At 69.4% G+C, this 54,333-nt stretch carries 54 protein-coding genes and 1 tRNA gene (2 of these 55 running past the window's edge); 27 read left to right on the forward strand and 28 right to left on the reverse strand.

All coding sequences use genetic code 11. The annotated features are described in order from the left end of the window. The 4 genes in view from ABD927_RS06060 to ABD927_RS06075 are tightly spaced (at most 12 nt apart) and all read left to right on the forward strand, a layout consistent with a single transcriptional unit that may run on beyond the window. Positions 1-407, forward strand: the final stretch of a protein-coding gene (locus ABD927_RS06060) for a TIGR03756 family integrating conjugative element protein (protein ID WP_048939760.1). It extends 544 nt beyond the left edge of the window; the window shows 407 of its 951 coding nt (coding positions 545-951); its start codon lies beyond the left edge, outside the window; it ends in the stop codon at positions 405-407. 11 nt (positions 408-418) lie between these two features. Further along, on the forward strand, positions 419-1,816 hold the full coding sequence (locus tag ABD927_RS06065; RefSeq protein ID WP_048939759.1) for an integrating conjugative element protein: 1,398 nt from the start codon (positions 419-421) through the stop codon (positions 1,814-1,816). Next, on the forward strand, positions 1,813-2,163 hold the full coding sequence (locus tag ABD927_RS06070) for a hypothetical protein (protein ID WP_105774133.1): 351 nt from the start codon (positions 1,813-1,815) through the stop codon (positions 2,161-2,163). The genes ABD927_RS06065 and ABD927_RS06070 overlap by 4 nt, the downstream gene beginning before the upstream one ends. A gap of 12 nt (positions 2,164-2,175) precedes the next feature. After that, positions 2,176-3,693: a conjugal transfer protein TraG N-terminal domain-containing protein gene (locus ABD927_RS06075; protein ID WP_345247346.1), complete on the forward strand. Its 1,518-nt coding sequence runs from the start codon at positions 2,176-2,178 to the stop codon at positions 3,691-3,693. 17 nt (positions 3,694-3,710) lie between these two features. Here the strand turns inward: ABD927_RS06075 and ABD927_RS06080 are convergent, their stop codons facing one another. Genes ABD927_RS06080 through ABD927_RS06090 form a run of 3 tightly spaced genes read right to left on the reverse strand, consistent with a single transcriptional unit; the run spans position 3,711 to position 4,776 of the window. After that, complete coding sequence (locus ABD927_RS06080) at positions 3,711-4,088, reverse strand: DUF3742 family protein (protein WP_345247348.1); 378 nt, start codon at positions 4,086-4,088, stop codon at positions 3,711-3,713. A gap of 56 nt (positions 4,089-4,144) precedes the next feature. Next, on the reverse strand, positions 4,145-4,558 hold the full coding sequence (locus ABD927_RS06085; RefSeq protein WP_345247350.1) for a putative toxin-antitoxin system toxin component, PIN family: 414 nt from the start codon (positions 4,556-4,558) through the stop codon (positions 4,145-4,147). Beyond that, entirely contained in the window at positions 4,558-4,776 is a 219-nt protein-coding gene (locus ABD927_RS06090) for an AbrB/MazE/SpoVT family DNA-binding domain-containing protein (RefSeq protein ID WP_009618101.1), read from the reverse strand. Before ABD927_RS06090 ends, ABD927_RS06085 begins: the two co-directional genes overlap by 1 nt. Positions 4,777-5,107: 331 nt before the next feature. On the opposite strand from ABD927_RS06090, the gene mobH reads away from it, so the two are divergent. Then, positions 5,108-6,904: a MobH family relaxase gene (gene mobH / locus ABD927_RS06095; RefSeq protein ID WP_345247351.1), complete on the forward strand. Its 1,797-nt coding sequence runs from the start codon at positions 5,108-5,110 to the stop codon at positions 6,902-6,904. 65 nt (positions 6,905-6,969) lie between these two features. Here mobH and ABD927_RS06100 read toward each other — a convergent pair whose 3' ends face one another. The 4 genes from ABD927_RS06100 to ABD927_RS06115 all read right to left on the reverse strand — a co-directional run bounded on the left by ABD927_RS06100 (position 6,970) and on the right by ABD927_RS06115 (position 9,430). Next, positions 6,970-7,644 (reverse strand): class I SAM-dependent methyltransferase, encoded by a 675-nt coding sequence (locus ABD927_RS06100; protein WP_345247353.1) that lies wholly within the window; start codon positions 7,642-7,644, stop codon positions 6,970-6,972. After that, positions 7,641-8,564 carry an NAD(P)/FAD-dependent oxidoreductase gene (locus ABD927_RS06105; RefSeq protein ID WP_345247355.1) on the reverse strand — a complete coding sequence of 308 codons (924 nt, stop codon included), beginning with the start codon at positions 8,562-8,564 and terminating at the stop codon, positions 7,641-7,643. Before ABD927_RS06105 ends, ABD927_RS06100 begins: the two co-directional genes overlap by 4 nt. Continuing rightward, the gene (locus ABD927_RS06110) at positions 8,561-9,010 is read right to left on the reverse strand and encodes an Rrf2 family transcriptional regulator (RefSeq protein ID WP_222821613.1); all 450 of its coding nucleotides are present in this window, start codon (positions 9,008-9,010) and stop codon (positions 8,561-8,563) included. The genes ABD927_RS06105 and ABD927_RS06110 overlap by 4 nt, the downstream gene beginning before the upstream one ends. 120 nt (positions 9,011-9,130) lie before the next feature. Next, positions 9,131-9,430: a helix-turn-helix domain-containing protein gene (locus ABD927_RS06115; RefSeq protein ID WP_046741836.1), complete on the reverse strand. Its 300-nt coding sequence runs from the start codon at positions 9,428-9,430 to the stop codon at positions 9,131-9,133. Positions 9,431-9,534: 104 nt separating this feature from the next. On the opposite strand from ABD927_RS06115, the gene ABD927_RS06120 reads away from it, so the two are divergent. Then, on the forward strand, positions 9,535-10,158 hold the full coding sequence (locus tag ABD927_RS06120) for a LysR family substrate-binding domain-containing protein (RefSeq protein WP_279818574.1): 624 nt from the start codon (positions 9,535-9,537) through the stop codon (positions 10,156-10,158). 27 nt (positions 10,159-10,185) lie between these two features. On the opposite strand, the gene ABD927_RS06125 is transcribed toward ABD927_RS06120, so the two are convergent. The 3 genes from ABD927_RS06125 to ABD927_RS06135 all read right to left on the reverse strand — a co-directional run bounded on the left by ABD927_RS06125 (position 10,186) and on the right by ABD927_RS06135 (position 13,307). Beyond that, positions 10,186-12,111, reverse strand: coding sequence for a tyrosine-type recombinase/integrase (locus ABD927_RS06125; protein WP_345247357.1), 1,926 nt, complete (start codon positions 12,109-12,111; stop codon positions 10,186-10,188). A gap of 238 nt (positions 12,112-12,349) precedes the next feature. Further along, positions 12,350-12,423: transfer RNA gene (locus ABD927_RS06130), tRNA-Gly, on the reverse strand. Between the two features lie 131 nt (positions 12,424-12,554). Beyond that, the gene (locus tag ABD927_RS06135; protein WP_345247359.1) at positions 12,555-13,307 is read right to left on the reverse strand and encodes a sulfite exporter TauE/SafE family protein; all 753 of its coding nucleotides are present in this window, start codon (positions 13,305-13,307) and stop codon (positions 12,555-12,557) included. A gap of 100 nt (positions 13,308-13,407) precedes the next feature. On the opposite strand from ABD927_RS06135, the gene ABD927_RS06140 reads away from it, so the two are divergent. From ABD927_RS06140 to trmB, 3 genes are all read left to right on the forward strand, one after another. After that, positions 13,408-14,478 carry a cation diffusion facilitator family transporter gene (locus ABD927_RS06140; RefSeq protein WP_345247361.1) on the forward strand — a complete coding sequence of 357 codons (1,071 nt, stop codon included), beginning with the start codon at positions 13,408-13,410 and terminating at the stop codon, positions 14,476-14,478. A 114-nt stretch (positions 14,479-14,592) separates the two neighbouring features. Then, on the forward strand, positions 14,593-14,793 hold the full coding sequence (gene thiS, locus ABD927_RS06145) for a sulfur carrier protein ThiS (RefSeq protein ID WP_345247363.1): 201 nt from the start codon (positions 14,593-14,595) through the stop codon (positions 14,791-14,793). 78 nt (positions 14,794-14,871) lie between these two features. Then, the gene (gene trmB / locus ABD927_RS06150; protein ID WP_425570191.1) at positions 14,872-15,702 is read left to right on the forward strand and encodes a tRNA (guanosine(46)-N7)-methyltransferase TrmB; all 831 of its coding nucleotides are present in this window, start codon (positions 14,872-14,874) and stop codon (positions 15,700-15,702) included. Between the two features lie 31 nt (positions 15,703-15,733). Here the strand turns inward: trmB and recQ are convergent, their stop codons facing one another. From recQ to ABD927_RS06165, 3 genes are all read right to left on the reverse strand, one after another. Beyond that, a complete protein-coding gene (recQ, locus tag ABD927_RS06155; RefSeq protein WP_345247365.1) occupies positions 15,734-17,557 on the reverse strand; it encodes a DNA helicase RecQ in 1,824 nt (607 codons plus the stop codon). Further along, positions 17,550-18,737 carry a cystathionine beta-lyase gene (metC, locus tag ABD927_RS06160; RefSeq protein WP_345247367.1) on the reverse strand — a complete coding sequence of 396 codons (1,188 nt, stop codon included), beginning with the start codon at positions 18,735-18,737 and terminating at the stop codon, positions 17,550-17,552. The genes recQ and metC overlap by 8 nt, the downstream gene beginning before the upstream one ends. A 198-nt stretch (positions 18,738-18,935) precedes the next feature. Beyond that, entirely contained in the window at positions 18,936-19,538 is a 603-nt protein-coding gene (locus tag ABD927_RS06165) for a Spy/CpxP family protein refolding chaperone (RefSeq protein WP_345247369.1), read from the reverse strand. 152 nt (positions 19,539-19,690) lie between these two features. Between ABD927_RS06165 and ABD927_RS06170 the strand changes: the two genes are divergently transcribed. Both ABD927_RS06170 and ABD927_RS06175 read left to right on the forward strand, forming a co-directional pair. Further along, positions 19,691-20,425 carry a response regulator gene (locus ABD927_RS06170; RefSeq protein ID WP_345247371.1) on the forward strand — a complete coding sequence of 245 codons (735 nt, stop codon included), beginning with the start codon at positions 19,691-19,693 and terminating at the stop codon, positions 20,423-20,425. Next, positions 20,422-22,053, forward strand: coding sequence for an ATP-binding protein (locus ABD927_RS06175; protein ID WP_345247373.1), 1,632 nt, complete (start codon positions 20,422-20,424; stop codon positions 22,051-22,053). The genes ABD927_RS06170 and ABD927_RS06175 overlap by 4 nt, the downstream gene beginning before the upstream one ends. Positions 22,054-22,082: 29 nt before the next feature. Here the strand turns inward: ABD927_RS06175 and ABD927_RS06180 are convergent, their stop codons facing one another. The 3 genes from ABD927_RS06180 to ABD927_RS06190 all read right to left on the reverse strand — a co-directional run bounded on the left by ABD927_RS06180 (position 22,083) and on the right by ABD927_RS06190 (position 25,558). Then, positions 22,083-23,078 carry a tripartite tricarboxylate transporter substrate binding protein gene (locus tag ABD927_RS06180; RefSeq protein ID WP_345247375.1) on the reverse strand — a complete coding sequence of 332 codons (996 nt, stop codon included), beginning with the start codon at positions 23,076-23,078 and terminating at the stop codon, positions 22,083-22,085. A gap of 58 nt (positions 23,079-23,136) precedes the next feature. Next, complete coding sequence (locus ABD927_RS06185) at positions 23,137-24,495, reverse strand: MmgE/PrpD family protein (RefSeq protein ID WP_345247376.1); 1,359 nt, start codon at positions 24,493-24,495, stop codon at positions 23,137-23,139. A gap of 253 nt (positions 24,496-24,748) precedes the next feature. Continuing rightward, the gene (locus ABD927_RS06190) at positions 24,749-25,558 is read right to left on the reverse strand and encodes an IclR family transcriptional regulator (protein WP_345247377.1); all 810 of its coding nucleotides are present in this window, start codon (positions 25,556-25,558) and stop codon (positions 24,749-24,751) included. Between the two features lie 180 nt (positions 25,559-25,738). Here ABD927_RS06190 and ABD927_RS06195 point away from each other — a divergent pair, with 180 nt between their 5' ends. The 4 genes from ABD927_RS06195 to ABD927_RS06210 all read left to right on the forward strand — a co-directional run bounded on the left by ABD927_RS06195 (position 25,739) and on the right by ABD927_RS06210 (position 30,494). Beyond that, on the forward strand, positions 25,739-27,130 hold the full coding sequence (locus ABD927_RS06195) for an MmgE/PrpD family protein (protein WP_345247379.1): 1,392 nt from the start codon (positions 25,739-25,741) through the stop codon (positions 27,128-27,130). Positions 27,131-27,157: 27 nt separating this feature from the next. Beyond that, positions 27,158-28,423, forward strand: coding sequence for a CaiB/BaiF CoA transferase family protein (locus tag ABD927_RS06200; RefSeq protein WP_345247381.1), 1,266 nt, complete (start codon positions 27,158-27,160; stop codon positions 28,421-28,423). Continuing rightward, positions 28,423-29,664, forward strand: coding sequence for a CaiB/BaiF CoA transferase family protein (locus ABD927_RS06205; protein WP_345247383.1), 1,242 nt, complete (start codon positions 28,423-28,425; stop codon positions 29,662-29,664). Before ABD927_RS06200 ends, ABD927_RS06205 begins: the two co-directional genes overlap by 1 nt. Positions 29,665-29,777: 113 nt before the next feature. After that, the gene (locus ABD927_RS06210; RefSeq protein ID WP_425570198.1) at positions 29,778-30,494 is read left to right on the forward strand and encodes an enoyl-CoA hydratase/isomerase family protein; all 717 of its coding nucleotides are present in this window, start codon (positions 29,778-29,780) and stop codon (positions 30,492-30,494) included. Positions 30,495-30,587: 93 nt separating this feature from the next. On the opposite strand, the gene ABD927_RS06215 is transcribed toward ABD927_RS06210, so the two are convergent. The 6 genes from ABD927_RS06215 to ABD927_RS06240 all read right to left on the reverse strand — a co-directional run bounded on the left by ABD927_RS06215 (position 30,588) and on the right by ABD927_RS06240 (position 37,027). Further along, a complete protein-coding gene (locus ABD927_RS06215) occupies positions 30,588-32,021 on the reverse strand; it encodes an MmgE/PrpD family protein (RefSeq protein WP_345247387.1) in 1,434 nt (477 codons plus the stop codon). Between the two features lie 146 nt (positions 32,022-32,167). After that, positions 32,168-32,797 carry a 3-isopropylmalate dehydratase small subunit gene (gene leuD / locus ABD927_RS06220; RefSeq protein WP_345247389.1) on the reverse strand — a complete coding sequence of 210 codons (630 nt, stop codon included), beginning with the start codon at positions 32,795-32,797 and terminating at the stop codon, positions 32,168-32,170. Continuing rightward, complete coding sequence (leuC, locus tag ABD927_RS06225) at positions 32,797-34,206, reverse strand: 3-isopropylmalate dehydratase large subunit (protein ID WP_345247391.1); 1,410 nt, start codon at positions 34,204-34,206, stop codon at positions 32,797-32,799. Before leuC ends, leuD begins: the two co-directional genes overlap by 1 nt. Positions 34,207-34,218: 12 nt before the next feature. Further along, positions 34,219-35,142: an amidohydrolase family protein gene (locus ABD927_RS06230; protein ID WP_345247393.1), complete on the reverse strand. Its 924-nt coding sequence runs from the start codon at positions 35,140-35,142 to the stop codon at positions 34,219-34,221. After that, the gene (locus tag ABD927_RS06235) at positions 35,142-36,110 is read right to left on the reverse strand and encodes a Bug family tripartite tricarboxylate transporter substrate binding protein (RefSeq protein ID WP_345247395.1); all 969 of its coding nucleotides are present in this window, start codon (positions 36,108-36,110) and stop codon (positions 35,142-35,144) included. The genes ABD927_RS06230 and ABD927_RS06235 overlap by 1 nt, the downstream gene beginning before the upstream one ends. Positions 36,111-36,160: 50 nt before the next feature. Next, positions 36,161-37,027: an isocitrate lyase/PEP mutase family protein gene (locus tag ABD927_RS06240; RefSeq protein ID WP_345247397.1), complete on the reverse strand. Its 867-nt coding sequence runs from the start codon at positions 37,025-37,027 to the stop codon at positions 36,161-36,163. A 72-nt stretch (positions 37,028-37,099) separates the two neighbouring features. Between ABD927_RS06240 and ABD927_RS06245 the strand changes: the two genes are divergently transcribed. The 5 genes from ABD927_RS06245 to minE all read left to right on the forward strand — a co-directional run bounded on the left by ABD927_RS06245 (position 37,100) and on the right by minE (position 41,919). After that, a complete protein-coding gene (locus ABD927_RS06245; protein ID WP_345247399.1) occupies positions 37,100-37,981 on the forward strand; it encodes a LysR family transcriptional regulator in 882 nt (293 codons plus the stop codon). A gap of 84 nt (positions 37,982-38,065) precedes the next feature. Beyond that, a complete protein-coding gene (locus ABD927_RS06250; RefSeq protein WP_345247401.1) occupies positions 38,066-39,832 on the forward strand; it encodes a glutamine--tRNA ligase/YqeY domain fusion protein in 1,767 nt (588 codons plus the stop codon). A 133-nt stretch (positions 39,833-39,965) separates the two neighbouring features. Next, the gene (minC, locus tag ABD927_RS06255; RefSeq protein ID WP_345247403.1) at positions 39,966-40,823 is read left to right on the forward strand and encodes a septum site-determining protein MinC; all 858 of its coding nucleotides are present in this window, start codon (positions 39,966-39,968) and stop codon (positions 40,821-40,823) included. Between the two features lie 23 nt (positions 40,824-40,846). Continuing rightward, on the forward strand, positions 40,847-41,662 hold the full coding sequence (minD, locus tag ABD927_RS06260; RefSeq protein WP_345247405.1) for a septum site-determining protein MinD: 816 nt from the start codon (positions 40,847-40,849) through the stop codon (positions 41,660-41,662). Positions 41,663-41,664: 2 nt separating this feature from the next. Beyond that, on the forward strand, positions 41,665-41,919 hold the full coding sequence (gene minE / locus ABD927_RS06265) for a cell division topological specificity factor MinE (protein WP_345247407.1): 255 nt from the start codon (positions 41,665-41,667) through the stop codon (positions 41,917-41,919). A gap of 52 nt (positions 41,920-41,971) precedes the next feature. Here the strand turns inward: minE and ABD927_RS06270 are convergent, their stop codons facing one another. The 3 genes from ABD927_RS06270 to ABD927_RS06280 form a co-directional block, all read right to left on the reverse strand. Then, a complete protein-coding gene (locus ABD927_RS06270) occupies positions 41,972-42,199 on the reverse strand; it encodes a glycine zipper 2TM domain-containing protein (protein WP_345247409.1) in 228 nt (75 codons plus the stop codon). 246 nt (positions 42,200-42,445) lie between these two features. Further along, positions 42,446-42,730, reverse strand: coding sequence for a hypothetical protein (locus tag ABD927_RS06275; protein WP_345247411.1), 285 nt, complete (start codon positions 42,728-42,730; stop codon positions 42,446-42,448). A gap of 14 nt (positions 42,731-42,744) precedes the next feature. Next, positions 42,745-43,059: a PepSY domain-containing protein gene (locus ABD927_RS06280; RefSeq protein WP_345247413.1), complete on the reverse strand. Its 315-nt coding sequence runs from the start codon at positions 43,057-43,059 to the stop codon at positions 42,745-42,747. A 96-nt stretch (positions 43,060-43,155) separates the two neighbouring features. Here ABD927_RS06280 and ABD927_RS06285 point away from each other — a divergent pair, with 96 nt between their 5' ends. The 4 genes from ABD927_RS06285 to ABD927_RS06300 all read left to right on the forward strand — a co-directional run bounded on the left by ABD927_RS06285 (position 43,156) and on the right by ABD927_RS06300 (position 46,624). Then, entirely contained in the window at positions 43,156-43,488 is a 333-nt protein-coding gene (locus tag ABD927_RS06285) for a PepSY domain-containing protein (RefSeq protein ID WP_345247415.1), read from the forward strand. A 17-nt stretch (positions 43,489-43,505) separates the two neighbouring features. Beyond that, positions 43,506-44,168 (forward strand): response regulator transcription factor, encoded by a 663-nt coding sequence (locus tag ABD927_RS06290; protein ID WP_345247417.1) that lies wholly within the window; start codon positions 43,506-43,508, stop codon positions 44,166-44,168. Next, positions 44,165-45,562, forward strand: a complete 1,398-nt coding sequence (locus ABD927_RS06295) for a sensor histidine kinase (RefSeq protein WP_345247419.1) — start codon at positions 44,165-44,167, stop codon at positions 45,560-45,562. Before ABD927_RS06290 ends, ABD927_RS06295 begins: the two co-directional genes overlap by 4 nt. Before the next feature lie 108 nt (positions 45,563-45,670). Next, positions 45,671-46,624, forward strand: a complete 954-nt coding sequence (locus tag ABD927_RS06300) for a hypothetical protein (protein ID WP_345247421.1) — start codon at positions 45,671-45,673, stop codon at positions 46,622-46,624. A 63-nt stretch (positions 46,625-46,687) separates the two neighbouring features. Here ABD927_RS06300 and ettA read toward each other — a convergent pair whose 3' ends face one another. The 3 genes from ettA to ABD927_RS06315 form a co-directional block, all read right to left on the reverse strand. Beyond that, positions 46,688-48,361: an energy-dependent translational throttle protein EttA gene (ettA, locus tag ABD927_RS06305; protein WP_345247423.1), complete on the reverse strand. Its 1,674-nt coding sequence runs from the start codon at positions 48,359-48,361 to the stop codon at positions 46,688-46,690. Positions 48,362-48,482: 121 nt separating this feature from the next. Then, positions 48,483-49,457 carry a Bug family tripartite tricarboxylate transporter substrate binding protein gene (locus ABD927_RS06310; RefSeq protein WP_345247425.1) on the reverse strand — a complete coding sequence of 325 codons (975 nt, stop codon included), beginning with the start codon at positions 49,455-49,457 and terminating at the stop codon, positions 48,483-48,485. 118 nt (positions 49,458-49,575) lie between these two features. Then, positions 49,576-50,661 carry a mandelate racemase/muconate lactonizing enzyme family protein gene (locus ABD927_RS06315; RefSeq protein ID WP_345247427.1) on the reverse strand — a complete coding sequence of 362 codons (1,086 nt, stop codon included), beginning with the start codon at positions 50,659-50,661 and terminating at the stop codon, positions 49,576-49,578. 125 nt (positions 50,662-50,786) lie between these two features. Here ABD927_RS06315 and ABD927_RS06320 point away from each other — a divergent pair, with 125 nt between their 5' ends. The 3 genes from ABD927_RS06320 to ABD927_RS06330 form a co-directional block, all read left to right on the forward strand. Beyond that, the gene (locus tag ABD927_RS06320; RefSeq protein WP_345247429.1) at positions 50,787-51,698 is read left to right on the forward strand and encodes a LysR family transcriptional regulator; all 912 of its coding nucleotides are present in this window, start codon (positions 50,787-50,789) and stop codon (positions 51,696-51,698) included. A gap of 165 nt (positions 51,699-51,863) precedes the next feature. After that, complete coding sequence (locus ABD927_RS06325) at positions 51,864-52,514, forward strand: cytochrome c3 family protein (RefSeq protein ID WP_345247431.1); 651 nt, start codon at positions 51,864-51,866, stop codon at positions 52,512-52,514. Between the two features lie 2 nt (positions 52,515-52,516). Then, positions 52,517-54,333, forward strand: partial view of a 4Fe-4S dicluster domain-containing protein gene (locus ABD927_RS06330; RefSeq protein ID WP_345247433.1) — the 5' portion only. The gene runs 1,141 nt beyond the window's last position; the window shows 1,817 of its 2,958 coding nt (coding positions 1-1,817); the start codon lies at positions 52,517-52,519; its stop codon lies beyond the right edge, outside the window.

Consider the following 54,333-nt stretch of genomic DNA (forward strand, 5'->3'; position numbering starts at 1 on the left):
TTCCCGGCCGGCGCGAGATCGGCACGCGCACAGGCCTGAATCTCTGGGGCAACGTCTATCCGCGTGGCGGCTTCCTGCACCAGGTGGATGATCACAAGGCCGCAGCCGTGGTCGCCCAGCGCGCGGGTGACATCGTGACGCGCCGCAACCAGATCCACGTCTACAAACCGCTGCTCGCCAGTTCGCGCGATGGCTACTGGCCGGCCGGCGCCCTGATGGAAACCAATGCCGCCACGGGCAAGTGGCAGGAGCTGACCCCCACGCTGTCCAGCAGTTGCGCGGTGTTCCCCCACGGCAATGCCAAGGTGCAGGCCCGGCAGGGGGACTACGCCTGGGCATTGTGGCGTCCCTATAGCTGCTGCCAGCGCCGCGGCCAGGTGTTCCTCGGCAGCGTCGATTTCCTGTGAGGCCCGATGCCATGACGACTCCATCGCCGAACGCCCGTCGATTCCTGTGCACCGCATTGGCCGTTGTCGCAGCGCTGAGCTGCTCCAGCGCCGGGGCGCAGACCAGCGTCAACGAGTACGGCGTCCAGCACCAGGGCAGCGTGATCGGTGATGACGTGCTCTACAGCATTGGGGGCGGCCGCGCGGTGTCCATGAGCGGTGCGGCCAACATGCACTCCATCGGTGTTGGCGTCGGCTGGAACAGCAACCTGATCTGTGGCGACATGAGCATCACCACCACGCTGCAGAACCAGTTAAACGGCATCACCAACGGCTTCCAGTCCATCATGTCCTCGGTGATACAGAACGCCACCGCTGCGGTGGCGTCGCTGCCCGCGTTGATCATCCAGCGCGCCGATCCAGGGCTGTACAACCTGCTGACCAATGGGGTGCTGCAAGCCAGGCTGGATTTCGATCGCAGCAAGCTGACCTGCCGTGCCATCGCCAACCGCATGGCCGACATGGCGGGTGGACAGCTCGGCTGGGACCAACTCGCCGAAGGCATGGCGCTAAAGCAGGCCGTCGCGAGCACCGATGCGGTCTCGGCGATCGACGACGCCGAGGCGAACCGTGGCAACAATGGCGTTCCTTGGGTCGGCGGAGACAACGCCGGCGGCGCGGGCCAACGTCCGGTGCGCGTGGTCGGCGACGTGACCCGCGCCGGCTACAACCTGCTCAACGGCCGTGGCGTCGGCGACACCAGTTCGATCCCGCAAGCGAACTGCGGCGGCAACCTGGCATGCCAGACCTGGAGTTCGCCCGATGCCGCCGCAGCCTGGGCCGTTCGCGTGCTGGGCGAGCAGGAACAGCGCACCTGCGATGCATGCACCAAGACCGTCACCACGCCGGGCGTTGGCCTGACCCCGCTGATCCAGGAGGAATACGAGGACAAGCTGCAGGCCCTGCAGGAACTGGTCGCCGGCAGCCGGCCAACCACGGCGCAGAACCTCAAGGCTGCGAGCAGCGCGTCGCTGCCCATCACCCGTGGGGTGATCGAGGCCCTTCGCGACGAGACGGACCAGGACATCCTGGCCCGGCGCCTGGCCTCGGAGGTCGCGCTGGCCAGCGTGCTGGAGAAGGCGCTGCTGCTGCAACGCACGCTGCTGACCGGGCGCAAGGAGCCCAACGTCGCCGCCAACGAACTGGCCCAGAAGGCCGTCACCCACGAAAGCGACATCCTCGATCGCGAGATTCACAACCTGAAGGCAGAGCTGGAACTGCGCCGCGAACTGGCCAGCAACTCGCCGATGGCGATCATCCAGCGCCACAGCACCCGCGCCGCCGGTGCGCGTGGCATCTACGAGGGTGACCCGGTACGCAATCGGGTCGATGAACTGCAGCGGCCGCCGTCCGGCGGAAGCCATCCATGAATACCGTGGTGCGGTGCCTGCGCTGGCTGCCCCGCCGGCGTGCCATCCTGGTGCTGGCATGGGCGGTATCGCTGCTGATCGCCGCAACCGCCGTCAATGTGGTCGGCATCCGCATCGCGGGTGGCATCGAGGGCTGGCAGCGCTGGATGGCGGCGCAATCCGGGGCCTTCCTGGCCTGGCGCTTGTTGCTCTACGCCGCCACCGCCTGGGGTTGGCTCTGGATGCGCCGTCGTCTGCGCGCGCGGGAACCGGAGCGCGCTGCCGGGCAGCGGCTGTTGCGTGCGGAGGTTGCGGCCATCGTCGCCGTGATCGTGCTGGAAGTCAGTCTGCTGATGCAGGCGCGGTAGCGCGGGGTCGTCATGGCGCTGTTCACGACCGACTACCTGGAGTACTACCTGACGCTGGTGTCCTGGGTGGTCCACAACGGCATCTGGTCGGTGCTGGTCGCCAGCGGCATGTTCGCCGTCCCGTTCCTGGCGATCGTCATACAGGAATGGCTGAAGGCCCGCGCGGAAGGCGCGGACGAAGGCAACAAGGGCGTGCTGTCCTCGGCTCGCATCGAGAACCGCGTCTTCGTCGCCATCGTGGTGATCATGTTCGCGGGCATCCCTTTCATCGACGTCGATTTCAACACCATCAAGTACGACCGTTCGCGTTCGACCCAATGCCAAGTAAATGTCCCAGAGCCGACCGATACGGGCTGGTCGCAATCGTTCAGCACGATCAACAACCAGTCGGCCAAGGTTCCGGTGTGGTGGTTCGCCATGCACGCGATCTCGCGCGCGATCACCGGCGCTTCGGTCGCGGCCATTCCCTGCGGCACCGACCTGCGGCAGATCCGCATGGACATCGACGCGACCCGCATCGACGACCCGGTGCTGGCCCAGGAGGTCAGCGACTTCACCCGCGACTGCTATGGCCCCGCCCGCGCCAAGCTGTTCATGACCCGGCCCAGCCTGAGCAAGGAGCAGATGCACGACGTCACCTGGATCGGCTCCAGCTACTTCGTCGGCACCGCCGGCTTCTACGACAGCTACCGCTCCAGGACTCCGCGCGATGCCTGGCCGTTCGACGCCACGCGCGACGCCGGCCTGGCCCAGGTGCCCGGCGGGGGCGGCTACCCGACCTGCCGGCAGTGGTGGTCCGACGGCGGCCACGGCCTGCGGGCACGACTGCTGGCCCAGGTCGAACCCAGCCTACTGACGCGACTGGCCGGCTGGGCGGGCTTCCTGAGCCAGGCCGAGGTCAACGACGCGGTGATCCGCACCGTCGCCAGCCCTCGCCAGCAGAAGCTCAACCAGGGGGCGGTCTACACGGACTACGGTGGCCAGATCGACATGACGCTGCCCAACATCGTCACCCGCGCCGCCAGCGACGTGGGGCTGACCGCCGGATCACTGGGCTATTTCCCGGCGATGGACGTGGTGCGGCAGGCGCTGCCGATGGTGCTGTCTTTGCTCAAGATGGCGCTGGTCATCTGCATCCCGCTGGTGCTGCTGATCGGCACCTATGACCTCAAGACCGTGGTCACGGTGAGCGTGGTGCAGTTCGCGCTGTTCTTCACCGACTTCTGGTTCCAACTCGCCCGCTGGATCGACTCGACGATCCTTGATGCGCTCTACGGCTGGGGGTGGGGCTGGAACCGGCCGCACACGAACTTCGATCCACTGGTGGGTCTCAACAACACCTTCGGAGACATGCTGCTGAACTTCGTGATGGCGACGATGTTCCTAGTGCTCCCGGCATTCTGGATTGGCGCATTGACTTGGGCTGGGATTAGGGCCGGAACTGTCGCAAATGCTTTCTCGGCAGGCACCAAAGACGCGGGCAACGCGGGCGGCAAGGGGCCAGGCGTCATGTCGAGGAAGCTGAAATGACTCAGCGATGAACGGCTTCAATCTTCTTCGCTGTACATCACGTGAGAGGTGTCGTTGTAAAGGTTTGGATCATAGCCAGGCGTTTGACGTAGTTCATCCAGACTCGCAGGAAATTGCAGGTCAAAATCGTCGTCGCCCCCCGGCGTCTGCTCCGCCATCCTGGCTGCCACAACGAGAGCGACCAGTATCAGCGCCACCCAGAATGCGACGTACAGCAACACCCCAAGGGTCGCCAGCTTGCCACCCCAGATCAGCACCGCTGCACCGCCCGCCGGCAGTCCTTGCGCCATCAGCCATCGATGCACCCGACGCTCCGCGCGCAGCCAACCGCGCCATACGCCGCCCAGCCAGCGGCCCAGCCGCGCTGCGGTGGTCATGCCTGCGGTGTGCTTCATGGTTGGCTACCTCATGGTCGTTCCACGGTCGTTGGGCATGGCGGTGCCGGTCTCCTTCATGCCTGCCGCGCCGCGAATGCTTCGGCGCTCATGATCAAGCCGGGAAAGTCCTCTCGCATGGCGAGAATGTCCGCATCGCCTGTGATCAACGCATCCGCCTTGCCGACATGCGCGAGCACCAGGAACACCTGGTCCTTCTCGTCGCGGCAGGCCGGCAGGTCGGGCCATGGCATCGGCAGTTCCACCACATCGGCGTAGGGCAGGAAGTCCGCCAGCAACTCCTGCTGTTCCAAGGTCGACAGCTTGAACTTGGGATAGGCCAGGACGCGCAGGAGTTCACTGGCCGTCTCCCGGCAGACCAGCGGCTGCAACTGCTGTTGCTGCCAGGCATGGCGTATCCAGGCCAGGCGTCCTGCATTGAAGACCAGCGCCGACAGCACGATGTTGGTGTCGAGCATGACCCTGCGCATCAGCGCCGCGCCCAGGCCACGGCATCCTCGACGTCCTGCTCGGTGATCCCGAGTTGCTCCAGCTTCTCGCGCACGGCCTGGGCCTTCTGAACCCGCACCGGCGTCAGGATGATCCGGCCGCCCTCGACGGTTACGTCGAAGTACTCCGCCGCATCCACGCCGGACACGGCCGCCTTGGGCAGCGTGATCTGATTTTTCGAAGTGAGCTTGGCAAGCATGGGAGGCCTCCGTAAGTTTCAAAGGAAATCTTACTTCCTTACTTCATTCCCGACAAGCATGCCTTCGGGCGCAGGGGTTTCAGGGCCTGCCGTGCTTTCAGCGCCGGTTGAAACTGCCTGATCCGGTGAAAACACAGTGCTTGTTCCGTCCGATCCTGGAGCGCACGGGCTCCGCATTGATTGCGGCACACGAAGCCAACTGCCCCTATACCAAAGGGCTTGTCGAAGGCCAAAGGGCTGGGGAAGGGGCAAGGGAATGGCCTCAACGGGAAAGGCCCTACCCGAAAAGGCCAAAAGGCTCCTCCGGCCAGCCCATCACCAGGATGTCGCCATGCTTTCGCTGTTCCAGCGCAAACGGGTGCCGCTGGCCAACGCCGCGGCGCCGCCTCCCGTCGAGCCTGCCAAAGGGTTGACCCGGCCGCAGTCGGCCACATCGCTGCTGGCGGAGCCGCGCCGGCAGCGATTGCTGGAACACATCTGGCAGCGCACCTCGCTGTCGCGTCGGCAGTTCCGCTCGCTGTACCTGGCGCCACTGGAGCGCTACGCCGAGCTGGTCCAGCAGTTCCCGGCCTCGGAGGCGCATCACCATGCCTGGCCGGGCGGCATGCTGGACCACGGCCTGGAGATCGTGGCCTACGCGCTCAAACTGAGGCAGTCCCACTTGCTCCCGGCCGGCGCCTCGCCCGAGGCCCAGGCCGCGCAAGCCGAGGCCTGGACCGCCGGTACCGCCTACGCCGCGCTGCTGCACGACATTGGCAAGATCGCGGTCGACCTGCACGTCGAGCAGGCCGATGGCCTGGTCTGGCACCCCTGGCACGGGCCGCTGCGGCAGCCGTACCGCTTTCGTTACCGGACGGATCGCGAGTACCGGCTGCATGGCGCCGCCACTGGGCTGCTCTACACCCGTGTGCTCGATGCCGGCATCCTCGACTGGCTGAGCGACTACCACGATCTATGGTCGGCGCTGCTCTACGTCCTGGCGGGCCAGTACGAGCATGCCGGTACGCTGGGAGAACTGGTCGTCAAGGCTGACCAGGCATCGGTGGCCCTGGCGCTCGGCGGTGATCCGGCCAGGGCCATGGCGGCGCCGAAGCATGCTTTGCAGCGCAAGCTGCTGGATGGCCTACGCTACCTGCTGCACGAGGAGTTCAAGCTGAACCAGCCCGGCGGCCCGTCGGATGGATGGCTGACCCAGGACGCACTCTGGCTCGTCAGCAAGACGGTCAGCGACAAACTGCGCGCGCATCTCCTGTCGCAGGGCATCGAAGGCATCCCATCGAACAACACCGCCGTCTTCTCGGTGCTCCAGGACCATGGCATCGTGCAGCCCGCCCCGGATGGGAAGGCGATCTGGCGGGCGACCGTCACGAGCGGCACCGGCTGGTCGCACAGCTTTACCTTCCTGCGCCTGTCGCCGGCCTTGATCTGGGAGTCGGGCGAGCGTCCCGCACCGTTCGCCGGCACGGTCACGACGGAAGAGCCCCTCCCTGGCGATGAGGCAGCGCCGGGCTCCGACGGCATCCCGGCCACCTCACCGCCCCCTGGGGTGGCGGATTCCCCGGCCGGGCTCGCGGACCCGGTCTCCGATCTGCTGTCGATGCTCGATGCGTCCGACGCAGCCACCGCCGGTGCATCGTCCGCCGGCGCGGAACCGCCGTCACCATCCGCCGGAGCAACTGTGACAGTGACCCATTCGGCGCTGACCGGTCCTGCCACGATGCCGGCTCCCGCGAAGGCCACGCCGTCCGGGGAAGCCTTCATCGCCTGGCTCAGGCAAGGCATCGAGTCGCGCAAGCTCATCATCAACGATGCGAAGGCACTGGTGCATACCGTCGATGGCACGGCGTACCTGGTCAGCCCCGGCGTCTTCCAGCGCTACGTGCAGGAACATCCGGAGATCCAGGCGCTGGCCCGACAGGACGATCTGCACGACTGGCAATGGGTGCAAAAGCGCTTCGAGAAGCTGGGGCTGCACCGCAAACAGGACAGCGGCCTGAACATCTGGACCTGCGATGTCACAGGACCGCGCAAGTCGCGGCGGTTGCACGGCTATCTGTTGGCGGCGCCTTCGGCATTGTTCGCGGAAGTCCCGCCGGACAACCCCTACCTGTCCCTGGCGCGCGGCTAGGAGTCTCCTCGCCACACACGGGCAGCGCACCTGCCGACCCTATGTCTTGCATCGTCGATACCCCCTCATGCTCGATGGGCGACCCAACCCTTGAAGGTGAACGCGCAATAGAAAAGGTCGATGTCCGTGAATCCAGCCTCGCGGAGCAGATCGACATCCTGCACGGGCGAAAGCACGGGCAGCCGTTCCTTGATCGCCGCGATGCTGCCTTCGGCTTGACGCACGGGTACGCCGGAAGTAGCCGCGAACGCCGCATTGCGCGAGAGCCATCTGTCCCGACCGGGATCTTCGCTGGGATAACTGTGATGCGCGACGACAAGGGGCGCACCGGGCTTGAGTCGCAGGTGCATTTGCTGCAGCGTCTTCAGGCGCTCGGCTGGCGGCAGGAAATGCAGTGTCAGCAGGCAGGTCGCGCCATCGAACGGCCCCTTGGGGGCGCTGTCGATATAGCCTTCGTGCAAGCGCACGTGAGACGCCATCGGGCCCAGGATCGTGCGGGCGAGTTCGAGCATCTCTGCGGAGGGATCGACGCCGTCGAACTGCCAGCCGGGCTGCATTTCGGCGAAGGCCTTCAGTTCCAGCCCGCCGCCGGCGCCGAGCACCAGGATGCGCGCTTGCGAAGGCGCGCGTTCGGCCAGCAGCACGCCTGCCATCCGGTGCAGGTCGCGCAGGCCCGGTACGATCCTCGCGGTTCTTTCCGCATAACCCGATACAGCCGTCGGGTCGGAGAACGACGTCATCGAGCGCGGCCTTCCGCTTGCGCTGGCTCGATGGTCTCGGGCCAAAGCAGTGATCGGTGAATCTGGGCGCCGGTCATGGCACCGTTGCCCACGGCCAGCGACACCGAATGAGGTGCCCGTGCGGCGTCGCCGCAGGCAAAGACCCCAGGCACCGAGGTCTTGCTCTCGGCATCCGTGCGGATCTGGATGCCCATGGGCGTTTCTTCCAGTGCACAGCCGATTGTCTCGGCCAAAGGGCTGGAGGGAGAGGTTTGCGTTGCAACAAATAGTCCCGTAAAACTCAGCCGCCGTCCGTCAATCATCGTCACGTCGGCATGTCCCTCGATCTTGTCGATGCGAGCCCCTTCGATGACCACGCCTCGGCGTTCCAAATTGGATCTGGCCTCCTGGCTGAGTTCCAGTGCACCGTTGACGAGCAAGGTGACATCCCCCCAATCCGTCAGCAGCTCAGCCTGATGGATGGACATCGGGCTGGCACCGACGATGCCGATGCGTCCCTGTCCAAGTTCATAGCCATGGCAGTACGGGCAGTGAAAAACCGTCTTCCCCCAGCGTTGGGCGAGTCCGTCGATGGCTGGAAGCTGGTCGGTCACCCCCGTCGCCAACAGAATGCGTCGCCCCAGGTGCGACTCGCCATCGGCCGTCGTGACGGTGAATTCGTCCGCCTGCCCGGCGACCGCTTCCACCCGACCTTCAAGCCAGGTCAGCGTTGGATAGGCCTCGAGCTGGCGGCGTGCGTTTGCAGCGATTTCACCTGGCGGCACACCATCCTGGCCGAGAAATCCGTGTGAATGGCTGGCGAAGCGGTTGCGCCGCTGGCCCGCATCGATCACCAGCACTGACCTGCGTGCGCGCACCAGTTGCAGGGTCGCGGCCATGCCTGAGTAGCTTCCGCCGACGACGATCACGTCGTGATTCATGATTTATTCCTTGAGTGTCGCAAGGCCGCATGCCGGCGTGCGAAGTCAGAGGCCAGATCGGCAAGGGTGATTTCCGAAAACCGCGTGAGCAGCAGCGCCTCGGCTTCGGCAAACGTGCCTTCGAGTGCCGCATTGACCGTCTGCTCGACCAGACACCCCGGTGTCTCGTTGCGGTTGCCGATGGCAAACGTCGCCGGCTCTCCCAGGGCTTCGTGCAACTGACGCAGGGTGACGCTGCCAAGGTCGGCGTGGATACGCCATCCTCCTGCGTGGCCTCGTTCGGAGGTGACGATTCCCGCTTGCCGCAGGTATCCCATCGTGCGTCGAACGACGACCGGGTTGGTTCCCAGGCACAGCGCCAAGGTTTCCGAGGTAACGGGTCCATCCTGCTCGGCCATGTGCAGCAGCGCATGCAGGACAGACGAGAGGCGGCTGTCTCTTTTCATGAAACAAATGATGTTACGAAAAAGGCCGAGTGTCAAATGCGAGGTGGCAATGAACACCTGACAAGTCACAGCCTTGACGTACAAGAACGTTGTTGACACCTCACCGCCATGACGGCATGGCTATTCGGTGCCGCTCTCTTCCTCGGACAGTTGCGCCTCGGTCGCGGCCATCAGCGTCGCGGCCGAGCACCCCAGCCCCTTCGCGATCCGCAGGATCAACACCAGCGTGGGCATGTGCTCGCCGCGCTCGATCTTGCCCATGTGCGACCGGGCGATGCCCGCCTGTTCCGCGAGCACCTCCTGGGCAAGCCCCTGCGCAGTCCGTGCCTCGCGCACGGCAACGCCGAAAGCGCGCGCTGGCTCGCTTTCATAGGTTCTTGTCCCTGCGGGTCTCCCGCGTTGCACCGATCGCTTCTGCATCAACAGAAGCGTCACGCGCAAAGCGAATCTAAACCACGTTAAACTTATCTCATCGACCGGTCGCGCCCGGTTTTTTCCAGTGTCGGCGTTGTGCAGGTGACACGATGATCGCTCCCGATCCCTTGAACATTGCCCTGTCGGACTGCCTGGCCTATCCCCGGTTGTCGGTGCCGATGGCGGAACATCGCCGGCGCCATCCGAACCACCCCATTCGCCTTCATGAAGAACGCCTGGAGGATCTGCATCGAGGACTGCTCACGGGGGCCTTCGAGGCAGGCCTCTGCCAGTCGCCCGCAGCACCTGAAGGCATCGATGTCCGCCCCGTCTGGCGCGACACGCTGGCATTGGCCGTGTCGGCCCATCACCCCTTGCTGGCCTTCGCGTCAGTGTCCCTGGAGCAGGCGGCCGACCACCCTTGGATCGCCCTGGATGGGCGCGGCTGTGTGGGCTACTGCGGGCAGATCGACTCACTGCTGACGGCGGCCGGCGTCGTTCCCTCGGCCGTCACGACGGCCACATCGTTCGGGTTGATGATGACCTTGGTGGCCGCCGGCTACGGCGTCTGCCTCGCACCCGCCGCCCGCATCGAGGGTCATCGTTCCCTTGGCGTTGTCCAGCGTCCCTTGCAAGAGGGCGCGCTGACGCTCACCACGTACTTCCTGAGCCGTCGAAGTACGGACAGCACCCACCTGGAGCCGTTTTTCCAAGCGCTCCAGGCAAGCGCCTGACCGAACTTCGGCGCGACCCTGGCTTGATCAATCTCCGGGCGTCGCTTCGGCGGCATCGGCAGCGACGGCTTCGCGCACCAGCCGCTGCACGCTTTGCCGGACCGGCTCAGGGAACTCGGTCGTCACGACTGGCTCGCTTGCCTGCGTGCACTGTGCGGCCACCAGCCGCGCGGCAAGGTGCAGGTTCGTTGGGTTGACGGCTTCGATGGCCGGCCGTGTCCCGAGCGCCTCGTACGAGCGCAGGAGTGCGTGGTAGATGTCCCAGGTGTCGATGCCCCGTGGCAGTTGCTTCAGCACGGACTGGACCAGCCTGCGCTTGAGCGGATCGAGCTGCCAGTCTGGCACTCGCTGCCCGCGATGCCCCATGTGGATCGACAGCAGGTTGCCGGCCTGGATCTCGTAGGTGATCCAGCGGCGCGACTTGCCCGCGAGCCTGGCGTAGTCCGCCACTGAGAGGTTGTGCGGCGCCTCGAAGGTCTCCAGCACTTGCTGGCGTTCGCGCTGCACCTCCGACAGGCGCGGCCGTGCGTACTCGGGCATGCGCACGGCCGACAACCGCTGCACCGATGCCGGCGCTTCGGGTTGGCCGGGCGCCGGCGCGGTCACGATCAGTTGCGGCGCGGAGAGGTCGACCACCGGCGGCTGCGCGGCCGCCTGGCCGGCGATGGTCGGCAGGCCCTGGAGCGTGATGGTCAGATGCCGGCTGGCAACCTCGACCTGGTTCTGCTCGAACAGGTCCAGGCGATCGGCCCAGTCCTGCATCATGACGCGGCGCTGCTCGACGTATTCGGCATGGTTGTAGGTCGCGCTGATCCTGTCCGGGTCGGCATGCGAGAGCTGGGCGTCCACCCATTTCTTCGGGTACCCGAGTTCGTTCAGCGCCGTCGAGATCGTGGCACGGATGCCGTGGCCGGTCAGCTGGTCCTCGTAGCCCATGCGCTTGAGCGCCCCGTTAAACGTGTTCTCGCTGACGGGATGCTTGAGGCACCAGTCGCCCGGGATCAGGTAGACCTGGGCCGGCTTGAAGTTGTCGAGCAGGTGGCGAACGATCTCCTGCGCCTGCACCGACAGCGGCACGATGTAGGGCGGGATGTCGATGAGACGCTTGCGCTTCTTCCTGGTGAGCAGCTTGCGCTGCTTGAGCCTGGCCACCGGGATGATCCACAGGCCCCGGTCGAGGTCGAACTGATCGGGCGTGGCGAAGCGCAACTCGCCAGTGCGCACACCGGTGAGCATCAACAGCCGCAAGCCCAACTGCGTGTTCAGGCGCCCGCGGTACTTGCGCAGTGTCTGCAGCATGACTGGCAGCTCGTGCATGCGCAGGAACGGGTTGTGTTCGACCGGCGGCAAGGGCAGTGCGACCACTTCCAAGTCCCTGGACGGGTTCTCGCCCATGTTGGGAATCGCCACCGTGGCGTAGGTGAACAACTGGGTGAACCAGGTCCGCAGCTTCTCGGCCACCGACAGCGAACCGCGCTTTTCCACCTTGCCGATGATGTCCAGCAGGTGCGCGCGGGTGATCTCGTAGATGGTCAGGTGCCGCAGCGACGGGAACACGTCTTTCTTGAAGACGCGCCCAATCTGTTCCAGGCTGGTCTGCCGTCCTTCCTCCAGCGAGAGACGGCGATGGGCCAGCCACTGCTCGTAGACGGCCATGAAGGTGTGTTCGCCGGCCAGGACGATCGCGTGCCGCTTGCGCTTGCGTTCGCTGTGGGGATTGACGCCCTTGGCGAGCAGCGAGCGGGCTTCATCGCGAAGCGCACGGGCGTCCTTCAGGGAAAGCGCCGGATAGTTGCCTAGGGTGATGCGCTCACGCTTGCCAAACCACGAATAGCGGAAGTGCCAAGCCTTGGTGCCGATGGCGGAAACGTAGAGATAGAGGCCGTCGAAGTCGGCCAGTGCGTATGGCTTGCCGGTGGACTTGGCCTGCCGGGCCATGAGGTCTGAAAGCATGATCCCAACTCCATGAAAGCGAGTTGAGTGCCATGTTTCCCATCGGACCCCGGCTCCTCCAGCAACAATGCGGCAGGGGAAGTTCGCGCATTGTTTGGGCCACTTTTTGTACCAGTTTGGGCCGGCCGTCAGTGGATTTCGCTGGACGTCACTGGAACGGATTTCTTGAAAAATCCGAACCGTGACAATGACTTGCAACACTCCATGGACGTCCTTGGAACACCATGGAAAGTCGAAGTGGAGCGGGTGAAGGGAATCGAACCCTCGTATGCAGCTTGGGAAGCTGCCGTTCTACCATTGAACTACACCCGCATTGGACTTGCCTTCCCGCGCGTGTCGCAGAAAATGCCCACCGGCATCCGCCATCACGCAAAGCCGCGGCCCATTGCAGGCCGGACGAAAGTATAGCAGCGCTTCGCCGCCCCTGCCGCTGGGAATCCGCCCTACCCCTTCAACCCCGACGCCAACAGGCTGCCACCAGCCACCGCCAGCAGCCCGCACACGATCCACTCCACCGCCCGCCGCGGCAGGTGAGGCGGATGCCGGGCCTGCAGCCACGACACCCCGTACACCACGGGCACCGCCTCGGCAGCCAGGTACACCGAATTCCACGACAGATTGCCATCGACGCCCACCAGCGCCAGGCGCAACGCCGCGTTGGCGCCGAACATCAGCAGCAGGCAGTGCCTTGCCAGGTCGCGGTCGATCGGCTGCCGGTACAGGTGATACACCATGGGCGGCCCCGGGGTGGAGAAAAGGCCGCCCAGCAGCCCGGAAAACACCCCGAAGAACCACAGCGCCGGGCGCCCCGACGGCCGCGCCGGCGGCCGGCGCTGCGCCAGCAGCAGCACGGCGCAGACGATGATGGTCACGCCCAGCGCGAGCCGCAGCGCATGGACCGAATTGGCGCTCAGCCAGCCCAGCAGCGCGACGCCGCAGCCTACGCCGACGAAGCTGCTGGCCAGCATCGGCCGCAGCAGGGGCCAGTGCGGACGGACCCGGTGATGTCGGCAATAGCTCCAGACATTGACGATCGACAGGATGGACGAAACATTGGCGGCGTCGGCCACGGGTACCAGGCCGAAGGCGCCCACCAGGCCGAGCAGGATGAGCCCGAACGCAAAGCCGGTAAGATTCTGGCTGAAGGTCGCCAAGGCGACGCAGGCGAGAAAGAGGATGTGGACGGTCAGCGGCATACCCGCGGCATACTAGCATCCGGCGCCGCGCCCCCCGCCGGAAGCCGGCCTGCGCACCGCCCGGCGCCCGCACGGGCGCATCACTATCGAGATCGGCATCATGCACACTCACGACCTGTCCTCCTGGACCCACAGCCACGTGTTCGACGGCGGCAATCGCGCGGCCGAGCGCGGCACCCGGCTGGTAATGCTGATCACCGCCGTCATGATGGTGGCCGAGATCGTCGCCGGGCTGGCATTCAATTCGATGGCGCTGCTGGCCGACGGCTGGCACATGAGCTCGCACGCGCTGGCGATCGGGCTCAGCGCCTTCGCCTATGCGGCCGCGCGGCGCTACGCGCACGACCGCCGCTTCGCCTTCGGCACCTGGAAGATCGAAGTGCTGGCCGGTTTCGCCAGCGCGGTCTTCCTGCTGGGCATCGCGGCGCTGATGGCTTTCGGTTCCGCCGAGCGCCTGCTCGCGCCGCAGGCCATCCACTATCCGGAGGCGATGGCCGTCACGCTGCTGGGGCTGGTCGTCAATTTGGGCTGCGCGTTCATCCTGGGCGACGCCCATGGGCACGGACATGGGCACCACCATGGACACGCGCATCCTCACGGGCATGAAAAAGCCCACGGACATGCCGGCGGCCACGCGCATGGGCACGGACACGCACGCGGGCACGACCATGCCAACGCGCATGGGCACGAACACGGGCACGGCGCCGCGCATGACCTGAACCTCCGGTCCGCCTACCTGCACGTGCTGGCCGACGCCGCGACGTCGGTGCTGGCCGCGCTGGCGCTGGCCGGCGGCTGGCTGCTGGGCTGGCGCTGGCTCGACCCGGTCATGGGGCTGGTCGGCGCCGCCCTGGTCGGCACCTGGGCCTACGGCCTGCTGCGGCAGACCGGCACCGTGCTGCTCGACCGCGAGATGGACCACCCGGTGGTCGACGAGATCCGCGAGGTTCTCGAACCGTTCGTGCAAGGGCCGGACGGCACGCGCGTCGCCGACCTGCACGTCTGGCGCGTCGGCAAGGAGCAATTCGCCTGCATCGTGAGCCTGGTCACGCATGACACTACCCTGACACCGGCACGCATCCGGCAGGCGCTGTCGGTGCACGAAGAACTGGTCCACGTGACGGTGGAAATCTCGCTCTGCCCCGACGCCGCGCCGGCCCGCGCGGCCTAGGGAAAACCCCGGATCACTTGCAAAGGCCGATGCGGCGCGGGTCCACGCAAACCGTTACGGTCCTGACGCAGGTCTTTCATCGACTGGCCGGCTGGACGGTCTAAAATCCGCCGCATGAAAATCGTACTGAATGGGGAGCCTCGCACCGTCGAGGCGCCGATCTCCGTGGCGGAACTGGTCCAGTCGCTCGGCTACGCCGGCAAGCGGGTAGCCATCGAGCGCAACGGCGAAATCGTTCCGCGCAGCGCGCATCCGCAGACCCTGATCGCGCCTGACGACCGGCTGGAGATCGTCGTCGCCGTGGGCGGAGGCTGAACCTTTGCCGCGCAATTCCATCCGATCCATGCCGGCCGCCGGCGCAGCCGCGCCGGCGAGCAGGCGGGAGCCTTGCCAATGACCCAAATCGACATTCTGCCCACCATGTCCACCCTGCCCGCCACCCCGCTGGACGCGATCGCCGCGCCGGGGATGGGCAAGCTGGACCGGGTGGCGCCCGCCGCGGGCGGTATCCATATCCGCAGCTTCGTGCACCGGCGCGGCCACATCACGCAAAGCCAGAAAGAAGCGCTCGACACACTGGCCGGAAAATGGACGCTGCCGTACCAGGACCATCACCTGAAAGTGGCCGCCGCGTTCGGCCGCGAAGCGCCGACCGTGCTGGAGATCGGCTTCGGCATGGGCGAGACCACGGCGCAGATCGCGCAGGCCCAGCCCGAGCGCAATTTCATCGGCGTGGAAGTATTCAACGCCGGCGTCGGCGCGATGCTGCGGCGCATCGAGCAGGCCGGCCTGCGCAACGTGCGCATCGTGCAGCACGACGCGGTGGACGTGGTCCGCAACATGATCGCGCCCGATTCGCTGTCGGGCGTGCACGTGTATTTTCCCGATCCGTGGCCCAAGAAGCGCCACCACAAGCGCCGGCTGATCCAGTCGCCGTTCGTGGCGCTGCTGGCCACCCGCATCGCCCCCGGCGGCTATCTGCACTGCGCGACCGACTGGCAGCCGTATGCCGAGCAGATGCTGGAAGTGCTGCATGCCGAGCCGCTGCTGGCCAATACGGCGGACGGATTCTCGCCGCGCCCGGCATGGCGGCCGCAAACCAAGTTCGAGGCGCGCGGACTGCGCCTGGGCCATGGCGTGTGGGACGTGATCTTCGAACGGCGGCCGGTGTCGCGTTACCTGCCGCGGCACGGCGCCGTGGCGGCTACCGGCGGAGCCGCCTGAAAGGCGGTCCGCGACCGGCGGCAAGCTGCGCCTAGCCCGGCTCCGCCCCTACCCGCTCCAGGATGTCCTGCCCGTAGGCTTCCAGCTTGCGGGCCCCCACCCCGTTGACCTCGGCCAGTTCCGCCAGCGTGCCCGGGCGCGCGAGCGCGATTTCGCGCAGCGTGGCGTCGTGGAAGATCACATAGGCGGGCACGCCGTGGCTGCGGGCCACTTCGCCGCGCCATGCGCGCAATGCGGCGAACAGGGATTCGGCCTGCGGCGGCAGGGTGACGGCGGCGCGGGCGCGCGGGGTGCTGTCGCGGCTGCGCGATGCGCGGACGGGTTCGCGGCGCAGCATCAGGCGGCGCTCGCCCTTCAGGACGGCGCGGCTGCCTTCGGTCAGCGCCAGGGTGGCGAAGGCGTCGTGGTCCACTGCCAGCAGGCCCTGGGCCACCAGCTGGCGCAGCACGCTGCGCCAGTCGCGGTCGCTCAGGTCGGCGCCCACGCCGAATACGGAAAGTTCGTCGTGCCGGTATTGGGCCACGCGGTCCGTTTTCTTGCCGCGCAGGATGTCGATCACGTGGGCGGCGCCGAAGCGCTGGCCGCGTTCCTTCCACAGCCGGTAGACGGCCGACAGGATTTTCTGCGCGGCCTCGGTGCCGTCCCAGGCCTGCGGGGGTTCCAGGCAGGTATCGCAATTGCCGCAGGGCGACGAGATTTCGCCGAAGTAGGCCAGCAGCCGGGTGCGCCGGCATTCCACCGTTTCGCACAGGCCCAGCATGGCTTCGAGCATGGCAGCCGAGCGCCGCTTGAAGGCCTCGTCGCCGGTGGATTCGTCGATCATGCGCCGCTGCTGCACGACGTCCTGCAGACCGTAGGCCATCCACGCGGTGGCGGGCAGCCCGTCGCGGCCGGCGCGGCCGGTTTCCTGGTAGTAGCCCTCCACCGACTTGGGCAGGTCCAGGTGGGCGACGAAGCGCACGTCGGGCTTGTCGATGCCCATGCCGAAGGCGATGGTGGCGACCATCACGAGGCCGTCTTCGCGCAGGAAGCGCGCCTGGTTGGCCGCGCGCGTGGCGGCGTCGAGGCCGGCGTGATAGGCGAGCGCCGGGATGCCGTGGCTGACCAGGTAATCCGCCGTTTCCTCCACGCGGGCGCGCGACAGGCAGTAGACGATGCCGGCGTCGCCGGCGTGTTCCTGGGTCAGCAGCTCCAGCAATTGCTTGCGGGGCTCGTTCTTTTCGACGATGCGGTAGCGGATGTTCGGCCGGTCGAAGCTGGAAACGAACTCACGCGCCTGCTCCAGCCCCAGCCGCTGGGCGATCTCGTGCCGGGTGGCGGCCGTGGCGGTGGCCGTCAGCGCGATGCGCGGCACCTCGGGCCAGCGTTCGTGCAAGGCCGACAGGCCCAGGTATTCCGGCCGGAAATCGTGCCCCCACTGCGACACGCAGTGGGCCTCGTCGATCGCGAACAGCGCGATGCGGCCGCGTTCCAGCAGCGACAGGCAGCGGTCGGTCAGCAGGCGTTCGGGCGCCACGTACAGCAGGTCCAGCTCGCCCGATACGAAGTCGCGCTCGACCTCGCGCACGCGGGCGAAATCCTGGGTGGAATTGAGGAAGGCCGCCTTCACGCCGAGTTCGGTCAGGGCGTCGACCTGATCCTGCATCAGCGCGATCAGCGGCGACACGACCACGCCGGTGCCTTCGCGCACCAGCGCGGGAATCTGGTAGCACAGCGACTTGCCGGCGCCGGTGGGCATCAGCGCCAGCGCATCGCCGCCGTCGATCACATGCTGGACGATCTCGGCCTGCTGGCCGCGGAAATTGTCGTAGCCGAAAACCCGGCGCAGGACTTCGAGCGCGCGGCCGTCAGCCATGCCGGGCCGCTCCCGCCGCCGCGGACAGGCCGTCGAGCCCGCGCTGCAGGTCGGCGATCAGGTCGTCGGGGTCTTCCAGGCCGATGTGCAGGCGCACGGCCGGGCCCTCGGGCTGCCAGCGGGTGGCGGTGCGGTACGGCTCGGCATGGACCACGGTGATCAGGCTTTCGAAGCCGCCCCAGCTGGAGCCGATGCCGAAATAGCGCAGCCCGTTGACGAAACCGGCCAGCGCGGCGTCGCTCATCGGCTTGAGCACCACCGAGAACAGCGCCGCCGCGCCGCGGAAATCGCGGCGCCACAGTTCGTGGCCGGGATGGCTGGGCAGCGCCGGATACAGCACCCGGCTCACCTCGGGCCGGCCTTCCAGCCATTGCGCCACGCGCAGCGCGCTCTGCATCTGCTGCCGCAGCCGCACGCCCAGCGTGCGCAGGCCGCGCAGCGCCAGGTAGCAGTCGTCGGGGCTGACGCTGTAGGCGAAGTCGCGCACGGTTTCGCGCAGCGGCTTCCAGTAGCGCTCGGTGGTGGTGACGGTGCCGATCATCAGGTCGGAATGGCCGCCGATGTACTTGGTGCCGGCCTGGATGGAGAAATCGATGCCGAGCTCGAACGGCGACTGGAAGTACGGCGTGGCCCAGGTGTTGTCGGCCAGCACCGGGATGCCGCGCGCGTGCGCGGCCGCGGCGATGGCGGGGATGTCCTGCACTTCGAAGGTGAGCGAACCGGGCGATTCGCAGAACACCGCACCGGTGTTGTCGCGCAGCAGGCCGGCGATGCCGGCGCCGATCAGCGGATCGTAGTATTCGATATCAATGCCGAACGGCGCCAGCCGCCGGTTGCAGAAACTGCGCGCCGGGGCATATGCCGAATCGGACATCAGCAGGTGCTGGCCGGGCCGCAGCACCGTCAGCAGGCTGACCAGGATGGCCGACAGGCCGTTGGGGGTGGCCACCGCCTGGCAGCCGCCTTCGAGGCGAGCGACCGCTTCTTCGAAAGCGAAGGTGGTGGGCGTGCCTTGCCGCCCATAGCTGACGGGCTTGAGCGAAACGTCGTGCGGGGCGTCGTAGGCCTCGATGGTGGGGTAGATCACCGTCGAGGTCCGGAACACCGGCGTGTTGACCATGCCGGCGTATTTTTCCGGGTCGCGGCCGGCGTGCGCCAGCAAGGTATCGGGCTTAGGCATCGGGAATCTCTGGATACGGGCCGGTAAGCGGCCCGATGCCCAGGGATTTTAGCGGACGCCCTCGCCCGCGTTCGAAAGACATTGCCGGCAGCGTCGGATAACGGCAGCCGAGGCAGGCCCGTCCGGACCCGCCTCGGCGAAAATCGGCCTGCCGCGCGGGCGGCCGGCGGCGAACCGCCCGGCTGCCCGCCCTCACGCTCAGCTGCGCGCCGGCGCCTCGCTGCCGTGGCCGCGCTCGCCATGGCGCGGACCGCGGCGATGTTCCAGGGTGCGCTTGAAGGCGTCGGTCACGACCTGCTTCTGCTGGGCGTCCAGCGAGTCGTAAGCCGCCAGCCAGGCATCGCGCGCGGCGTCCAGGCGCGGCCGGACCGCGTTGCGGGCCGCTTCCTGCTGCGTGGTGAGCGCGCGCAGGTCCAGCGGACCGGCTTCGACCTGCTTGCGCAGTTCCTCGCGGTTCTTGCCGAACTGCTCGCGCAGCGCCTTGCCGGCTTCCGCCTGCTGCGAGCGGGCCGCGCGCCACAGGGTTTGCTGCGAATCGGTCAGCTTGAGGCGGTGCTCCAGGCGCGGCAGCAGCGCCAGGGGGCTGCCCATGGCGGGGCCGAAGCCCGGGCGATGCATCGGCTTCATGGCGTGATGGTGCATGGCATGCCGGCCGGCGTGCTGCTGCGTCTGCGCAGGCGGCGTGGCGGCGGCGGACTCCTCGGCGCGGGCGGCCTGCGCCAGGCCGGCGGCGCCGGTGGCCAGGGCCAGCGACAGCGCGATGGTGCGGAGGGCATTCGTGCGAAGGGTATGCTTGATCATTTCGGACTCCTGTTGAACGCCCTCTTTGTTGCCGGGCGATGGACGCATTCTCGGCGCGCGCCGGTTTCCGACCCGTTGCGCGCCGGGGGCCAGCTGTTTCAACCGATTTCACCCGGCTTGCGGCAAGCCGGGCGCCGCGCCACCATCGAGCCATGGAAAAACCCGCCAAGATCAAACTGCTGGTCGTCGACGACGACCCCGCCCTGCGCGAACTGCTGGCCGACTACCTGAACCGGCAAGGCTACGACACGCTGCTGGCGCCCGACGCCACCGACCTGGAAGCGCGCATCACGCGTTTCGCGCCGGCGCTGCTGGTGCTGGACCGCATGCTGCCGGGCGGCGACGGCGCCGAGGCCTGCCGCCGGCTGCGCGACCGCGGCGAAGACCTGCCCATCATCCTGCTGACGGCGCGCGACGAAACGGTCGACCGCATCATCGGCCTGGAATCGGGCGCCGACGATTACCTGGGCAAGCCGTTCGACCCGCGCGAACTGCTGGCGCGGATCGAGGCCGTGCTCCGGCGCAAGAGCGGCCCGTCGGCGCTGGTCAAGGACGGCCCGGTCTCGTTCGGCCCCTTCCTGTTCGATTCGCAAACGCGCACGCTGCGCAAGGACGGCGAGGTGGTGCGGCTGACCGGCGGCGAATTCAACCTGCTGGAAGCATTGCTGCGCAACGCCGGCAAGCCGCTGTCGCGCGAGCGGCTGCTGGCGCTGGCGCGCGACGACGAGGCCGGCGACCGCAACGACCGCGCGATCGACATCGCCATCCTGCGCCTGCGCCGGGTGATCGAGGACGATCCCAAGCAGCCGCGCTGGATCCAGACCGTATGGGGCATCGGCTATCGTTTCGCGCCACTGGGCCAGCCCGACGACGGCGCGGCGGGATGACCCCAACCCTACGCGCTTCGCGCGCCCCTCAAGGGGCGGCACTGGCGGCCCGGCGAAGCCGGATCCGCGGTGCCCTGGATCGGGCGCCGCAGCTCCTGCCGCGCTCGCTGCGCGCGCGGCTGATCCTGCTGGTGCTGGGCGCCGTGCTGTTCGCCCAGGCCGCCACCTTCCTGGCGATCTCCCACTATCGCCGCAATTTCCTCGACAACGTCGCGCCCGACCTGATGGCCACCACCATCCGCACCCTGCGTTCGGCGCTGGCCCAGATCCCGGAAGCGCAGCGCGCCGCCTTCGTGGCGGAGGCCTCGCGCGGCGAGTGGCGGCTGGAGTCGCGGCCGGTGCCGCCGCGGCCGCGCTACCTGAGCGAGCAGCAGCGCCGCATCTTCGAACAACGGCGCGAACGCGAGCGCGAAGCCGAACGCGCGGAGCGCGCCGCGCGGGCCGAGCGCGCGGAACGGGCCGCGGGCGGCGACGCGCTGCCCGGCGGACACCTGCCGCCCGACTTCCGGCCCTACGAGCGCCGCTTCGTGCCCGACCATCGTCCGCCGATGCGCGAGCCGCCGCGCTGGGCCGACGACGACCCGCGCGACGCGATGCGCGGCCTGATCCGCCGGCTCAACATGCAGCTCAACGACGGCACCCGCGTGGCGCTGTCGCGCGGCCCGGAGCCGGCGCTGTTCATCTCGCTGATTCCCACCGTGGGCTACGAGGAAGGCCCGGTCAGCCGCGAATGGCTGGTCATCTCGCTGGAGCGCATCAGCCCGCCCGTCACCACGCCGCTGATCGTGCTGTGGCTGGGCGGGCTCGGCATCGTGCTGCTGCTGGCGGCCGGCTTCTCGTGGCACATCACGCGGCCGATCACGTCGCTGTCGCGCGCCGCCGACCGGCTGGCGGCCGGCAAGCCGGAGCGCGTGGAACCGGCCGGGCCGCACGAAACGCGCGCGCTGGGCGAGCGCTTCAACGCCATGCTGGATGCGCTGAACGAGGCCGACACGGTGCGGCGCACGCTGCTGGCCGGCCTGCCGCACGACCTGAAAGGGCCGCTGTCGCGCATGCGGCTGCGCACCGAGATGCTGGACGACGACGCCGTCAAGGACGGCCTGCGCAAGGACGCGCAAGACATGCAGCACATCGTCGACCAGTTCATCGGCTTCGTGCGTGGCACCGACCCCGCCACCTACCATTTCGTGCCGATGGACCTGGGCGACTGGCTGCGCGAGCGCATCCACGCCTGGCAAGGCTCGGGCTGCGAGGTGACCCTGGCCCCGCCCCCGGAAGACGTGGTGGTGGCCGGCGACGCGGTGGCGCTGGGCCGCCTGATCGACAACCTGATCCACAACGCGCTGCACCATGGCGCGCCGCCGATCGACGTCGCGCTGGCCGTACGGGGCAACCGGGCGGTGTTGAGCGTATGCGACCACGGCCCCGGCATTTCGCCGGAGCGGCGGGCCGAGGCGATGCAGCCGTTCTCGCGGCTGGACGCGGCCCGCAGCCGCAGCGGCAACGTCGGGCTAGGGCTGGCGCTGGTCGACGCGATCGCGCGCGCCCACGGCGGCACGGTGGCGCTGCTGCAGGGGCCCCAGGGCGGGTTGCTGGTGGAGATCGCGCTGCCGGTGGCGGCTGCCTGAACCCGGCGGGCCGCGGGGCCTGCCGGGGCTCAACCCACCGGGATGCCGACCTGGTCGATCAGCGCGCGCCACTTCTCCACTTCGTTGCGCAGGAAGGTGCCGAAGCGCTCGGCCGAGCCGCCCACCGGCGTCGAGCCGTCGGCGGCCAGCCGCTCGCGAACGTCGGGCAGCTTGAGCACGCGGTCGATCGATGTGTTGAGCTTGGCCAGGATGGGCTTGGGCACCGCGGCCGGCGCCGCCAGCCCGTACCACGACTCGACCTCGTAGTCGGGCACGCCGGCTTCCTGCATGGTCGGGATGTCGGGCGCCACCGGCGAACGCTTGGCCGAGGTGACCGCCAGCAGGCGCAGCTGGCCGGCGTCGATGTAGGTCTTGGACTGGTTCAGGCTGGTGAACATCATATCGATGTTGCCGGCGATCACGTCCATCATCGCCTGCGAGCCGCCTTTGTACGGGATGTGCGCCAGCTTGATGCCGGCGCGTGCCTGGAACAGCTCGCCGCACAGGTGGATCAGTCCGCCCACGCCCGACGAGCCGAAATTGATGGTGCCGGGCTTGGCCTTGGCCAGCGCGACCAGGTCGGCCACCGACTTGACCGGCAGGCCGGGACGCACCACCAGGATGTACGGCTGCACCGCCAGCAGGCTGAGCGGCGCGAAATCCTTGAACAGGTCGTAGGGCTGCTGCTTGCCTTGCAGGGTCACGTTGACCGAATGGCTGGCGGTGAACATGCACATCATGTAGCCGTCGGGCGGCGACTTGACCACCATGTCGGCGCCGATGGTGCCGTTGGCGCCCGCCTTGTTCTCGACCACTACCGGCTGGCCCCACTCCTGGCCGAGCTTGTCGCCGATGGCGCGGCCGACGATGTCGGTGCCGCCGCCCGGGGCGAACGGAATGATCAGGCGCACGGGCCGCGACGGGAAGTTCGCGGCGGGGTCGCGCTGGGCCCGCACCTGCGGCGCGGCGGCCAGCGCGGCCGCGGCGACGCCCAGTTGATTGAATCGCCTTCTTTGAGTATCCATGTCGGACTATGCCTCCACCCTGACAGGTCGTTGAGATGCAATGATGGAAAGGACGGGCTCAGGCCGCGGTGGCCCGCGCGAGTTCGCCCACGTCTTGCAGCTGCTCGCATCGGGCGAGGAGCGAACGCAGCTGTTCGGCGCGGCCGGGCGCAAGCACCCGCAGCGCGCAATCCATGAATTTGTCGGCCCGATCGGCCGGCGTCATCGGCGCGTCGCGCGAACCCGGGGCGCGGTCGATGCGGGTTTCGAAGCGGCCGCGCGCGGTCGACACGGCAACGTCGGCGAATACCGGCGCGCCGGGCGCCACCGCGGAAGCGGGAATGCGGTGGCGGCGCACCTTGGCCATCAGCGCCCGCGCCTGCGGGCGCTGCACCATCTCGTCGCCGAAGGTTTCCAGGCCCACCTTGCCGTCGAGCAGCGTGGCGGCCGCCACGTATTCGATACTGAACTTGCCCTCCAGCCCGGTGGCGGGGTTGCTGCTGATCAGCGCGGCGTCGGTGCCCTCGATGAAGCCGACGTCGATGCGCTCGACCTCGTCGGCGCGCAGGCCGTGCTCGGCGCGCATGGCCAGCAGGCCGGCGATCGGACGGTGGTTGCAGTAGCAGCACGGCCAGCGCTTGACGCTGATGCCGGGCTCGAGGATTTCCCACGGCGCGCCGAGCCGTTCGAGCAGGCCGCCCAGGTCCGCGGCGTCGTCGCCCGCATAGGTGTGCAGCACGCTGTTGCGGCCGTCGAAAATCGAGACGTCGGCAGTGAAGCCCCTGCGGGCCAGCCATGCCGACAGCACGCCGGCGCGCGCGGCCTGGCCGACGTGGAAGGGCTTGGTCATGGTGCCGAAATTGCGCACCAGCCCGGTCATTTGCGAGGCGGCCAGCCCCCATGCCGTTCGCATGCCGGCGGCGTCCAGCCCGTACAGCCGGCCGGCGGCGGTGGCGCACGACAGCACGCCGGCGGTCGCGGTGGTGTGCCAGCCGCGCAGGTAATGGCCATCGCCCAGCGCGCGGCCCAGCTTGCCGGCGATCTCCAGTCCCACGGCATAGGCGGCCAGCAGCTCGGCGCCGGAAGCCGAAACCGCCTCGCCCACCGCCAGCGCGGCCGATACCATCGGGCCGCTCGGATGGCCGCGCAGGGTCGGCAGGCTATCGTCGAAGTCGAGCGCATGGGCGGCGATGCCGTTGGCGAAAGCCGCCTCGGCCGGCGAGGTGGCGATGCTGCGCCCCCAGACCGTCGCGCGCGGCCGCGCGCCCTGTTCTTCGACCCAGGCCAGCGCGATGCCGCCGGCGTCTTCCCGGCTGCCGGGCAACGCCACGCCGATGGTGTCCATGACCGCATCGCGGGCGGCGACAAGCACGTTCGCGGGTATGTCGCCCGTGGGCGTTTCGGCGGCGAAGCGCGCCATCCGTTCGGTCAGTGTCATTGCTGCCTCTCCTCCTGTCGAGCCGGCCATGCGGGCGAATGCCTTGCCGGCGCCACGGCCGCATTGTCTCCGCGATGCTCGAACGCACGCTATCGGAATGCCACTACGTGGACTCTTTTTTGCGTTGCCGGAAGGGCTTCGCCCTGGCGTTTATTTGGACTTTTTCAGTGCCAGAGCGGCCGGACCGGAAGAAATCCCACATCGTGGACATTTTGTGGAGAGCAGACCGCCGGGGTCCCGGCAAGCGGGCGGGTCAACGCCGGGGCGTCTCCGACGCCATTTCGGGCAGCCGGGTTTCGATCTCTCGCACGGCTTCCTGGAGGAAGGCCACTGTCTCGACCACGCGCGGACCGCTCAGCCGCGCGGTAATGCTGGACACGCTCAGTGCCGCGATGGGCCGGCGCGCCGCATCGCGGATGCAGATGCCCACCGAGCTGACGCCCACCGTTTCGAGCACCTCGGTGTACGCATAGCCCTGCCTGCGCGTCGCGGCGATGCGTTCGCCCAGGACTTCCGGCGTCAGGCGCGGATAGCGTTCGGCCACCCGCGTCGCGTTGGCCCGGCAGATGCGCTCCACTTCGTCGTCGGCCATCGCGCTGAGCATCGACAGATTGCCGCAGCCCACCGACAGCGGGCGCCGCCGGCCCGGCTCCAGGACGAAGGCCTTGATGGGATAGCTGCCGTCCTTGCGGTCCAGGCAGACGCCGTCGAAGCCCACGCGTTCGCTCAGGAATACCGTATCGCCCGTCTGCTCCGCCACCGCCATCAGCATGGGCTGGCACAGATCGCGCAGTTGCGCGCGAGGCGCGGCGGCCAGCCCCAGTTCGTACACCGCCGGACCGAGCCGGTACAGCTTGGAGCGGTGTTCCTGGACCACCATGCCTTCGGCGATCAGGCCTTGCAGGACGCGGTGAACGGTCGAGCGTTCGAGGCCGGTATCCCTGCACAGTTCGACCAGGCGCGCGCCGGTGCGGTTGTGCAGGGCCAGCACGCGCAGCAGCAGCGCGATGCGCTGGATCAGCTGCGTTCCGGGGATGGCCGGGGCCTTTTCTGGATTTCCCATTGTATGGAACGAAAGAAAGTGGGGCATCTGTTCATCGCCAGTTTATCCCGTAATAGACTGGCGCCTCTACATGCGCAGCGAGCGTTCCACGCGCCTTGCATCCCGCATCATGGAACCCACTGATTCCCTTTCCCGACTATGACAGCTCAGCACGATACCGGGTCCTCTCCTCCGCCTGCCTTGACCGAACAGGTTGCCCGCTTCGTCGCCCAGGCGAATGCCGCGCAGTTTCCGCCCGACGCGCTCGACAAGGCGCGCAAAGTCATCGCCGACACCTTCGCAGTGATCCTGGCGGGCGCCAACAGCGAGGTCAGCGAGCCGCTGGCGCGCTATCTGGACCTCGACGGCCCGGCCGGGACCGGCGGCGCCCCCATCCTGGGTACGGCCCGGCGCGCGCCGCCGGAGGCGGCGGCGCTGGTCAACGGCACCTTCGGCCACGCGCTCGACTTCGACGACGTGCTGTCGATGATGCCGGCGCACCCCAGCGCCATCATCGTCGCGGCGCTGATTGCCGACCTCGCCGCGCACCCGCTCGATGGCGCCGCCTTCGTCGAGGCCTACGTGGTGGGCGTCGAGGCCGGCGCGCGCATCGCCCAAGGCATCACCGTGGGCCACTACCAGCGCGGCTTCCACGGCACCGGCACGCTTGGCACCTTCTCGGCGGTGACGGCGCTGGCCAAGGCCTGGCGGCTGGACGAGGCGCGCACCCGCATCGCGATCGGCATCGCCGCGTCCATGGCCAGCGGCGTACGCCGCAACTTCGGCACCATGACCAAGCCGCTGCACACCGGACTGGCCGCGCGCAACGCGCTGGCGGCCGTGCGGCTGGCGGCCAGCGGCTTCGAGGCCGCCGAAGACGTCCTCGAGACGCGAGCCGGCTTCTATGCCGCCTACGGCGTGAAGGAGTCCGATCCGCAGGTGGCGATCGACGCGCTCGCAAGCGACGCATGGGTGGTCAGCGATCCCGGCATCGCCCTCAAGAAGTTCGCCTGCTGCTACGCCTCGCATCGCGCCATGGACGCCGTCCTGCGGCTGCGCGAGCAGCTCGGCGCCAGCGCCGACGACGTGGCCCGGCTGACCTGCCGGATGCCGCCGGGCGGCATGCTGGTGCTGACCTATCCGCGCCCGGTCACCGGCCTGCAAGGCAAGTTCAGCCTCCACTATCCGCTGGCGGCCGGCCTGCTCGACGGCCGCTATACGCTCGGCACCTTCACCGACGAAGCCGTCAACCGGCCCGCCATCGCGGCCCTGTACGACCGCATCGACGCGCGCGAAGACGAATCGTGCCGCGACCTCGGCGACCCGGCCTACGAGAGCCGCAGCTCCGGCAGCCGCGGCTGGGTCACGGTCGAACTCGAGCTGCGCGACGGCCGCCGGGCCGCGCTGCGGGTGGACAAGGCCCCTGGCCATCCATCGCGCGAACTGAGCTGGCAGGACATCGAGGCGAAGTTCACCGACTGCGCCGCCTCCGCCCGGCTGTCCGCCGACGTCGCCGAGCGGGCCTTCGCCCAGCTGCGCGAGCTGGAGCGCTGCCCCGACATCGCCGCGCTGGTCGACACCCTGCGCCCCTGACGCATTCGTGTTTTGCTGGGATTTTCCGTGCCTGATTCCTTCTCTCCGCTCCCCGACGCGCCGCAGGCCCTCGCCGGCCTCAAAGTGCTCGAGCTCGCCAGCCCGCTGGGCCACTACTGCGGCAAGATGTTCGCCGAACTGGGCGCCGACGTGATCCTGGTCGAACCGCCCGGCGGCGCCGCCACTCGCGCGTTCGGCCCGCACATCGGCGGCGTGCCGGGCGCCACCGGCGGCGCCACGCACAGCCTGTCGTTCACCTACCTCAATACCAGCAAGCGCAGCATCACGCTCGACTGGACCCGCCCCCAGGGCGCCCGGCTGCTGCGCGAACTCGTCGCCGGCTGCGACCTGTTCCTCGAATGCGAAAAGCCTGGCCGGCTGGCGGCGCTGGGCTGCGGCTACGACGCGCTGGCGGCCGAGCACCCCGCGCTGGTGATGACCAGCCTGACCGGCTACGGCCAGAGCGGCCCCTACGCCGCCTTCGAGGCCGACGACCTGGCCGGCATCGCCTCCGGCGGCTTCCTTTACCTGGGCGGCTACCCCGACAGCCCGCCGGTGGGCGCCTATGGCGAGCAGGGCTACGCCGGCGTGTCGATGTTCGGCGCGGTGGCCTCGATGCTGGCGCTGACGCGCGCCGAGCGCAGCGGCCAGGGCGACCACGTCGACGTCTCGATGCAGGAATGCATGGTCCTGGCGATGGAGAACGCGGTGCAGTTCTACGACCTGGAAGGCACCATCCGCAAGCGCACGGCGGGCCGGCAGCGCTTCGCCGGCACCGGCGTCTACGCCTGTGCCGACGGCTATGTGTACATGATGGCCGGCGGGATCGGCGCCAACCGGTTCTGGGAGCTGACGCTCCAGTGGCTGGCCGACGACGGCGTGCCCGGCCTGGAGCGCCTGCGAGGCGAGGAATGGACCCGCACCGAGTATCTCCAGTCCGACGAGGCCAAGGGCATTTTCATGGAAGTGTTCGGCACCTGGGCGCGCGGGCAATCCAAGGCGCGGCTCTACGCGGAAGGCCAGCGCCGCCACGTGCCGGTGGCGGCCATCCAGACGCCGGCCGACCTGGCCGCCAGCCGCCAGCTGGCCGCGCGCGGCTACTTCGTGGAAGTGTCGCACCCGGCCACCGACCGGCCGATCCGCATGCCCGGCGCCCCCTACCGCCTCGCCGCCACGCCGTGGCGGCTGCGCAATCCCGCGCCCACGCCGGGCCAGGACAACGACGCCGTGTACGGCGCGCTGGGCCTCGGCGCCGAACGGCGGGCGGCGCTCGCCGCAGAAGGAGTGATCTGATGGCCAACACCGCTGCGTCCGCCGCCGACGCCCCGCTGGCGGGCATCCGCGTGACCGACTTCACCTGGATCGGCGCCGGTTCGTACACCACCAAGCTGCTGGCCGACGCCGGCGCCGACGTGGTCAAGATCGAAAGCACCGGCCGCATCGATTCGCTGCGCCTGGCCGCGCCCTACAAGGACGGCGTCAAGGGCGTCAATCGCAGCGGCTATTTCGCCGACCGCAATTCCGGCAAGCGCAGCCTGACGCTCAACATGAAGCATCCGCGCGCGCTGGAACTCGTTTCGCGCCTGATCGCGCAGAGCGACGTGATCGCCAACAACTTCACGCCCGGCGTGATGGACCGTTTCGGCCTGGGCTACGAGGCGGTGCGGCGCATCCGGCCCGACATCATTTATCTGGCGATGTCGATGCAGGGCGCCACCGGCCCCGAGAAAGGCTATCTCGGCTACGGTTCCACGATGGCCGCGGTCACGGGCATCCAGCATTTGACCGGACTGCCCGGCCGCGAGCCGGCCGGCACCGGCACCAACTATCCCGACCACCTGCCCAACCCCTGCCATGCGGCGTTCGCGGTGCTGTCCGCGCTGCGCCACCGCCGGCGCACCGGGCAGGGGCAGTACATCGACATGGCGCAGACCGAGCCCACCGTGGCCCTGCTCGGCCCGGCGGTGATGGAGTACACCGTCAACGGACACGATCCGCAGCCCGCGGGCAACGCCAGCCGCGACGAAGCCGCGCCCTACGGCGCCTACCCCTGCCAGGGGCAGGATCGCTGGATCGCGATCGGCATTCACGACGATGCGCAGTGGGCGGCGCTGGTGCGCGCGCTTGACGCGCCGGCCTGGATGAACGACCCGGCGCTGGGCGAGGCCGCCGGCCGGCGCGCCCGCCGCGCGTGTATCGACGAACGGCTGGCGGCGGAAACGCGACGCTTCGAAGCCCCGGCGCTGGCTGCGGCGCTGCAAGCGGCGGGCATCCCGGCCATGCCCGTCAGCACGGCGGCCGACGTCATCGCCGACCCCCAGCTCGCCCATCGCGGCCACTGGCTTACCCTCGACCATCCCGAAATGGGGCCCTCGCTCTACAACGCGCAGCCGTTCCGCATGCGCCATGCGCCGCCTGGCGTGCGCCGGCCCGCGCCGTTGCTCGGCCAGCATACGCGCGAGGTCTGCCGCGAGCTGCTCGGCCTTGCGGACGACGAAATCGCCGCCCTGGAAGCCGACGGCGCACTGAGCTGAACCCGCCGCTACGCGCCGCAAGCACATCAACGATAGGAGAGATATCCGTGGCCAATGTCGACATTGCCGTCCAGGACTACGTCGCCACCGTGGTCCTCAACCGGCCGGAGGCGATGAACTCGGTCGATCCCGAGATGCGGCTCGAACTGTTCGCCGCCTGGGACCGCATCCGCACAGATCCCGGGATCCGCGTCGCGGTGGTGACCGGCGCCGGCGAGAAGGCGTTCTGCACCGGCTCCGACCTGAAGAAAACGCTGCCGCCGCCGGAAACGCCGGCCCAGCAGATCTACGGCGACGTGCCGGGCGCGGGCTCGTTGATCGCCAATCTGCGCACCGACAAGCCCATGATCGCCGCCGTCAACGGCTATTGCATGGGCGGCGGCATGGAACTGGCGCTCGCCTGCGATATCCGCATCTGCTCCGAGAACGCGCAATTCGCGCTGTCCGAAGTGCGCGTGGGCAGCATGCCCGGCGCCGGCGGCACGGTGCGGCTGCCGCGCTACATCGGCCGTTCCGATGCGATGATGATGCTGCTGACCGGCGACCGCGTGGACGCGGCCGAGGCCTTGCGCATCGGCCTGGTCAGCCGCGTCCTGCCGCAGGCCGGACTGCGCGAAGCGGCGGCCACGCTGGCCGCGCGCATCGCCGCCAACGCGCCGCTGTCGGTGCGCGCCGTCAAGCGCATGGTGCTGCAAGGACAGGACATGCCGATGGACGCCGCCATGGACGCCGAGCGATGCGCCTTCGGCCTGCTCTACCAGAGCGAAGACCGCATCGAGGGCCGCAAGGCCTTCGCCGAAAAGCGCCCGCCGCGCTTCCTCGGGCGCTGACCCTTCCCGCCCCTCCGACGGCCGGGGCCGCCGGGGCGGCGCCGCCCATCCGGCCGCTCGCAGCGCGGCAGCTGCGCCCGGACGGGAACGGCGTCAATCGAACGCGCCGCGGCACGGCGGTGCCAGCAGCGCGATCAGTTCGCGTACGTCATCCAGGTCTTCCAGCGCGCGCACCATCGCCTCGATCTTCGCCTGGCGGTCCGGATCGATCAGCCCGGCGGTCAGCGCCCGGTACTTGAGGGCCACGGCATCGTTGTCGGACGGCGTTTCCACCGCCCTCGAGCCGGTGCGGTCCACCACGATGCGCTGGCCGTCGGTGAAGGCAACGGCCATCCGCACCCGCCCGCGGCGCGCCGGGCCCAGCGCGTCGAAGGCCGGTTCGTGGCGCACGCGGATGCGCGGCAGGAGCTTCCAGACGTCGTCGGCGTCGATGCGGCCGGGCGCGTACTGGGCCGCCATCACGGTGCCGTCCAGCAGCGCCACCGCCAGCGTGTAGCCGATGTGCATCTGCGCGCCGATCGGCGTGAGCGGCCGTTCGGCCTCCCACCAGGCGTGGTGGTACACCGAGTGCGTGACGTCGACCTCGATGCTTTCGATCTCGTCGGCCTTCAGCGCGCGCTGGCGGCCGACGTCGAACAGCGCGTCCACCGGCGCGTGGTTGCTGCCCTGGGTGGCGTAGGTCTTGATGACGATGCTTTCCACTTCCCACTGGCTGCCGAGCCCGGCGCAGATCTGCGAGGCGTCGGGGTCGTGGCCTTCGCCGAAGGTAGACAAAAAGCCGCCGTACTCGCGTTCGAACACGCGCTTGATGCCGGTGTAGCCGCCGTCGGCCAGCACCGCCGCGTACAGCCCGTTGCGCGCCGCGAAGCCGTGGTGCATGCGCTTGGACATGGCCTCGTACTGGGCCGCCATCAGGCCGCCTGCCTGGGTGGCCGCCATGCCGAGGGCGTCTTCGAAGCGGGCCGGGTCCAGCCCGTACAACTTGCCGGCCGCGGCGGCGGCCGCGTGCGGGCCGAACACCGAGCCCGAGTGCCAGCCGCGCGACAGCATCTGGCCGCCGCGCAGCGCCTTGCCGACCCGCGGCCCGGTTTCGTAGCCGGCCATGGCCGCTTCCAGGAAGCGTGCGCCGCCGATGCGTTCCATGCCTTCGGCCGCGGCCCACAGCGCCGGCAGCACGATGGAGGCGCTGTGCAGCGGCGCCAGCAGGTGGTAGTCGTCCAGCTCGAAGCCCTGGATGAAGGTGGAGTTCAGCAGCGCCGCGGCCGGCGCGGTGGTGCGCGCGCCCCAGCCGACAATGGTGCGGTCGCCGCCGCCCTCGAAGCGGCGGACGATGTCGGCCGCCACCCGCGACCACGGCAACTGCGCGCCGACGATGGCGCAGGCGATGCCGTCCAGCGTCAGCGCCTTGGCGCGCGCGCGGGCCGAGGCCGGGGCCTGGTCCAGGCGGAAGTCCGCCAGCCAGGTGGCCAGGCGGCCGGTGGGTCCTTCGGGGTCGGTCGCTGCGCGCCGGATCGTCCGTTCTTGCATGATGTGCTCCTCGATGGTGGAGACCGGCCGGGAAAGCCCCGCCGGTCGCGTTCTATGCGACGGCCGCGTCCGCGCCACGCGCGAGGCTCACTGGCCCGCGCATCGCGCGCGTCGATCCGGCGGCCGCGCGGCCTGCGCGCCCGGCCCTACGGCGCCGCCTCCGGCATCTGCTGCGCCCACGGCCGCGCGATGCGGTCGGCGGCCACCCAGCGGGCGATGCCGTCGGCGAATCGGCGCGTCATGTCGATGTCGTCCCAGCCGTTGAGCAGCCGCACGCGCCAGACCGGATCGATCGCGAAGGCGAAGCTGCGGCCGGCGGCGCGGATGGCGCAGGCTTGCAGGTCCACCTCGGCGCGCACGCCGCCCGGCGCCAGCAGCGCCAGCAGTTCTTCCGTTTCCGACTCGCCCAGCCGCGCCGGCAGCAGGCCGTTGTTGACCGCGTTGGAGGCGAAGATGTCGCCGTGCGAAGGCGCGATCACGCAGCGCACGCCGGCGTCGACCAGCGCGTAGACCGCGGCCTCGCGCGACGAACCGCTGCCGAAATTGCGGCGCGCCACGACGATGCGCGCGCCGGCGTTGCGCGGATCGTTGAGCGGGAAAGCGGGATCCAGGCTGCCGTCGGGCCGCCGCCGCAGGTCGTGGAACAGGAAGCGGTCGTAGCCCGCCCCCGGCTGGCGCGGCTGCTTCATGAAACGCGCCGGCAGCAACTGGTCGGTATCGATGTTGATCTGCGGCAGCGCGCAGGCCCCCGACTCCAGGCGCACGAAGGGTTCCATCAGCGTTCTCCGGTCAGCGTGCGCACGTCCACCAGGCGCCCGGCCACGGCGGCCGCCGCCACCATCGCCGGCGACATCAGGTGGGTGCGCGAGCCCAGGCCCTGGCGGCCCTTGAAATTGCGGTTGGTGGTGCTGGCGCAGCGCTCGCCCGGCGCCAGCATGTCGCCGTTCATCGCGGCGCACATCGAACAGCCCGAGCCGCCCCATTCCAGGCCGGCGGCCGCGAACACGCGGTCCAGCCCTTCCTGCTCGGCCTGCAGCCGCACCTGGGTCGAGCCGGGCGAGACCAGCCCCGGCACCTTGCTGCGGCGCCCGGCCAGCACGGCGGCGGCGGCGCGCAGGTCTTCGATGCGGGCGTTGGTGCACGAGCCGATGAAGACGCGGTCGATGGCGATCTCGCCGATCGGCATGCCGGGCGCGAGCCCCATGTAGTCGAGCGCGTCGCGGATGTGGCCGGCGCGGGCCGGATCGCCGGCGCGGGCCGGGTCGGGCACGGTGCCGGTCACCGGCAGCGCGTCTTCCGGCGTCGTGCCCCAGGTCACGGTGGGCGCGATCTCGGCGGCGTCCAGCAGCAGCTCGCGTTCGAATGGCGCGTCGGCGTCGCCGGCCAGCGCCAGCCATTGCGCGGCCGCGCGCTCGAAGTCGTCGCCCCGCGGCGCGAAGGGCCGGCCGCGCAGGTATTCGACGGTGGCCTCGTCGGGCGCCACCATGCCGCAGCGCGCGCCGCATTCGATCGACATATTGCACAGCGTGAGCCGGCCTTCCACGCTCAGGCCGCGCACCGCCGCGCCGGCGTATTCGATCACGTGGCCAGTGGCGCCGGCGGCGCCCACGCGGGCCACCACGGTCAGCGCCAGGTCCTTGGCGGTGATGCCGGCCGGCAGCGCGCCGTCCACCCGCACCCGCATGCGGCGCGGCTTCTTCTGCCACAGCGTCTGCGTCATCAGCACGTGGGCCACCTCCGAGGCGCCGACCCCGAAGGCCCAGGCGCCGAGCGCGCCGTGGGTCGAGGTATGGCTGTCGCCCTCCACCACCAGCAGGCCGGGCAGCGTCATGCCCAGCTCGGGCCCGACCACGTGCACGATGCCCTGCCAGGGATGGCCCATTTCGTAGAGCCGGATGCCGCTTTCGCGGGCGTTGCCGGCCAGCTGCGCCATCATCCGCGCCAGCTCGCCGCCGGGCTCGGCCGGGCCGCGGGTCGGCACGTAATGGTCGGCGATGGCCACCGTCAGGTCGGGCCGCGCCACGCGTTCGCCGCGCGCGCGCATTTTGTTGAAGGCATGGAACGAACCTTCCTGCACGTAGTGGCGGTCGACCCAAACCAGGCTGGCGCCATCCTCGCGCTCGGCGATCACGTGGGCATCCCACAGCTTGTCGAACAGGCCTCGCGGACCGGATCGGTCGTCCATGGCCGGCCTCCTTCAGTTGGAGAAATACAGCGTGGACGGGTTGTCCACCAGGATGCGGCGGCGCACCGCCGCGTCGGGCACCCAGTCGCAGAACTGGTCGACCAGGGCGCCGTCGTCGGGCATGCGCGCCGCGTCGAACAGCCGCGGGTGGGGCCAGTTGGTGCCGAACAGCAGGCGCTCGGGCCGGGCCGCCACCAGCGCCTGTACCAGCGGACGCATGTCGGCGTGGTCGGGGCCGCCGCTGTCGGAACGGCGATACCAGCTGGAGATCTTGGCCCAGCAGTCGTCGCGCCGCTGCAAAATGCGCAGCAGCGCCTGGAAGCCGGGATGGGCCACGCCCTCGCCGCCGCGCACGCAGCCCATGTGGTCGAAGACCAGCGGCACCTGGGTGCGCAGCAGCTGGTCTTCCAGCGCCGCCAGTTCCTGCGTGCCGCGCACGTGCACCTGGAGGTGCCAGCCGAACGGCCGGATGCGTCCGGCCATCGCGCCGATGGCGTCGGTGCCGCCGTAGCCCTTCACGCTGGTCGACAGCCGCACGCCGCGGATGCCGGCGGCATGCAGCCGTTCCAATTCGGCGGCCGGAGCATCCGGCGGCAGTCCGGCCACCCCGCGCGCCCGCTGCTGGCCGAGCGCGGCGATCGCCCCGAGCGTGACCGAGTTGTCGAAGCCGTACACGCTGGCGCTGACCTGCACCGTGCGCTCCAGTCCCACGGCGGCGCACATCGCCAGGTACTGGCGCAGCGTGGCGACGGCGGGCGTGTACGAGCGGGCGCCGTTGAGCGGATGGCGCTGCGGATCTTCGTAAAGATGGCAATGGCAGTCGGTGGCGCCCGGCGGCAGCGCGTGGCGCGGCCGGCGCGGGTGGGCGGCGGGCGGCAGCCCCTGGGGCGGCGATTCCGCCGGGTCGCCGCCGGCCGGACGCGCGGCGGCCTTCATCAAGGCATCTTCAGGTCGGCGTCGCGGATCACCTTCGACCATTGCGTTATCTCCAGGCTCACGATGCGCGAAAAATCTTCGCTTCCTTCCATCACGTCGGAGCCGAGCTGCTCGAACTGCTTGCGGGTGTCCGGCATCTTCAGCACCTTCACCAGCGCGGCGTTGACCTTGCCGAGCACGTCTTTCGGCGTGCCGGCGGGAAACAGCAGGCCGGTGGTGGTGCTGGCCTCGAAGCCCGGCAGGCCGGATTCGTCGAGCGTCGGCACGTCGGGCACCACGCTCGAACGCTTGAGCGTGGTCACGCCCAGCGCGCGCAGCTTGCCCGAGGCCATCTGCGACAGCGCGGAGGCCGGCTGCACGAAGGTCAGGTCGGTCTGGCCGCCGATCAGGTCGGCCATGGCCTGGCCGCCGCCCTTGTACGGCACGTGCAGGAACCTGGTGCCGCTCATGCTCTGGAACAGCTCGCCCGTCAGGTGCCCGTTGCCGCCGGTGCCGGCCGAGGCCATGGTCAGCTTGCCCGGCCGCGCCTTGGCGTAGGCGATGAATTCCTTCACGTTGCGCGACGGCACGCTGGGGCCGACGACCAGCATCAGCGGCGCGCGGGCGATCGAGCCGGCCGCCGCGAAATCCTTGTCGGGATCGAGCTTCATCGACGGGTTGATCGCCTTCACCGGCGCCAGCGCGCCGCTGGAGGCCAGCAGCATGGTGTAGCCGTCGGGCGCCGAACGCGCCACCACTTCCGCGCCCAGCATGCCGGAGGCCCCGGCGCGGTTCTCGATCACCACCGTCTGCCCCAGCTCGGCCGACAGGCCGTTGGCCACGATGCGGGCGGTGGCGTCGATGTTGCCGCCGGGTGGATAGGGCACGATCAGGTGCAGCGGCTTGTCGGGGTAGGCGGCATGCGCCAGCGCGGCGGCGCTGCCCAGGCCCAGGGCAAGCAGCGATCGCGCGACGATTCCGGTTTTCATGGTGTCTCCTTTTTTGAATGTCGTGGCCGGCCGCCCCCTGCGGCCGGCGCCTAGCCGGCGTAGCGGCGCCCGGCCGCCAGCAGTTCCGGCGTGCCGATCAGCGCGTTGAGCTCGTCGAAATCGAACATCTTGTCCTGCATCGGCTGCGTGGTGCCGTGCCGTTGCAGGCTCTGGTAGTAGTCCTGCAGCTGGCGGGCGGCGAAGCGCGCGGTGCCGCCGGGGAAGATGACGATGCGAAAACCCCGCGCGCCCAGTTCGTCCACGCTCTGGACCGGGGTCTTGCCGCCTTCCACCATATTGGCCAGCATCGGCGTGCGCGCGGCGAAACGGCCGCAGGCCAGGTCCATCTGCTCGGCAGAGCGCAGCGCCTCCACGAACAGCGCGTCCACGCCGCAGGCCAGGTAGGCCTCGGCGCGTTCGAGCGCGGCCTCCAGCCCCTCGACGGCCACGGCGTCGGTGCGCGCCATGATCAGGGTGTCGCCGTCGTGGCGGGCGTCGAGCGCGGCCTTGAGCTTGCCGCACATTTCGGCGGCCGGGATCAGCGTCTTGCTTTCCAGGTGGCCGCAGCGCTTCGGGAAGGACTGGTCTTCGAGCTGGATCATGGCCGCGCCGGCGCGTTCGAAATCGCGCACCGTGCGCTGGGTGTTCAGCGCGTTGCCGTAGCCGTTGTCGCCGTCGACGATGATCGGCACCTGCACGCGGTCGGCCATGCGGGCCAGCACGTTGGCGGTTTCGCTGGCGGTGGTCAGCCCGATGTCGGAACGGCCGAGCTGGGTGTAGGCCACCGCGCCGCCCGACAGGTACACGGCTTCGAAGCCGGCGCGCTCGGCGATCAGTGCGGTCAGGGGATCGTAGACGCCGGGGGCCAGCAGCGCGGGCGTGCGTTGCAGGCGTTGTCTCAGGGTTTGGGTTTTCATGATGGCAAATTCTACGGAGCCCATACGTGAATTAATATCGGTTTTTATTAAAACGGGAATCAAAAAAAATTCATGAAGATAGAGGCTTTCGCGATGCTGGAAGCGGTGCTGCGCTACGGCACCATCGCCGCCGCCGCGCGCGAGGCGAACCTCACCGCCAGCGCCGTCAGCGTGCAGATGAAGCAGCTCGAGTCCTACCTGGGCCAGCAGTTGTTCGACCGCTCGGGCCTGCAGGTCAAGCCGCTGCCGCTGGCGTTCGAGGTGTCGGCCGTGATGCAGCGGGCGCGCGGCGAACTGGAGGCGCTGCGCCGCACCACCGGCCCGCGGGTCGAGGGCAGCCTGCGGCTGGGCGTGATCGAATCGATGCAGTCCCTGGTGCTGCCCGGCACGCTGCAATTGGTGCGGCAGCGCTATCCGGGGCTGCGGGTACACCCCTGCCGCGGCCGCAGCGCCGACCTCACGCATGCCGTCAAGGCCGGCGAAATCGATGGCGCCATCGTGGCGCAGCCCGAAACCGGCGGCTCGTCCCGGCTGCGCTGGCATCCGGTGATGCGCTGCCCGCTGTCGCTGGTGGTGCCGCCGGCCGAAACCGAAACCGCGCTGCCGGCGCTGTTCGCTCGCCACGAATGGATCCGCTACGACGGCCGCTCCATCGCCGGCCGCGCCGCCGCGCGCTACCTCAATGCCCGCGTGCGCAACAAGTTCGGCACGCTCGAGCTCGACGCCGTGCGGGCGATCATGGCGATGGTCAGCGCCGGGCTGGGGGTCTCGCTGGTGCAGTTGTCCGAGCCGGGCATCCGCACCGCGTTCCCGGTACGGGTGCTGGCGCTGCCCGACGCCCCGGTGCTGCGCTTCGTGCTGGTCACCCGCGCCAGCGACGCCGACAGCCGGCCGCTGGCGGCGCTGCGCGAGGCGGTCGAGGAAACCCTCGCCGGGGCGCCAGCCAAGGCCTGAGAGCCGCGGGCAGGCCGCCCCGGCGGGCGCCGCCGCGATTCATGGCAAAATCCCTGAAGGGCATCGCCGCCAACGACTTCATCAATGACCGCACCTTCCAAACCCGCTCCGGCCCCCGCCACCAACTTCCTCCGGCACATCGTCGAAGCCGACCTGGCCTCCGGCCGCTATGCCGGCAAGCGCTGGGCCGGCCATCCCGGCCCTGCCTCGGTACAGAACGGCGCGCCGCCCGACCCGGCGCGCATCCGCACGCGCTTCCCGCCCGAGCCGAACGGCTATCTGCACATCGGCCACGCCAAGAGCATCAGCCTGAACTTCGGCCTGGCGCGCGACTACGGCGGCGTCTGCCACATGCGGCTGGACGACACCAATCCGGAGAAGGAAGAGCGGCGCTACGTCGACGGCATCGTCGACGCCGTGCACTGGCTGGGCTACGACTGGAAGGCCTACGGCACCGAGCACTACTACCACGCCAGCGACTATTTCGGCTTCATGTACGAAGCCGCCGAAGCGCTGGTCCAGGCCGGCCTGGCCTACGTGGACGAGCAGAGCGCCGAAGAAATGCGCGCCACCCGCGGCACCCTGACCGAGCCCGGCGCCAATTCGGCCTGGCGCGACCGTCCGGTAGGGGAATCGCTGCAGCGGCTGCGCGACATGCGGGCGGGCAAGCTCCCCGACGGCGCGATGGCGCTGCGCGCCAAGATCGACATGGCCTCGCCCAACATCAACCTGCGCGACCCGGTGCTGTACCGGATCCGCCATGCCGAGCACCACCGCACCGGCAATACCTGGTGCATCTATCCGATGTACACCTATGCGCATCCGATCGAAGACGCGCTGGAAGGCATCACCCACAGCATCTGTACGCTGGAATTCGAAGACCAGCGGCCGTTCTACGACTGGCTGCTGAACAACCTGGCCGACCTCGGCCTGCTGGCGCGGCCGCTGCCCCGCCAGCACGAGTTCGCGCGGCTCAATCTCACCTACATCGTCACCAGCAAGCGCAAGCTGCTGCAGCTGGTCAAGGAAGGCCACGTCGACGGCTGGGACGACCCGCGCATGCCGACCCTGGTGGGCCTGCGCCGGCGCGGCTACACGCCGGAGGCGATCCAGCTGCTGTGCGAACGCACCGGCGCATCGAAGTCGGACTCCTGGATCGACTACGGCCTGCTCGAGCAATCGCTGCGCGACGACCTCGACCCGCGCGCGCCGCGCGCGGTGGCGGTGCTGCGCCCGCTCAAACTGGTCATCACCAACTACCCCGAGGGCCAGAGCGAGGAATGCTCGGCGCCGCGCCACCCGCACCACGAAGAAATGGGGCGCCGCAGCTTCCCGTTCGGCCGCGAGCTGTGGATCGAGGCCGACGACTTTGCCGAAACCCCGCCCAAGGGTTTCTTCCGGCTCTACCCGGGCAACCAGGTGCGGCTGAAGTACGGCTACGTGATCCGCTGCACCGGCTGCACCAAGGATGCCGACGGCAAGGTGGTCGAAGTGCAGGCCGAATACCTGCCCGACACCAAGAGCGGCACGCCGGGCGCCGACAGCGTCAAGGTCAAGGGCAACATCACCTGGCTCAGCGCGGCCGCCGCGGTGCCGGCCGAGGTGCGGCTGTACGACCGCCTGTTCACCGATCCGCAGCCGGCGGCGGGCGACAAGGATTTCCTCGCCTTCCTCAACCCGAATTCGGTCGAGGTGGTGCAGGCCTTCGTCGAGCCCGGCACCGATGCGTCGCCGGGCGTCTCGTACCAGTTCGAGCGCTTCGGCTACTTCGTGGCCGACCGCGAACTGTCCACCCCGGCCGCGCCGGTGTTCAACCGCACCACCACGTTGCGCGACTCCTGGGGCAAATAGGCTGCGGGCCGCGCGGGCCGCTGCGGCCCATACCTCCCGCCGGCCCGGCAAGACACAACCGCTAACCCCCACTGCGGCTGAGCTCCCGGTAGAATCACGCCTTTACGCACCACCCGCGCCCGCCGGCCCGTACATGGAAGCCAGTTCCGTCCTCGACTTCAAGAGCACCACGCTGTATGCGATCCGCGTCGTGCTGCACAGCGCCGACATGGCGGCCATCATCGAGGCGCTCGACCGGCGCATGCAGGACGCCGCCGGCTTCTTCGACGACGAACCCGTCGTCATCGACGCTTCCCGGCTGGAACAGGACATCGACTGGCCGCGCCTGGTAGGCGCGCTGGCCGCGCACAAGCTGCCGGCGATCGGCGCGATGGCGCGCGGCGCGCTGCTCGAGTCGGCGCGCGCCGCCGGCCTGGCGGAGGTCGCGCTGCCTGCCGCGCCGGGACGGCCGGCCGAGGCAGGGACAAACGAAGGGCAGCCACCGGCCGCCGCCACGCCCGATGGCGAAGCCGCAGCCCCGGCCGGCGCTTCCGGCAACACCGGGGCCGATGCCGCGGCCGAGCCGAAAACCGATGCCGCCGTGCAGCCGGCCAAGACCGCAGCCGCCGCCGACCGGACGCCCGCCGCCGACATCGCCCTGGACCAGCCCCCGGCGGCCAGCCCCACGCTGATCGTCGACCGCCCGCTGCGCTCCGGGCAGCGCATCTACGCGCGCCACGCCGACCTGATCGTGCTGGGCATCGTCAGCCCCGGCGCCGAGGTCATCGCCGACGGCAACGTGCACGTGTACGGCCCGCTGCGCGGGCGCGCGATCGCCGGCGCGCGCGGCGACACCGGCGCCCGCATCTTCGCCACGCAGTTCGACGCCGAGCTGGTCGCGGTCGCCGGGGTCTACCGCAGCATCACCGCGGCTTCCCCCGATCTTCAGAACCGGCCCGCAACGGTTCGCCTCGACGGCGAAAAGCTGCTGGTCGAATCGCTCGCCATCTAGAACCTTCAAAGGACCACCCACCCATGGCACGTATTGTCGTCGTGACTTCAGGCAAAGGCGGCGTCGGTAAAACCACGACCAGCGCCAGCTTCTCTTCCGGCTTGGCCATGCGTGGCCACAAGACCGCGGTCATCGACTTCGACGTCGGCCTGCGCAATCTCGACCTCATCATGGGTTGCGAACGGCGCGTGGTGTACGACCTGATCAACGTCATCAACGGCGAAGCCACGCTGAACCAGGCGCTGATCCGCGACAAGCAACTCGAGAATCTGTATATCCTGCCGGCCTCGCAAACGCGCGACAAAGACGCCCTGACCCAGGAAGGCGTCGAGCGCGTGATCGAAGGGCTGCGGGGAATGGACTTCGAATACATCGTGTGCGATTCGCCCGCCGGGATCGAGTCCGGCGCGTTGATGGCCGCTTACTTCGCAGACGATGCGCTGGTGGTCACCAACCCGGAAGTCTCGTCTGTGCGCGATTCGGACCGCATCCTGGGCATTCTTTCCGCAAAATCGCGGCGCGCCGTGCAGGGCGAGGAACCGGTCAAGGAATTTCTGCTGCTGACCCGCTACAACGCCAAGCGCGTGGCCGACGGCGAAATGCTGTCGCTCAAGGACGTGGAAGACATCCTGCGCATCAAGCTGATCGGCGTGATTCCCGAATCCGAGAATGTGCTCCATGCGTCGAACCAGGGCCTGCCGGTCATCCACCTGAAAGATACCGACGTCGCGCTGGCCTACTCGGACGTGGTCGACCGCTACCTCGGCAACGAAAAACCGATGCGCTTCGTCGACTACGAAAAACCCGGCCTGTTCAAACGCCTGTTCGGAGGGAAATGACGATGTCGCTGCTTTCCTTTTTCCTCGGACAGAAGAAGACGGCTTCGGCCGGCGTCGCCAAGGAACGGTTGCAGATCATCCTGGCGCACGAACGATCGGACCGCGGCGCGTCCGACTATCTGCCGCAGTTGCAGAAAGAACTGATCGCCGTCATTTCCAAGTATGTGAAGATCGATCCCGACGACATCAAGGTCCACCTGGAGCGGCAAGACACGCTGGAGGTGCTGGAGGTCAAGATCGAGATGCCGTCGCATTGATGACGGCCACACGGGCGCGGCGCGGTCGCGCCGCGCCCGTGCCTGGAGCGCCTTAGCGGCGCTTGCCGACCTGGTCGCCCACGACGCCGCCGATGGCGGCGCCGCCCACCGTGCCCAGCACGCTGCCGCCGCTCACGGCAGCGCCGGCCACGCCGCCGAGGGCGGCGCCCCCGACGGTGCTCTTCTGGCGGCCAGACATGCTGTCCCAGCTGGCGCAGCCGGCAGCCGACGCCGCTAGCGTGGCGCCGATCAGAACCTTCGCGATGAGGTTGGTTTTCATGACGGACTCCCTTTGATGTTTGTCATGAGGCCGGGCCGCCATGTGGGAGGCTGCCAAGCCTGGTGACTACAAATTCGCATAAGGGCGCAGGGGTGTCTGTGAGGGGTTATGGCCAAGATTTGCACAACGTAACGCTGTCCGTGCCCCGCAGCGGGGCAGCAGGACTGGCTTTTCAATTCCTTACACACACCATGTCGGACAGGAAATTTTTGCAACGCAGGGCGCCGCGGCGGGCCGCGAGGGCGGCTAGCCGCGGCTGCGCAGGCTTTCGAGGTAGTTCAGGACCTCCCGCGCGCGCCAGGCCGGCCAGTCGCGCAGCGCCGTCCACGGCCTGCCCGGCGGGATCGCGAAATCGCGCTTGAGCAGGGCCGCCGCGATGGCGGGATCGTCTTGCGGATGGCGCCTGCGGCATGCGGCCGCGGCCTGCCGCAAGGCGTCGTCGATGCGCCCGCACAGCGCCGGGTCGGCGCCGATGCTGCCCGGCGCGTAGCCGCGCCGGCCGGCCGCACCGCAATGCCGCTCGTCGCTCATCGCCCGCCCTCCTCTCATTGCTGCGCGCGCGGCGGCAGCCAGGCCGCGGGCTTGACGACCTCGCCCGTCACGGGGTCGAGCACCAGCTTGATCCGCGCGCCGTTGCGGTCGAAGCCCTCGACCTTCCAGCAGCGGTCGTCGGCCTCCACTTCGCGCACCGCATAGCCGAAAGACTCGGCCTTGCGGATGGCCTGGTCGATCGGCATCCATTTGTCGCGCGGCTGGTACGGGCACTTCTCGCCGGCGAAGGCCGGCGCCGACAACAGGGTGGAAGCGGCCAGCAGGACGGTGGCAATGCGCATCGGGTTCTCCTTGTCCGAAGTTGGCATGGATGCCATCCTAGGCGCCCGCCGCCCCGCGTTCCTGACCGCCAGCGTCAGCGAAATATCAGGAGAAGCTGTTAGTGTCGCGGCATGCCGAATCCCGTGTGTCTCCCGCTGCGCCGCCGCGCGCTGCCGGCGCTGGCCGCCGCCGCGCTGTGCCTGCTGCCGCCCGCGCTGGCGGCGGCGCGCGACCAAGGCTGCGGCAAGGACCAGGACTGCGCCCGCCGCGCGCTGGTCAGCGGGCAGATCAAGCCGCTGTCCGACGTGCTGCAGGCGGTACGCGACAAGGTGCCCGGCGATGTCATCGAAATCGAGCTGGACCACGACGACGGCCGCTGGATCTACGAAGTGAAAGTGCTGCCGCCCAATGGCCGCCGCAAGAAGCTGAAAATAGACGCCAACACCCTGGACATCCTGAAGATGAAGACGGATTGAGGCGGCGAGGTCAGGAAATGCGCATTCTGGTGGTGGAGGACGAACCCCGCATCGCGGCCGACCTGCGGACCGGGCTGGAAGAGGCGAACTACGTGGTGGATGAGGCCGGCGACGGCGAGGCGGCCTGGTTCCGCGCCGGCACCGAAGACTACGATGCCATCGTGCTCGATCTCGGGCTGCCCCGGCTCGACGGCCTGACGGTGCTGCGCCGGCTGCGCGCCGAAGGCGTGGCCGCGCCGGTGCTGATTCTCACCGCCCGCGACGGCTGGCGCGACAAGGTCGAAGGCATCGATGCCGGCGCCGACGACTACCTGGCCAAGCCGTTCCGGATGGAAGAGCTGCTGGCCCGGGTACGCGCGATCACCCGGCGGGCCGCCGGCCAGGCCTCGCCGGTGCTGCGCGCCGGCCCGCTGGAGGTCGACACCCGCAGCCGCCAGGCCACCGTCGACGGGCGCGCGCTGCCGCTGTCGGCGCTCGAATACCGGCTGCTGTGCTACCTGCTGCACCACCGCGGCCGCATCCTGTCGCAGACCGACCTGCTCGAACACGTCTACGAGGGCGACAGCGAGCGCGACATCAACGCCGTCGAGGCGCTGGTGGCGCGCCTGCGGCGCAAGCTGGGCGCCGATCTGATCGAGACCCGGCGCGGCCACGGCTACCTGATTCCCGCCGGATCGTGAGCCGCCGGTCGCTGCTGGCCCGGCTCGGCTGCGCCGCGGCGCTGCTGATCGCGCTCGCGCTGGCGGTGGGCGGCGCCGGCCTGACGCTGATCTTCGACCGCCAGATGGAGCGCCGCGCGGCCGCCGAACTCGGCCTGTACGCCAAGGCGCTGGCGGCCCAGCTGCGCATCGGCGACGGCGGCCGCCCGGAACTCGAGGCCGTGCCCGCCGAGCCGCGTTTCGACCAGCCCTACAGCGGGCTGTACTGGCAGATCGACACGCCCGCCGGCCGCTCGCTGCGCTCGCGTTCGCTGTGGGACTACGCCCTGCCCGCCCGCCCCGGCCAGCCGGGCGAGGCGCCCGTTCGGCACAGGCTGGACGGCCCCGAACACGCCGCGCTGCTGGCGGTGTCGCGCACGATCGTGACGGACGACGCGCCCGGCGCTCCCACGGCGACAATCACGGTGGCGCTGGACTACGCCGACCTGGCGGCCGAGCGGCGCTCGTTCCTGGAACTGCTGGTGCCGGCGCTGGCCGGCCTCGGCCTGCTGCTGGCGCTGGCGATGGCCGGCCTGCTGTACCTGGCGCTGCGGCCCTTTCGCGGGCTGCGCGCCGACTTGCAGGCCATCCACGCCGGCCGGCGCCGCACGCTGTCGCGCGACGTGCCCGACGAGGTGCAGCCCGTGGTCGACGACCTCAATCGGCTGATCGCCTTCCAGGACGCCGCGCTGGAGCGCGCCTGCGCCCAGGCGGGCGATCTCGCGCACGGCCTGAAGACGCCGCTGGCGGTGCTGGGCGCAATGGCCCGCGACGCGCGGCGACAGGGGCAGCCCGGCGTGGCCGGCGAGATCGAAGGCCAGGTCGACCTGATGCGGCATCACGTAGAACGCGCGCTGGCGCGTGCCCGGGCCGGCATGACGGCGGCGGTCGGCCGCCGCGCCACGGCCGACGTCGGCCGGACACTGGCAAGCATCCTGCGCGCGCTGCGCACGCTGCCCGACGCCCAGGCATTGCGCTGGGAAGTGGCGCTGCCTTCCTCGCCGCTCCGCTTCGCGGGCGACGACGGCGACCTCACCGAGATACTGGGCAATCTGCTCGACAACGCCCGCAAATGGGCGCGTCGGCACGTGCGCGTCAGCGCCGACGGCCGCGACGGCCACTTCACGCTGACCATCGAGGACGACGGGCCGGGCCTGCCCGACGACGTCGCGGTGCGCATCGAGCGCGGCCGGCGCTGGGACGAGTCGCGGCCGGGCTCCGGCTTCGGCCTGGCCATCGCGCGCGACCTGGCCGAGGCCTACCAGGGCAGCCTGGGCTTCTCGCGCTCGCCCCTGGGCGGGCTGGCGGTGGCCGTGTCGCTGCCGGCCGCGCCATCAGGCAACGCCGGGCGCAGCGGCGCGCCGTCTTCAAAATAAAGAATGCTGACATTAACCTGATAACCCATAATGGCGCGGGCGCGAAACAGCGCTCGTCCATACACAACATAAAGGCCGCGCGAACGGCCGATCAGGGGAATGAAAAGCATGCAAAAGAAGAAATGGCAAATGGCGGCCGGCATCCTGGCCTTGTCGATGCTCGCTGCTTGTGGCGGCGATGGCGACGATTCCGGCACGCAGGGGGATGGCGGCGGCACGCCTGACGGCGAACCGGCCGCGCCGTACACCGCTGAACAGGTCAAGTGGTACGGCCACGAAAGCGCGTTCACCGCGCTGTCGATCTCGCGCGTCGGCCTGCTCCTGACTTCGGTGGCGCTGGAGACCGCCGGCACGAATCCGTCGGGCCCGCAGGCCTGCCCCGGCGGCGGCACCTTCACCGCCGCGGTGGACGATGCCGACAGCAACGAAGATCTCTCCGCCGGCGACTCGGTCACCCTGAATTTCGCCGGCTGCTTCCTGCCCGACGACATGCAGGCAGACGGCCAGGTCAAAGTCACGCTGACCGAGCTGAACGGCCAATTCGCGGACGAGACCGACGCCTTCGACGCCCATGCCGAACTGGTGCTGACCAATCTGCTGCTGGACGGCGAAACCACGGTGAACGGCACCCTCGCCATGGTCCTGGCGCACGACACCAAGGACACGCCGGACACCACCGATGACACCGACACCGTGACGACCCACGCCGGTTCGCTCGCCTTGACCGAACCGGACAGCGACTACACGAACCAGATCACCGGGTACGAAAGCGAAATCGTGTTCGACTACGCGACCCAGGGCATCACCTTCACGAAGGCCGACTATACGGCCAAGGGCAGCGGCGACCCGATCCTGGGCCAGTTCGACTACAAGGTCAGCCTGGACCCGAGCGTGATCGTGGATGCCGAGTTCATCCCCAGCTCGGGCAAGGTCAAGGCCGTTACCGCCACCGAGACGATCACGACCACGTTCGCCACCGAAGACGACGGCACCTCGGTCACGGTCACGTCGAGCTCCGGCACGACCTCGACCATGTCGCTCGAGGAATTCGACGATCTGTGACGGGCCGCGCGTAGCCCGACGGCCGCGGGCGGCAGCCGGCATGCCGGCACCGCCCGCCCGCCGCTACTTCAGCGGCTTGTAGCGGAAACGTTTGGGCTTGGCGCCTTCCTCGCCCAGCCGGCGGCGCTTGTCGGCTTCGTATTCCTGGTAGTTGCCGTCGAAGAAGGTGACCTGCGAGTCGCCTTCGAAGGCCAGGATGTGGGTGGCGATGCGGTCCAGGAACCAGCGGTCGTGGCTGATGACCATCACGCAGCCCGGGAATTCGAGCAGGGCGTCTTCCAGCGCGCGCAGCGTTTCCACGTCGAGGTCGTTCGACGGTTCGTCCAGCAGCAGCAGGTTGCCGCCGGCCAGCAGCGTCTTGGCCAGATGCAGCCGGCCGCGCTCGCCGCCCGACAGGTTGCCGACCATCTTGTTCTGGTCGCCACCCTTGAAGTTGAAGCGGCCCAGGTAGGCGCGCGACGGCATTTCGAACTTGCCCACGGTCAGGATGTCGGCGCCGTCGGCCACCGCGTCGAACACCGTCTTGGCGTCCTCCAGCGAATCGCGGGTCTGCTCTACGTAGGCGGTGCGCACGGTCGGGCCCACCACGACCTCGCCGCGATCGGGGCTTTCCTTGCCGGCGATCATCTTGAACAGCGTCGACTTGCCGGCGCCGTTGGGGCCGATGATGCCGACGATGGCGCCGGCCGGCACCTTGAAGCTGAGGTCGTCGATCAGCAGGCGGTCGCCATAGCCCTTGCTGACGCCCTTGAACTCGATCACCTCGTTGCCCAGGCGCTCGGCCACCGGGATGAAGATTTCGGAGGTCTCGTTGCGCTTCTGGTATTCGTGCGAGCTGAGTTCCTCGAAGCGCGCGATGCGGGCCTTGGACTTGGCCTGCCGCGCCTTGGGATTCTGCCGCACCCACTCCAGTTCTTTCTGGATGGTCTTCTGGCGCGCCGACTCGGCCGCCTCTTCCTGCTTCAGGCGGGCCTCTTTCTGCTCCAGCCAGGAGCTGTAGTTGCCCTTCCACGGGATGCCGTGGCCGCGGTCCAGTTCCAGGATCCACTCGGCGGCATTGTCGAGGAAGTAACGGTCGTGGGTGACGGCCACCACGGTGCCGGGGAACTTCTGCAGGAACACTTCGAGCCAGTCGACGCTTTCGGCGTCGAGGTGGTTCGTGGGTTCGTCCAGCAGCAGCATGTCGGGCTTGGACAGCAGCAGCCGGCACAGCGCCACGCGGCGCTTCTCGCCGCCCGACAGGTGGGCGATGGAGGCGTCCCAGGGCGGCAGGCGCAGCGCGTCGGCGGCGATTTCGAGCTGGTGCTCGACGTCGCCGCTGCCGCTGCTGCTGCCGGCGGCGATGATGGCTTCCAGCTCGGCCTGCTCGGTGGCCAGCTTGTCGAAATCGGCATCGGGCTCGGCGTAGGCGGCGTAGACCTCGTCGAGCCGCTTCTTGGCGGCGAACACGCCGCCCAGCCCTTCTTCCACCGCCTGCCGCACCGTGTGGGCAGGGTCGAGCTGAGGCTCCTGCGGCAGGTAGCCGATCCGCAGGTTGGCCATGGGGCGGGCTTCGCCCTCGATGTCGGTGTCGACGCCGGCCATGATCCGGAGCAGCGTGGACTTGCCCGAGCCGTTCAGGCCGAGCACGCCGATCTTGGCGCCGGGAAAGAACGACAGCGAAATGTCGCGCAGGATCTGCCGCTTGGGCGGCACGATCTTGCCGACGCGGTTCATGGTGTAGACGTATTGGGCCATGGGGGAACGCGAAGAAGCCGGCGCGCGCCCGCTGGGCAGGCGCGCCGGACGGTGACGGAAACGACGCAGCCGCTATTGTAGGTAGAACCGGCGCGCGCCGCGACCGCCGCGGCCACGCGCCTTATTCGGCCTTGATGCCGGCCTTGCGGATGATGTCGCTCCACTTGGCGATGTCGGCCTGCTGCAGCTTGCGGAACTCGGCGTTGCGCACGGTGCCCGCCACCGAGCCGATCTCTTCCAGCTTGGCCTTGACTTCCGGAATCGCCAGCACGCCGACCACCTCGCGGCCCAGGCGCTCGGCGATGGCGTCGGGCGTGCCGGCCGGCGCGAACAGGCCGTTCCAGTACATCATCTCGAAGCCCGGCACGCCCAGCTCGGCGATCGGCCGCACGCCGGGCAGCGCCGGCAGCGGTTGAGGGCTCGACACGCCCAGCGCCTTCAGCCGCTTGCCGACGATCAGCGGCCGCGCCACCGGAATGACTTCGAAAGTCAGGTCGAGCTGGCCGCCCATCAGGTCGGTCATCACGCCCGGGCCGCCCTTGTACGGGATGTGGCGCATCTTGGTGCCGGTGGCCGCCTGGAACAGCTCGGCCGTCAGGTGGTGGGCGCTGCCGATGCCGCTCGATCCGTAGTTCAGCGTGTCGGGCGCGGCCTTCAGGCCGGCGATCACGTCGGCCACCGAATTGAAGCGGCTGTTCGGCGGCACCACCAGCACCGTGGGGAAGCTGTTGAACAGCGCGATCGGCGTGAAATCCTTCTGCGGGTCGTAGCCGGGCTCCTTGACCAGCAGCATGTTGGTCACGTTGGTGGTCATGTTGCCGGCCAGCAGCGTATAGCCGTCGGGCCTGGCGCGCGCCACGTACTGGGCGCCCAGGATGCCCGACACGCCGGGCTTGTTCTCGATCACCACCGGCTTGCCCAGGCGCTGCGACAAGTGCTGGGCAACCAGCCGCGCCACCGTGTCGACGCCGCCCCCGGCGGAATACGGCACGACGATGGTGACGGCGCGCGTCGGGTAGGCATCCGTCTGCGCATGCAAAGGACCGGCGCACAGCGCAAAGCCGGCGAGCAAGGTACGAAACAAACGTGAATACATGAAGTGTCTCCGCAAGTAAATTCTGGTCTGAGTCGCGCCGCTATCCAGGGCACGGCGGATCCGGCGCCGCCGGTCCGCCTGTGCCCTCGGGGGACGCGCGAAGCGCGCAGGGGGGGCCTTATACAGCAAAGCGCGCCAGGGCGTCCGGGTCGAACGTCATGCCCCAGCCCGGCCCGGCCGGCACCTTGGCCCGCCCTTCGCCGTCGAGCTCGACCCGGCTCGAATAAAGATTCTCGAACCAGGCCACGTACTCGACGATCATCACGTTGGGCAGCCCCGCCGCCAGCGACAGCGTCATCTCGCTGAACAGGTGCGGCGAGACCGGCACCTTGAAGGCCTCGGCCAGGAGCACCGCCTTGACCACTTCGGTCGGGCCGCCCATGCGCTGCATGTCGGGCATCAGGATATCGGCCGACCCCTGGCGCAGCATGTCGAACATGCCGGCGCTGGTGTATTCGTTCTCGCCGCTGGCGATGGGCGTGTCGAGCGCGGCCGCCACCGCGGCTTCGGCGGCGTGGTCGCGGCTGGGCACGGGTTCTTCGATCCATGCCAGGCCGTATTCTTCCAGCCGCCGGCCGAGGCGGATCGCCTGCGGCGCGGTGAACTGCTGGTTGCAGTCGGCCATCAGCATGATGTCCGGACCGATCGCCTCGCGCACGGCGCGCACGCGCGCTACGTCGTCGTCCATCGACGGCATGCCGAGCGACATCTTGATCGCGCGGAAGCCTTGCTCGATGAAGGCCTCGGCCTCGGCCTGAATCTGGTCGATGCCGGCCGACAGCCGCAGGCCGTTGCTGCGGTAGACCGGCAGCGCGTCGCGGTAGGCGCCCAGCATCCGGCTCACGTTCATGCCGGCGGCCTTGCCGCGCAGGTCCCACAGGGCCATGTCGATCGCCGCCAGGCCGACGGCCGTCACGCCGGGCCGGCCGAGGAAGGCGGTGTCGGCCCAGGCGCGCGATACGAAGGCGCCCCCCATGCCGGGATCGGTGCCGACCACCAGCGGCTCGAAGCTGGCGATCATCTGGTCCAGCACCGGCAGGCGCAGGCCGTTGAGCGTGAACACCAGGCCTTCGCCGGCCAGGCCTTCGTCGGTATCGAGAAAGACCGCCAGGCAGTCGATCGACTTGATGATGGTCTTGGCGCTGGGGATCGGGCGCGGCAGCGGGATGCTGAGGGGAAGGCGTCGGAGTCGGGTGATTTTCATGGATTCGGGCCGCTTGCGGCGGGCAGGAGAAAGGGCGGCGGGGCCGCGCGTGGCGCAGATGTTGACCTGCCGGGACGGTTTCGTCCATTCTCTAATTTTCATGTTTCCATTACCGGGACGAATAGATGGATCTGCGCGACCTGGCCTATTTCGAAGCCATCGCCGAGGCGGGCAACCTGAGCGAGGCGGCCAGGCGCGTGTTCCGCAGCCAGCCGGCGCTGAGCAAATGCCTGCAGCGGCTCGAGGCCGGCCTGAACGCGCCGCTGTTCGAGCGCAACGGGCGCCGGCTCAGGCTCACGCCGGTGGGCGAGGCGCTGCTGGCGCGGGCCCGCATGCTGCGGCGGGCGATGGAAGACACCGTGCGCGAACTGGGCGACATCGCGCAGGGCCTGGCCGGCCACGTCCGCATCGGCCATACGGCCACCGCGGCCGAATACCTGCTGCCGCAGATCGTCAGCGCCGTGCGGCGCCAGGCGCCGCGCGTCACGCTGGAACTGGTGCTGGGGCTGAACGACCCGCTGCGCGCGGCCTTGCGGGCGGGCGACCTGGACCTGCTGGTGGGTCCGCTGACCGAACTCGACGCCGAGTTCGAAACCCTCACCATCTTCAAGGACGAAGTGGTGGTGGCCGCCGGCAAGGACCACCCGCTGTGCCGGATCGCGCGGCCGTCGCTGGCGCAGCTGGCGCAATTCGGCTGGGTGCTGCCGCCGCATTCGGTGTCGATCCGCGGCTGGCTGGACCGGGCCTTCGAGCGGCGCCGCCTGCCGCATCCGCGGGTGGAGGTGGAATCGGGGCTGGTCACCCTGATGCCGGGCCTGGTCGAACGCACGGACCTGCTCACCTTCGTGTCGCGCCAGCACCTGCGCGGGCGCAACCTGCGGCCGCTGCTGCGCGAGATCCACGCGCCGGAACTGCTGCTGCGGCGCGAATTCGGCGCCGTGTTCCCGGTGGGCGGCTGCCCGGCGCCGTCTGCCCAGGCCGTGCTGGGCGTGCTGCGGTCACGCAAGAACCGGCTGTCGCTGGTGGCTCCGGGCTGAGGCGCCGGCATGGGCATTTCTACATTGCGCCGGTAATTCCTTCACGCTCCTTCTGACCGTGCGCTGAACGCGTTGTCGAATCTGCTCGGCCACAGCACTGCCGGGCCGTCCCGGCACTGGCACGCCGCTTGCCGAGAGGCCCGCGCCTTCTCCGCCGCGACCGCCATGCCCCAGACCTTCGACCATGCCGCCGTCCTGACCGTCAAGCTGGCCCTGCTCGGCATCGCGGTCTTCGTGGGCGCCACGGTCGCGGTGGCCGTATGGCGCATGACCGCCTCGGTGGCGCCCGACGTGGGCGTGCCGCAGCCGATTCCGTTCAGCCACCGTCACCACGTGGGCGATGACGGCATTTCCTGCCTGTACTGCCATTCGTCCGTGCAGCGCTCGGCCACGGCCGGCCTGCCCGCCACCGAGGTGTGCCTGAGCTGCCATTCGGTGCTGTTCCGCGATTCGCCGGCGCTGGCGCCGCTGCACGAGAGCGCGCGCACGGGGCAGCCTGTCGCGTGGCGCCGGGTCTACGACGTGCCGGACTTCGTCTTCTTCAACCACAGCGTGCACGTCGCCAAGGGCGTGGCCTGCGTCACCTGCCACGGGCGGGTCGACAAGATGCCCGAACTGCTGCGGCCGCAGCCCATCGAGATGCAGTGGTGCCTGGACTGCCATCGCGCGCCCGGCCGCCACGTCGGCCCGCCCGACCAGGTGATGGTCATGCGCGATCCGCCGGCGCTGTCGGCCGCCGACATGGCGCGGCTGCGCGACATCTTCCAGCTGGAAGGCAGCGACCGCCTGACCAGTTGCTCCACCTGCCATCGCTGACCATGACGACGCGCCGACACATCCGCATCGAGCCGCTGCCGCCCATGGCCGGGCCGGCGGACGCGCCCGCCGATCCGGCGCGGCGCGCGCTGCTGCAGTGGCTCGGCGCGGCCGCGGCGCTGGCGGCCGGGGGCTGCAGCGGGCCGCCGGCCGAACCCGTCCTGCCCTATGTGCGGATGCCGGAGGGCATGGTGCCGGGCGAGCCGGTGTTCTACGCGGCCACGCTGCTGCGCGACGGCTATGCGCAAGGCGTGCTGGTGGAAACCCATACCGGCCTGCCGGCCAAGGTGGAAGGCAATCCTTCGCATCCCGCCACGCTGGGCGCGGCCGATGCCGTGGCGCAGGCCGCCATCCTGCAACTGTGGGATCCCGACCGCTCCACCCACGTCGCGCATGGCGCGGCGATCGCGGCGCGCCAGGACTTCCGGCAGGCACTGCGCGCCCGGCTCGACGGGGTGGGCGACGGCGCCGGGCTGCGCCTGCTGACCGGCACCGTGACCTCGCCCACGCTGCTGCGACAGATCGGCGAGCTGCGCCGGCGCTATCCGGCCATGCGCTGGCACCGCCACGATCCCGCGCGCGATGCCGCGGCCGAAGAAGGCGCGCAGCGGGCGTTCGGCCGGCCGGCGCGCGCGGTGTACCGGCTGGACCGGGCACGCGTGGTGGCCGTCTTCGGCGCCGACCCGTTCGCCGAAGGCCCCGCCGCGGCGCGCCAGGCGCGCGACTTCGCCCAGGCGCGGCAGGCGTCGCAGCGCGCCCGGCTGTACGTGGCCGAGACCACGCCGGGACTGGCCGGCGCCAAGGCCGACGGCCGGCTGGCGCGCATGCCGGCCGAGATCGATGCCTTGCTGCTGCGGCTTGCCCGGCGGCTGGGCGCGGCGCCGGGCACGCCGGATCCGGACCATCCCGACGCGCGCTGGATCGACGCGCTGGCCGCCCAGCTCGCGGCGCAGCGCGGGCATGGCGCGGTGATCGCCGGGCCGGCGCTGACGCCCGCGTCGCACGAACTGGCCTGGCGCATCGATGCCGCGCTGGGCAACCTGGGGCGCACGGTGGAGGCCATGCCCGTCTTCGGGGACGAGGCCGGCGCGGACGCCGATACGGGCGCCGGCCCTGACGCCAATGCCGGTCCGGAAGAACTCCCTGCGCTGGTGGCGGACATGCGCGCCGGGCGCGTCGATACCCTGGTCATGGTCGATACCAACCCGGCATACGACGCGCCGGGCGAACTGGCATTCGCCGATGCGCTTTCGCGGGTGCCGTTCAGCGTGCACCTGGGCCTGTACCGCGACGAAACCGGCCGCGCCGCCGCCTGGCACCTGCCGCGCGCGCACGACTTCGAGGACTGGGGCGACGCCCGCGCATGGGACGGCACCGCCTGCATCGCGCAGCCGGTCATCGCGCCGCTGTACGGCGGCTGGTCGCCGCATACGCTGCTGGGGCTGCTGATCCGCGACGAGGATGCGAGCGCGTGGGACCATGTGCGCGCGACCTGGCGGCAGCAATGGGGCGACGGCTTCGACGACCGCTGGACCGCGGCCCTGCGCGCCGGCTACATCGCCGATTCGCGGCCCGCGCCGCTGCCGGGACCGGCAGCCGCACCGCCATCGGAGACGGGCGCTGCGTTCCATGCCCCGGATAGGCAAGGCGCGCCCGAGGCGGATGCCGCACAAGCGGCGACCGCCGGCGCGCGGCACGAACCGGCCTCCGCGCTCGCGCTCACCGCGGTATTCGTCCCCGACCCGTCTTCCGGCACGGGCTCGCGCGCCAACAACGCCTGGCTGCAGGAACTGCCCCGCCCCTTCACCCAGATCACCTG

Source organism: Pigmentiphaga soli (assembly GCF_039541095.1).
In the GTDB taxonomy this organism is placed as follows: domain Bacteria; phylum Pseudomonadota; class Gammaproteobacteria; order Burkholderiales; family Burkholderiaceae_B; genus Pigmentiphaga; species Pigmentiphaga soli.

What these genes read in the sequence shown, in the direction of transcription:
- ABD927_RS06105 (WP_345247355.1), bottom strand. Translation starts at nt 8,564, where the DNA reads ATGAATCACGACGTGATCGTCGTCGGCGGAAGCTACTCAGGCATGGCC.
- ABD927_RS06185 (WP_345247376.1), bottom strand. Translation starts at nt 24,495, where the DNA reads ATGACACTGACCGAACGGATGGCGCGCTTCGCCGCCGAAACGCCCACG.
- ABD927_RS06080 (WP_345247348.1), bottom strand. Translation starts at nt 4,088, where the DNA reads ATGAAGCACACCGCAGGCATGACCACCGCAGCGCGGCTGGGCCGCTGG.
- ABD927_RS06085 (WP_345247350.1), bottom strand. Translation starts at nt 4,558, where the DNA reads ATGCGCAGGGTCATGCTCGACACCAACATCGTGCTGTCGGCGCTGGTC.
- minE (WP_345247407.1), top strand. Translation starts at nt 41,665, where the DNA reads ATGTCGCTGCTTTCCTTTTTCCTCGGACAGAAGAAGACGGCTTCGGCC.
- ABD927_RS06315 (WP_345247427.1), bottom strand. Translation starts at nt 50,661, where the DNA reads ATGAAAATCACCCGACTCCGACGCCTTCCCCTCAGCATCCCGCTGCCG.
- ABD927_RS06120 (WP_279818574.1), top strand. Translation starts at nt 9,535, where the DNA reads ATGATCGCTCCCGATCCCTTGAACATTGCCCTGTCGGACTGCCTGGCC.
- ABD927_RS06135 (WP_345247359.1), bottom strand. Translation starts at nt 13,307, where the DNA reads ATGCCGCTGACCGTCCACATCCTCTTTCTCGCCTGCGTCGCCTTGGCG.
- ABD927_RS06070 (WP_105774133.1), top strand. Translation starts at nt 1,813, where the DNA reads ATGAATACCGTGGTGCGGTGCCTGCGCTGGCTGCCCCGCCGGCGTGCC.
- ABD927_RS06125 (WP_345247357.1), bottom strand. Translation starts at nt 12,111, where the DNA reads ATGCTTTCAGACCTCATGGCCCGGCAGGCCAAGTCCACCGGCAAGCCA.
- ABD927_RS06110 (WP_222821613.1), bottom strand. Translation starts at nt 9,010, where the DNA reads ATGAAAAGAGACAGCCGCCTCTCGTCTGTCCTGCATGCGCTGCTGCAC.
- ABD927_RS06275 (WP_345247411.1), bottom strand. Translation starts at nt 42,730, where the DNA reads ATGAGCGACGAGCGGCATTGCGGTGCGGCCGGCCGGCGCGGCTACGCG.
- ABD927_RS06240 (WP_345247397.1), bottom strand. Translation starts at nt 37,027, where the DNA reads ATGAAAACCCAAACCCTGAGACAACGCCTGCAACGCACGCCCGCGCTG.
- ABD927_RS06215 (WP_345247387.1), bottom strand. Translation starts at nt 32,021, where the DNA reads ATGCAAGAACGGACGATCCGGCGCGCAGCGACCGACCCCGAAGGACCC.
- minC (WP_345247403.1), top strand. Translation starts at nt 39,966, where the DNA reads ATGGAAGCCAGTTCCGTCCTCGACTTCAAGAGCACCACGCTGTATGCG.
- ABD927_RS06310 (WP_345247425.1), bottom strand. Translation starts at nt 49,457, where the DNA reads ATGTATTCACGTTTGTTTCGTACCTTGCTCGCCGGCTTTGCGCTGTGC.
- ABD927_RS06090 (WP_009618101.1), bottom strand. Translation starts at nt 4,776, where the DNA reads ATGCTTGCCAAGCTCACTTCGAAAAATCAGATCACGCTGCCCAAGGCG.
- ABD927_RS06165 (WP_345247369.1), bottom strand. Translation starts at nt 19,538, where the DNA reads ATGATCAAGCATACCCTTCGCACGAATGCCCTCCGCACCATCGCGCTG.
- ABD927_RS06290 (WP_345247417.1), top strand. Translation starts at nt 43,506, where the DNA reads ATGCGCATTCTGGTGGTGGAGGACGAACCCCGCATCGCGGCCGACCTG.
- ABD927_RS06300 (WP_345247421.1), top strand. Translation starts at nt 45,671, where the DNA reads ATGCAAAAGAAGAAATGGCAAATGGCGGCCGGCATCCTGGCCTTGTCG.
- ettA (WP_345247423.1), bottom strand. Translation starts at nt 48,361, where the DNA reads ATGGCCCAATACGTCTACACCATGAACCGCGTCGGCAAGATCGTGCCG.
- ABD927_RS06190 (WP_345247377.1), bottom strand. Translation starts at nt 25,558, where the DNA reads ATGGGAAATCCAGAAAAGGCCCCGGCCATCCCCGGAACGCAGCTGATC.
- recQ (WP_345247365.1), bottom strand. Translation starts at nt 17,557, where the DNA reads ATGGCTGACGGCCGCGCGCTCGAAGTCCTGCGCCGGGTTTTCGGCTAC.
- ABD927_RS06180 (WP_345247375.1), bottom strand. Translation starts at nt 23,078, where the DNA reads ATGGATACTCAAAGAAGGCGATTCAATCAACTGGGCGTCGCCGCGGCC.
- ABD927_RS06100 (WP_345247353.1), bottom strand. Translation starts at nt 7,644, where the DNA reads ATGACGTCGTTCTCCGACCCGACGGCTGTATCGGGTTATGCGGAAAGA.
- ABD927_RS06205 (WP_345247383.1), top strand. Translation starts at nt 28,423, where the DNA reads ATGGCCAACACCGCTGCGTCCGCCGCCGACGCCCCGCTGGCGGGCATC.
- ABD927_RS06065 (WP_048939759.1), top strand. Translation starts at nt 419, where the DNA reads ATGACGACTCCATCGCCGAACGCCCGTCGATTCCTGTGCACCGCATTG.
- ABD927_RS06250 (WP_345247401.1), top strand. Translation starts at nt 38,066, where the DNA reads ATGACCGCACCTTCCAAACCCGCTCCGGCCCCCGCCACCAACTTCCTC.
- leuD (WP_345247389.1), bottom strand. Translation starts at nt 32,797, where the DNA reads ATGGAACCCTTCGTGCGCCTGGAGTCGGGGGCCTGCGCGCTGCCGCAG.
- ABD927_RS06115 (WP_046741836.1), bottom strand. Translation starts at nt 9,430, where the DNA reads ATGCAGAAGCGATCGGTGCAACGCGGGAGACCCGCAGGGACAAGAACC.
- ABD927_RS06280 (WP_345247413.1), bottom strand. Translation starts at nt 43,059, where the DNA reads ATGCCAACTTCGGACAAGGAGAACCCGATGCGCATTGCCACCGTCCTG.
- trmB (WP_425570191.1), top strand. Translation starts at nt 14,872, where the DNA reads ATGACCCAAATCGACATTCTGCCCACCATGTCCACCCTGCCCGCCACC.
- ABD927_RS06235 (WP_345247395.1), bottom strand. Translation starts at nt 36,110, where the DNA reads ATGAAAACCGGAATCGTCGCGCGATCGCTGCTTGCCCTGGGCCTGGGC.
- ABD927_RS06230 (WP_345247393.1), bottom strand. Translation starts at nt 35,142, where the DNA reads ATGAAGGCCGCCGCGCGTCCGGCCGGCGGCGACCCGGCGGAATCGCCG.
- thiS (WP_345247363.1), top strand. Translation starts at nt 14,593, where the DNA reads ATGAAAATCGTACTGAATGGGGAGCCTCGCACCGTCGAGGCGCCGATC.
- ABD927_RS06075 (WP_345247346.1), top strand. Translation starts at nt 2,176, where the DNA reads ATGGCGCTGTTCACGACCGACTACCTGGAGTACTACCTGACGCTGGTG.
- mobH (WP_345247351.1), top strand. Translation starts at nt 5,108, where the DNA reads ATGCTTTCGCTGTTCCAGCGCAAACGGGTGCCGCTGGCCAACGCCGCG.
- ABD927_RS06175 (WP_345247373.1), top strand. Translation starts at nt 20,422, where the DNA reads ATGACCCCAACCCTACGCGCTTCGCGCGCCCCTCAAGGGGCGGCACTG.
- leuC (WP_345247391.1), bottom strand. Translation starts at nt 34,206, where the DNA reads ATGGACGACCGATCCGGTCCGCGAGGCCTGTTCGACAAGCTGTGGGAT.
- ABD927_RS06140 (WP_345247361.1), top strand. Translation starts at nt 13,408, where the DNA reads ATGCACACTCACGACCTGTCCTCCTGGACCCACAGCCACGTGTTCGAC.
- ABD927_RS06245 (WP_345247399.1), top strand. Translation starts at nt 37,100, where the DNA reads ATGAAGATAGAGGCTTTCGCGATGCTGGAAGCGGTGCTGCGCTACGGC.
- ABD927_RS06270 (WP_345247409.1), bottom strand. Translation starts at nt 42,199, where the DNA reads ATGAAAACCAACCTCATCGCGAAGGTTCTGATCGGCGCCACGCTAGCG.
- ABD927_RS06320 (WP_345247429.1), top strand. Translation starts at nt 50,787, where the DNA reads ATGGATCTGCGCGACCTGGCCTATTTCGAAGCCATCGCCGAGGCGGGC.
- metC (WP_345247367.1), bottom strand. Translation starts at nt 18,737, where the DNA reads ATGCCTAAGCCCGATACCTTGCTGGCGCACGCCGGCCGCGACCCGGAA.
- ABD927_RS06170 (WP_345247371.1), top strand. Translation starts at nt 19,691, where the DNA reads ATGGAAAAACCCGCCAAGATCAAACTGCTGGTCGTCGACGACGACCCC.
- ABD927_RS06325 (WP_345247431.1), top strand. Translation starts at nt 51,864, where the DNA reads ATGCCCCAGACCTTCGACCATGCCGCCGTCCTGACCGTCAAGCTGGCC.
- ABD927_RS06210 (WP_425570198.1), top strand. Translation starts at nt 29,778, where the DNA reads ATGAACTCGGTCGATCCCGAGATGCGGCTCGAACTGTTCGCCGCCTGG.
- minD (WP_345247405.1), top strand. Translation starts at nt 40,847, where the DNA reads ATGGCACGTATTGTCGTCGTGACTTCAGGCAAAGGCGGCGTCGGTAAA.